Raw genomic sequence first — 55,304 nt, forward strand, 5'->3', positions numbered from 1 at the left:
GGTGGGGCTGGCGGGGGGAATAAACCTTTATCAATATGCGCCTAATCCATTAAGTTATATTGATCCGCTGGGTTTAAGTGGGGATAAGGTTAATGTATATAAAGATGCTCCTTATCATGGTGCAACTGATAATTCAGTAAAAAGCCGAGCACCAATAAATGGTCAGGCTGCATTAGATAATTCCATTCAAGTAAAACCAACATCACCAAGGCGCGTTGGTGTCGATATTTCCAACAATGAAATTGTTGTATTAGATAAAACTCGTTCTTTATCAGATCATGTAGATGAATATCATGGGCATGTACGTGATTGGGATGCCTTAGATAACAAGCAACAATCTGCTTTGATCAAGTCTGGTAAAACTACAAGAAAAGGAAAGGTTTGTGGTGGCTAAAGATAAGTTACATTTAGTGGAGTTGCTTAATTCTGGTGAACCAGAGAAAGTCGCAGATACACTGCTTTACATAGCTCATAATATAAATGATGTTGAATGGGCTGAAGAGCAGTTCATGAGAATGGCAAATAATCCTGATGAAGATATTAGCGGATTATCTTTAACTTGTTTAGGTCATATAGCAAGGATAAATGGACGGATAAATAAAGATGTGGTTATTCCATTTCTAAAAGAAAAAATGAAAGATTCAAGTGAGGTAATATCATCAAGAGCCGAGGATGCACTTGACGATATTAATATGTTTACTTAGTTTTATTAGCCGGGAAAGTATATATTTTCCCGGCTTTTTGCTATTTAACTCTCGTTCAGTACACTAAACACACCGTCTTTAATTCCCTTAACCACCTGTTTAGCCTGATAAAGCTGCTCGCGCAGCGCCTGCACCTCGTTACCGTCCGCCATCAGCACAATACACCCCTGCGAAATCTTCACGGTCACGCCGCGCCCGGTCTCAAATCCCGCTTCTGCCAGCCAGTCGCCCTTAAGGTGCAGGCTGGGACTACGCGAATATCCGGTAGGGACTTTGGTTTTACGGTTGGTGTGGGAAATACCAACATAGCCGACTTTAAGACGGCGCTGGGTTTTGGAAATGGTGACTTCTGGCGTAATATCGTGTTCAGCCATGATTAACTACCTCGAATAGCAGACGGAAGCGATCCACGCGGCGCAACGTTACGCGCAGACGCTGGAAGGGCTGCTTGCCAGTAATGAAAAGAGCTACATCACTCAGCTTCACCAGAATGCGCAGCGGCTGCTGCGTCCGCTGAACGTGGTGAACCCGTTCGCCAGTCAGTTAACGTTCATGTCGGACAAGACGCGCACCCGGCGCGACCATATGAAGTACCTGACGCTGATCCAGTCGATCGCGCTGTTGCACCAGTACCAGCGGGAGGTAAAGCGGGTTGAGCATCGCGGGCAGGTGGTGGAATACATCGAGGTGACGCGGGATGATATCGCACTGGCGAACCGTCTGGCGCATGAGATCCTGGGCCGCACGCTGGATGAGATGCCGCCGCAGACGCGCAAGCTGTTGCTGTTGATACAAACGATGGTGAACGAAACGGCGGCGGCGCATAACTGCAAACCCGGTGAGGTGCGCTTCACGCGGCGGGAGATCCGCGACTTTACCAACTGGAGCGACAGCCAGCTCAAGCTGCACTGCCAGCGGTTAAGCGAGATGGAATACCTGCTGATCCACGGCGGCAGTCGCGGCCACCTGTTGCAGTACGAACTGTTATGGGACGGCAGCGGCGACGGAGCGCACCTGTGCGGCCTGATCGAACCGGGCGAAAAGGTGATGTATGACTCACGCAAGTCTGGTTCAGCGGCGGGCAAGTCGGGGTTAAGTCTGCCCCATGTCGGGGCTAAGTCTGACCCGGAAAAACAGGCTGCAAGCTGCGCCGTTACTGGCGTTACCACCCCGCAAGTCGGGGTAGATGAAAAAGCACTGTTCCGGCAGAAAAAGAAAACGGTTCATCGTAGTCATAATGAGCGTCATGGCAACGCGATCCGGGACAGCCCGTAAAGCGGGTATGACTTACGCAAGTCTGGCCTGTAAAGGCGCAAGTCGGGGTTAAGTCTGCCCCATGTCGGGGCTAAGTCTGACCCGGAAAAACAGTCTGAAAGCCGCGCCATTACTGACCTTATCGCCCCGCAAGTCGGGGCGGCGCTAAAACCACTGTTCCACCGCTTTATCCTTTCTTCGTCGTACCGTACTGCAATCCCAATACTCAATCCCTGAACCTTAACAGGCCAATCATCATGACCAGACCCATACCACCGGGGCCGGAAGCCCTTTATCTTAGCCGCCAGAACGGGAACGCCACGCAGCGGCAGCATGTGATCGCGTGGCTGGAAAGCCTGTTATCCGCAGGCTACAGCGAACGCAGCATCGAAGGCTACCGCGAACGGGTACTGCCGTTCGTGACGTGGTGCGAGGAGCGCGGGCTGATGTACGCGCCGCAGGTGAGTCTGCCAGTGCTGGAAGGCTGGCAGCGCCACCTGCGCGTTTATCGCAAGGCTGACGGCAACACGCTGGCGGTGGGCGGCCAGCTAAACCGCCTGAGCGCGGTGCGCAACTTCTACCGCTGGCTGCTGAAACGCCACGTTATCCTGTACAACCCGGCAGAGCAGATCGAGCTGCCGAAGGAAGAAAAGCGGCTTCCGGCGTAGGTGTTCAGCGAGCAGGAAACCCGGACGGTGTTGCAGAGTCTGGACACGGAGAAACCGCTGGGTCTGCGCAACCGGGCGATACTGGAAATACTCTGGAGTACCGGGATCAGGCGTATGGAAGTGGCGAACCTGATGCTGGGTGACGTGGACTTCACGCGGGGCGTGGTGAACGTGCGGCAGGGCAAGGGGAAGAAAGATCGGGTGGTGCCGGTGGGTCATGTGGCGCTGGAATGGGTGATGCGCTACCTGCGCAACGTTCGGCCCCGGCTGGCGCAGCGGTTCGACAGCGGTCATCTGTTCATCACCTGGCACGGTAAGGGGCTGAATCGCGGGACGCTGACGCAGCTTGCCGGAGAAGCCATCCGGGATAAGGCGCGGATAGACAAGCCGGGCGCGTGCCACATCTTCCGGCACTCGATGGCAACGCAGATGCTGGACAACGGGGCGGACACGCGGCATATCCAGGCGATCTTAGGGCATGAAAAGCTGGAGACGACGCAGATCTACACGAAGGTGGCGATAGCGCCGTTGCAGCGGGTGCATGAGAAGACGCATCCGGCAGAGAAACGGCGGCGAAAGAGTGTTAAATAAACGTTAACAGCACCCATAACGACACCGGCAGGAACACGCCTTATCGGTAACCCGCAGTCAGATAACAGGAAATAGCCCGGATCCTGTAGGTCTGATAAGGCCTGCAAAATCCTCACGTACTACGTGAGCACCGGCGTTGCGGGAGAGTTAAGGAGGTTGAACGGAGGCCGGATCATTGCCGGACAGGCCGCAAAGTTAGCCGGCACTCTGCGAGGCCGCAGGGGACGGTGCAGGCAGACAGCCGCCGTCCATGACGGCTGCCTGCCCCCCACCACCGGCGTGCGCGGGGGTAAATGCCGTCCGGCCAGCGCGGGGCCGCCGCGCCCTCTGTGGGCCGGGTTGCTGGCCGGACGTCATTCAACATAACGCGGCATTACGCGAAACGGGCCTGAACGGCCCGCAACGCGTAACACGCATGATGTCGGCGCCGGGAGGCTCCGGTGCGCAGTTCCGGCCACGTTCGCGGGTGAAAGCCCGTTAAAAGAGGCTGTCGGCCTGCGGCCTCCGCTTAAAAGCGTTCATGCCCGCCCGGCTGCGTCTGGCTGCGGCGGCTCGCACTGCGTTGCTCGTTCTCGCCTCGCCAGCTTCCACCCCCCGCCCGGTCCGGCGTTGTCATTAAGAGCGGCGTCGTTCTGCGGCCACGGAGGGATGGCAGCGGTGTGGTCATGCAGGTGCATTGCCCTCTGCTGGCCACAGTGCCACAGCGACTAAAGGCGTCGGGCGCGGTGCCGTCTGTAATGGCGGTGGTTCCGGGCGGCGCGGGTGGAAGAGCGGCTAAGCAGGAAGGCGCGGTTGTCCCCGGAAGATCCGTCGCGCGCAGTGGGGCTCTCACTGTAAGAAGGTCGGCCTGCGCCTCCGGTCGTTATGCGGGGGCTACCCCCTCGCGCCCCTGTCAACCCGCGCCCGACCATGCAAACAAGTTGCATGGTCGTCACGGGTTAGCGTGCTCCATGGCTGAAGCACCGGCGTCGCCTGCGGGGATCTGGCGTGGTCAGCCGCTGCGCGTCTGCCCCCGCGACCGGTAATAAAACGCGTAATGCCAGAGGGTTGCGGTGCTGGTATGATGCGGGGCGGAGAAACGCAGGGAGTAAGGAAGATGTGTAATATAAACAGGTGGCTGGCCGTGCTGCTGATGCTCCTGACGCTGATCTGGTCGTCAGTGGCGGTAGCGTTCCCGGCAGAAAATGTGCTTCGGGGGTTCAATGTTGCGACATTGTTAAAAGTGGCAAATACTGAACTGGTGAAGGCAGATGTGGCGCGGGTTGCAGAGGCGCTAAAGTTACGACCGCCTCCGAATCGTTCCGATGACCCGGTGGGGCTGGCGGGGGGCATAAACCTCTACAGTTATGCGCCGAATCCGCTAAGCTGGATCGACCCACTTGGGTTATTTGGCTGTGGTCCAAAAGCGCAAAAGCATATTCTTCATGGTGATGGCCCCGGTAGTGGTGGTCATATGTGGCCAGGCCAGCCAGGTAAAACAACTTTCCCTCAGTCTTGGGATTCGAAAAAAATTATTTCTGAGATTGATGATATTGTAAATTCACCATCAACTAAGTGGTATGCCCAACAAGGAACGGGAGGTGCATTAACTAAATCAGGAAAAGCTGCTACTTGGGTGGCATGGGAAGTCAGAGATGGGGTGCAAATTAGGGTTGTTTATCAGCCAGCAAAAGGAAGGATAGTAACTGCATTCCCTAATAGTGGCCCTATTCCACGTTTACCAGGAGCAAAATGATGGCTACAGCTACTGGTATTAAGTTGAAAAAATTCGGTGAAGAATTTAACAATAGACTTTCCGAAGATGAATTGAATTATGCGTTGAGCTACATAGACTTTGGGGAAGAACCGTTGGCATTTGAAACGTTATGCGATTATATCTGTGAGGATGATATTGTCATAACGAAGAATGAATATGAACAAATTTGTATATTTAATTCATTATTTAATTACCCTTTGGAAAATAATATTTTTATTTATCTAAAGGGTTTAATTAAATAGTCATAAAGCCGGAAAAGAAATTAAATCTTCCCGGCTTTTTTATTGTTTAACTTTCGTTCAGTACACTAAACATTCCGTCTTTAATCCCCTTAACCACCTGTCTCGCCTGATAAAGCTGCTCGCGCAGTTCCTGCGCCTCGTTATTATCAGCGATAATGGTCAGGCACCCCTCCGTAATCCTCACCGTCACGCCGCGCCCGGTCTCAAATCCCGCTTCTTTAAGCCAGTCGCTCTTAAGGTGCAGGCTGGGGTCGCGTGAATATCCGGTGGGGACTTTGGTTTACGGTTTGTGTGGGAAATGCCGACATAGCCGCCTTTAAGACGGCACTGGGTTTTAAAAGGATGACTGAAACCGGATTGCTAAGGGAACAGGTACATATAACGATTTCATTTTCGCCTTTAACCCACACTCAAGATATAAATCGCTTGCAGGCAATAGCACATCTGAAATCGGGTACTCTCGAGGCGCCATCGTTGCTGGACGTAAGGTGATGTCATGGTAAAAAAAAGCCCATCGTGGGAGATGGGCAAAGACTACACACAGCAATTCGTTGTTTCACTCAGGGGATTTCCATGCTTATAAATCAATGTGTTGATCTATAACCGTGAGCTAATAGTAGGGCATGCGACGTTTTAGCGTCGATCAGATTCGTCTCAATAGTTTAAAAACTGTAAAGAATTTGCGACAGAAACCCGGAGAGTGGAAGCCGTAATAGGGGGGATGTGAAAAATTCAGCAGCCTATTAATAAGCAATGCTAAACATTCGGGCGACATCTGTCGCCCGAAAGAGAGTTACTTGTTGAGATCGTTGATCTCCGCCAGTTCTTCGAGGATTTCTTCTGGCTCATCCGTTGGCGGTGGCGCTTCATGTACCCACGCGGAGAACAGTCGCCAGGTAACCGCCAGCAGAACCGGGCCGATAAACAGGCCAATCATGCCGAAGGCGATCAGGCCGCCAATCACGCCAGAAAGGATCAGAATAAGCGGTAAATCCGCGCCCATACGAATCAGCACAGGGCGGATGACGTTATCAAGCGTACCTACCACGCAGCTCCATACCAACAATACGGTTCCCCAGGTGGTGTCGCCGCTCCAGTAAAGCCAGATAATGGCCGGAATCAATACCGGAAGCGGGCCAAGCTGGACGAGGCAGGAGAGGATCATCACCACCGTCAGCAACGTCGCATACGGTACGCCGGAAATCGCCAGGCCAATCCCGCCCAGCACCGCCTGAACCAGAGCGGTAACCACCACGCCCAGCGCCACCGCGCGGATCGCTTGTGCGGCGAGCAGCACGGCCGCGTCGCCGCGTTTGGCTGCCAGACGGCAGGCGAAATGACGAATACCCAACGCCACCTGTTCACCCCGCCAGTACAGCAGGGCGCTGAACAACAGCATCAGTCCGCAATGCATCATAAAACGGCCGATGTGCGCCGCTTGTCCGACAAACCAGGTGGTCGTTGCGCCAATATAAGGACGAACCTTCGCCATGATCGCCGCGCCGCCCATCTCCAGCAGGTTATGCCACCCGGCATACAGTTTTGCGCCAACCAGCGGAATGCTGTTCAACCAGGCAAGATCCGGCAACGTCATGTCGCCACCGGTTATGGCGTGGATCAGCGGGCCGCTACCGTCGACGATACTGTTCACCAGAAGTGCGACAGGAATGACGAATAACAACACCAGTAAAAGCGTCATGACCAGCACCGCCAGAGAACGGCGGCCCCAGAGTAATTTTTGCAAGCGTAGTAAAACCGGCCAGGTGGCGATAACAATCGTACCGGCCCAGGCAAAGCCCAGAATAAAAGGTTGAACAATCCAGAGACACGCCACAATCATGATGGCAAGGAACAGCACCGACAGCAGCACCTGCGCGATATCCCTGGGCTGACGAACATTGACCATAAACTCTTTTCACCTTTGTAGTGCGTCAGAACGTTGACGCGACGTGAACACGCGAAACGCATCACATAATCATGCGCAGTTTCAGCGCGTTTTAACAGGCGGATTCTGCCAGTATTTCTGTTGAGCGCATAAGAAAAAAATGTGATACAACAAATGAATCAACCAAGGCAAACGATAACCTCACAACACAGACCGCAGGAAAGGGTCAGAATAATGATTCCACAAATTTCTCAGGCACCTGGCGTCGTTCAACTGGTGCTCAATTTTTTGCAAGAGCTGGAGCAACAAGGGTTTACAGGCGATACGGCAACGAGCTACGCCGATCGTCTGACGATGTCGACAGATAACAGTATTTATCAACTTCTTCCCGATGCCGTCGTTTTCCCGCGTTCAACGGCGGATGTGGCACTGATAGCCCGAGTGGCCGCCGAACCGCGTTTCACCTCGCTGGTGTTTACCCCGCGCGGCGGCGGTACCGGAACCAACGGACAGGCGTTGAACCAGGGCATTATCGTGGACATGTCCCGCTACATGAGCCGGATCATTGAAATTAATCCGGAAGAAGGTTGGGTGCGGGTCGAAGCGGGGGTGATTAAAGACCAACTGAACCAGTACCTCAAGCCGTACGGCTATTTCTTTGCTCCGGAGCTTTCAACCAGCAACCGGGCCACCCTTGGCGGGATGATCAATACCGATGCCTCCGGACAAGGATCGCTGGTCTACGGAAAAACCTCCGATCACGTTCTGGGCGTACGCGCTGTGCTGCTGGGCGGCGATATTCTCGACACGCAGCCGCTGCCGGTAGCGCTGGCGGAAACGTTGGGGGAAAGTCATACCACCATTGGACGTATCTATCGCACGGTCCTTGAACGCTGCCGCGACAATCGCCAGCTTATCATGGATAACTTCCCCAAACTGAACCGCTTTCTTACCGGCTACGACTTACGGCATGTTTTTAACGACGACATGACCGAGTTCGATCTGACCCGAATTCTCACCGGTTCGGAAGGGACGCTGGCCTTTATTACCGAAGCCCGGTTGGACATTACGCCGTTGCCGAAGGTTCGTCGACTGGTGAACGTCAAATACGACTCTTTTGACTCCGCGCTGCGCAATGCGCCGTTTATGGTAGAGGCAAGAGCGCTTTCCGTCGAAACCGTCGACTCGAAAGTGCTGAACCTGGCACGAGAAGATATCGTCTGGCATTCGGTAAGCGAATTAATCACCGATGTGCCGGACAAAGAGATGCTTGGCCTGAACATCGTTGAATTCGCCGGTGACGACGAAGCGCTAATTGACGGCCAGGTGGCGGCACTGTGTGAGCGGCTGGACGGATTAATCGCCCATGGAGAAGCCGGGGTGATTGGCTGGCAGCTTTGCGCCGATCTGGCGGGCGTAGAGCGTATTTATGCGATGCGCAAAAAAGCGGTGGGTCTGCTGGGCAACGCGAAAGGGGCGGCGAAACCCATCCCATTTGCCGAAGATACCTGCGTACCGCCGGAGCATCTTGCCGATTACATTGCCGAGTTTCGCGCCTTGCTCGACGGTCACGGTCTGAGCTACGGCATGTTTGGCCACGTAGACGCGGGCGTTCTGCATGTGCGTCCGGCGCTGGACATGTGCGATCCGCAGCAGGAAGTGCTGATGAAGCAAATCTCCGATGAAGTGGTGGCGCTGACGGCGAAGTATGGCGGCCTGCTCTGGGGTGAGCACGGCAAAGGGTTTCGCGCCGAGTACAGCCCGGCGTTTTTTGGCGACGCGCTGTATGCGGAACTGCGTAAAGTGAAGGCGGTATTTGATCCGCAGAACCGCCTGAATCCGGGGAAAATCTGTCCGCCGGAAGGCGTGGACGCGCCGATGATGAAAGTGGACGCCGTCAAGCGCGGCACGTATGACCGACAGATCCCGCTGGCGGTGCGTCAAACCTGGCGCGGGGCGATGGAGTGCAACGGAAACGGACTGTGCTTTAACTTCGATGCGAAAAGCCCGATGTGTCCGTCGATGAAAATCAGTCTCAACCGTATCCATTCACCGAAAGGGCGAGCGACCCTGGTGCGTGAGTGGCTGCGTTTGCTGGCGGATCGCGGTGTTGATCCGGTGCGCCTCGAAACTGCGCTGGCGAATAAACGTCCCAGCTTACGCTCGCTGATCGCCCGGACCCGTAATACCTGGCACGCGGGTAAGGGTGAATATGATTTCTCGCATGAAGTCAAAGAGGCGATGTCCGGCTGCCTGGCCTGTAAAGCCTGTTCGACCCAGTGTCCGATCAAAATTGACGTACCGGAATTCCGTTCGCGTTTCCTGCAGCTTTACCATACGCGCTACTTACGTCCGCTGCGCGATCATCTGGTGGCGACAGTCGAAACCTATGCGCCGCTGATGGCGCGCGCGCCAAAGACCTTCAACTTCTTTATTAACCAGCCGCTGGTGCGCAAGCTGTCGGCAAAACACATCGGCATGGTGGATCTGCCGCTACTGTCGACGCCGTCGTTGCAGCAGCAAATGGTCGGACACCGTTCGGCCAACATGACGCTTGAGCAGCTTGAGGCGCTTAGCGATACGCAAAAAGCGAATACAGTGCTGGTGGTGCAGGATCCGTTCACCAGTTACTACGACGCTCGGGTTGTGGCGGATTTTGTACGCCTGATCGAAAAGTTAGGTTTCCAGCCGGTACTGCTGCCGTTTTCGCCAAACGGTAAGGCACAACATATTAAAGGCTTCCTGACCCGTTTTGCGAAAACGGCTAAAAAGACCTCTGAGTTTTTAAACCGTGTGGCGCAACTGGGGATGCCGATGGTGGGGGTCGATCCGGCGCTGGTGCTTTGCTACCGCGATGAATATAGGCTCGCGCTCGGCGAGCAGCGCGGTGATTTTCACGTACAGCTGGCCAACGAGTGGTTGGCGACAGCGCTGGCCCCGAAGTCTATGGGAGAAATCAGCGGCGAGCCGTGGTACTTCTTTGGCCACTGTACCGAGGTCACCGCGCTTCCCGGCGCGCCTGCGCAGTGGGCGTCAATTTTTGCTCGCTTTGGCGCGAAACTGGAAAATGTCAGCGTCGGCTGCTGCGGTATGGCCGGAACTTACGGGCATGAGGCAAAGAATCATGCCAGTTCCCTTGGGATTTATGAACTGTCCTGGCATCAGGCGATGGAGCGACTGCCCCGTAACCGCTGCCTGGCGACGGGGTATTCCTGCCGCAGCCAGGTGAAGCGGGTGGAAGGCACGGGCGTACGCCATCCTGTACAGGCACTACTGGAGATAATGGGATGATCTGGAAACGTGACGTCACACTCGACGCGCTCAACGCAATGGGCGAGGGCAACATGGTTGGGTTACTGGACATTCGCTTTGAAAAGATCGGCGCGGATACGCTTGAAGCCTCTATGCCTGTTGACGGCCGAACAAAGCAGCCGTTTGGTCTGCTGCACGGCGGCGCGTCTGTCGTGCTGGCCGAAAGCATTGGCTCCGTCGCCGGGTATCTCTGCACTGAGGGCGAACAAAAAGTGGTCGGACTGGAAATAAACGCCAACCATGTTCGTTCTGCCCGGGAAGGACGCGTGAAAGGGGTCTGTAGGGCGATACACACCGGTTCACGCCATCAGGTCTGGCAAATCGATATCTATGATGAGCAGCAGCGTTTATGCTGCTCATCACGCTTAACGACGGCTATTGTGTGACGTTGTCACCAAAAAAATGTGATCTATATTGCTTTTGGTCATTATTTGCGCAGCGGAAAGTGATACAATGTGCATGTTTTGACCATAAGCGAGGATGATATGACTAGCCAATTAGACCCGGCCCAACTGGCAATTGAATTTTTACGTCGTGATAAAACCGAGCTCTCACCAGCCCAATACCTTAAAAGACTGAAACAGCTTGAGCTGGAGTTTGCCGATTTACTGACGCTTTCTTCGACTGAACTGAAGGAAGAGATCTATTTTGCCTGGCGCCTTGGCGTTCATTGATTCAGCGATGTACCTCATAGCGAATGCCCCGGCCTCTGGTCGGGGTTATTTTTTGTCGGCGAATAAACGCCATTACCACGTCATTTCACCACTGTTCACCTTTGCGCTCAATGCCAGCGAGCTTTCATCTGCCAGTCCGGGCCACGCGGCCTTTACGGTTTTGATAACGTAAGCTGACCCTTTTTTCGCCTCCAGCGCGTGTTCAAACGTTTGCAGATAATTTTGGGTAAAGCGGATCGCCGTATCACCGGCGGGTCGTGCGCCGAGGTAATGACCCGGGATCACCTGAGTCGGCTGCAGGCTGCGCATTTCGCTCAGCACGTCGCGCCAGGCCGTACGTTGCTTTTCAGATTGAGTGTCAGCGGTCCAGACGTGGATCCCGGACGCGACGCCGGTACCGCCCAGAATCGCCCGATTTGCCGGGATCCAGACATAAGCCGCATAGTTGCCAGGATGGCGAAGTTCCAGTGTTTCTCCGTCAATGTGAAAACGCGTCGCGGTAGTGGCCTGCGGTACGGTGATGGTTTTCGGCACGCCGTCCTTCATCTGCGGTCCCCAGTATTGCAGCTTTGCGTCTTTCGTTTCCTGAATATGTTTGACCACTTCAGGCGTCGCCAGCACTTTTACCTGAGGATAGGCTTTCACAATCGGCTCAAGACCGAAGTAAAAGTCCGGATCGCCCGAGGTAATGACCACGGCTTTCAGCGACTTACCGCTGGCCTGAATCATCTTAAGCAATTTTTCGCCATCTTTAGTGCTGAACTGCGCATCAAACAAAATGGCTTCCGTTGGTCCGGATACCAGCGTGGAAGAGACCGGGAAAATGGCGTTCTCCTGAGGGTTATACACCTCAAGATGCAGTGGGGCGGCAAAGACCGGTGAAGCGAGCAGCGTCAGTGCCGTCAGGGTTTTTATTTTCATGACAGTAACCTTTTGCAGATGAAGTGTTGTCTTACGGCTACGCATTTTAAGCCAATCCCGATCTGTTAGAATTCCTTAAACAGGACATGCTGAGTTTCATAAAACGATCGGATGGAGGTAAAGTGGACAGAGTGATGGCGGCGACGGTATTTAATCACATCTGTGATTTAGGCAGTATGAGCGCCGCGGCGCGAGCGCTCGGACTTTCCAGACCGATGGTCAGCCGCTATCTTGAGGAAATGGAAAAATGGGCTGGCGCACGACTGATCCACCGTTCTTCACGCAGGCTCACCATCACGCCTGCTGGCGAAGAGGTCCTGCTAAAGACCCGCACGTTGGCGCAGCTTTCTCAGGGCATTGGCGCGGTTGCGGCGGGAGGTATGCCTTGCGGAACCTTGCGTGTCGCCTGTGCCCATTTTACGGCGATGCATATTCTTGCGCCGGTACTGCCAGCATTTTTAACCCGCTACCCGGATCTGCGGATTGAAGTCGAGATTAATAACCAGCCCGTGAGTCTGGTTGGGGAACGAATCGATCTTGCTATTCGTATTACCGACGCGCCGGAGCCGGGTACTATCGCTCGTCGTCTTGGCAGCTGTGAGTCAGTGCTTTGCGCATCGCCTGCTTATCTGAAACAGCATGGTACGCCACAAACACCGGACGACCTTACCCGTCATAACTGCCTTTATTACAGCGGGTTTGCCGGGAAATCCTGGCGCTTTCTTGATGCCTGCGGTGAGGCGGTTTCGGTCGCGATAAAAGGTAACCTCAGCGCCGGGATTTCCTCGCTTTTAGGCGAGGCGGCGTTGGCAGGAATGGGCGTGGCGTTGATACCGGAAAAAGAGGCGCGAGAAGGGTTAACAAGCGGTGCGCTGGTGCCTTTGCTGCCCGGGCATCAACCCCGGCCTTTGCCGGTGTACGGCTTGTATCTTTCCCGCGCGCACCAGTCGGCGGGGCTGCGACTGCTGCTGGACGCGGTGAAAGACATACTCTCAGTAAACTGAAGAAATTGATCCGCTATACAAAATGCGCGGATCGCAATTAGTGTTAAAACTGATCGCCGACGATATGAGAATATTCTTAAAGCCCCTTCAAGAGCTAAGCCATTGCGAGTGCCGGAGATAAGCGCCGGATGGGGCGGGAACCCTTAAGGCTGTGATGAACAGCCTTAAGGGTTTTTTTCTTTGCGACAATCACGCGCCACTGCCTATCCGTGAAATAGACATTTTCTATACATCTTTCCTTTTTTGACCACCCTGGTTGATGATTTTTACTGAACGCTTTATTTTTCAAAGAATTGCAGAAAACTCACTCTGACTTATATCCCGCGTAGCAAGGTCTATGCTTAATAAAAGCCGTTAAAAAGGGTGATTAAGGGGAATGCCCCTGCTGTTGAGGGGTTGAAGTGATAATCATTATCACTAACATGGTGTTATAGCCTGATGGCTCATTACGCGAGGTCATTCTATGGAATTGCATTCAGGAACATTTAACCCAGACGATTTTGCCTGGCGCGGATTAACGCTCACCCCTTCGGCGGCCGCGCATATTCGCGAACTGGTGGCCAAACAGCCGGGAATGCTGGGCGTGCGCCTGGGCGTTAAACAGACCGGCTGCGCTGGCTTTGGTTACGTGCTGGATACGGTCAGTGAGCCTGAAAAGGACGATCTGCTGTTCGAATACGAGGGCGCGAAGCTTTACGTCCCGCTTCAGGCGATGCCGTTTATCGACGGGACGGAAGTCGATTATGTCCGGGAAGGATTAAACCAGTTATTCAAATTTCATAACCCGAAAGCCCAGAACGAATGCGGCTGTGGCGAAAGCTTTGGGGTATAGGCGGTACTATGTCTCGTAATACTGAAGCAACTGACGATGTCAAAACCTGGACCGGCGGCCCGCTGAACTACAAAGAAGGTTTCTTTACCCAGTTACAAACTGATGAGCTGGCGAAAGGAATTAACGAAGACGTGGTGCGCGCGATTTCTGCAAAACGTAACGAACCAGAGTGGATGCTGGCCTTTCGCCTCAATGCCTACCGGGCATGGGTAGAAATGGCTGAACCGCACTGGCTGAAAGCCCACTACGATAAGCTGAATTATCAGGATTACAGCTATTACTCTGCGCCGTCATGCGGTCACTGCGACGACACCTGCGCATCACAGCCGGGAGCGGTTCAGCAAACGGGCGCCAACGCGTTCCTCAGTAAAGAGGTGGAGGCCGCGTTTGAGCAGCTTGGCGTGCCTGTGCGCGAAGGGCGGGAAGTGGCGGTCGACGCTATTTTTGACTCCGTTTCAGTCGCCACCACCTACCGGGAAAAGCTGGCGGAACAAGGCATTATTTTTTGTTCTTTCGGCGAGGCGATCCATGATCACCCGGAACTGGTGAAGAAATACCTTGGTACGGTAGTCCCCGCGAACGATAACTTTTTTGCCGCGCTAAACGCCGCCGTGGCGTCAGACGGTACCTTCATTTATGTGCCGAAGGGCGTACGTTGCCCCATGGAGCTTTCCACCTATTTTCGCATTAACGCGGAAAAAACCGGGCAATTTGAACGCACCATCCTTGTGGCGGATGAGGGCAGCTACGTCAGCTATATCGAGGGATGTTCAGCACCGGTGCGCGACAGCTATCAGCTGCACGCCGCAGTCGTGGAAGTGATCATCCATAAAGACGCCGAAGTGAAGTATTCCACGGTGCAGAACTGGTTCCCGGGTGATAACAACACCGGCGGGATCCTCAACTTCGTTACCAAACGCGCGTTGTGCGAAGGGGAAAACAGCAAAATGTCGTGGACCCAGTCGGAAACCGGCTCGGCGATCACCTGGAAATACCCGAGCTGTATTCTGCGTGGCGACAACTCGATTGGCGAGTTTTATTCCGTGGCGTTGACCAGCGGGCACCAGCAGGCCGATACCGGCACCAAAATGATCCATATCGGTAAAAATACCCGCTCGACCATCATTTCGAAAGGGATCTCCGCCGGACACAGCCAGAACAGCTATCGTGGACTGGTGAAAATCATGCCGACGGCGACCAATGCCCGCAACTTTACCCAGTGCGATTCAATGCTGATCGGCGCGGATTGCGGGGCGCATACTTTCCCGTACGTCGAATGCCGTAATAACAGCGCCCAGCTCGAACACGAAGCGACCACATCGCGTATCGGTGAAGATCAGCTGTTCTACTGCCTGCAGCGCGGTATCAGCGAAGAAGATGCGATCTCGATGATCGTCAACGGCTTCTGTAAAGACGTGTTCTCCGAATTGCCGCTGGAGTTTGCCGTCGAAGCACAAAAACTATTAGCTATTAGCCTTGAACACAGCGTCGGTTAAGGAAGTATCATGTTAAATATTAAAGAGTTACAGGTCAGTGTCGAAGATAAAGCGATCCTGCGTGGGCTGAACCTTGAGGTTCGTCCCGGCGAAGTGCACGCGATCATGGGACCGAACGGTTCCGGTAAAAGCACGCTTTCCGCGACGCTGGCAGGACGCGAAGATTATGAGGTAATCGGCGGTTCCGTCGCGTTTAAAGGTAAAGATCTGCTGGCGCTGGCGCCGGAAGAGAGAGCCGGTGAAGGCATTTTCATGGCCTTTCAGTACCCGGTGGAAATTCCCGGCGTCAGCAATCAGTTTTTCCTGCAAACGGCGCTAAACGCGGTGCGCAGCTATCGCGGCCAGGAGACGCTGGACCGTTTTGATTTTCAGGACCTGATGGAAGAGAAAATCGCGCTGCTGAAAATGCCGGAAGATCTGTTGACCCGCTCGGTCAACGTGGGTTTTTCCGGCGGCGAGAAAAAACGCAACGACATTCTGCAAATGGCGGTGCTGGAGCCGGAGCTGTGCATTCTGGATGAGTCGGATTCCGGGCTGGATATTGATGCCCTGAAAATCGTCGCCGATGGCGTGAATTCCCTGCGGGACGGCAAGCGCGCATTCATCATCGTTACGCACTATCAGCGCATCCTTGACTATATCAAACCTGATTTTGTCCACGTCCTGTATCAGGGGCGGATTGTGAAGTCTGGCGATTTCACTCTGGTCAAACAACTGGAGGAGCAGGGATATGGCTGGCTTACCGAACAGCAGTAATGCGTTGCAGCAGTGGCATCATCTGTTTGAAGCCGAGGGCGAGTCGCGTTCCACCCAGGCGCAACAGCACTTACAGCAATTACTGCGACTGGGCCTGCCGACGCGGAAACATGAAAACTGGAAATACACGCCGCTGGAAGGATTAATCAACAGCCAGTTCGTCAGCCGCTTCGCGGACATTGGGACGGCGCAGCGGGATGCGTTGGCGCTACAAATTGATGCGCTGCGTCTGGTTTTTGTTGATGGGAAATTCAGTCCGGCGCTGAGCGACAGCTGTGAAAATAGCGGCTTTGACGTTGCGATCAACGATGAGCGCCAGACGCTGCCTGACGCGGTGCAGCCGGAGGTGTTTCTGCATCTCACCGAAAGCCTGGCGCACAGCGTAACCCATATCCACGTTAAGCGTAATCAGCGTCCTGACAAGCCGCTGCTATTGATGCACATTACGCAGGGCGTGGGCGACGATGAGGTGAACACCGCTCATTATCGTCATCATCTGGAACTGGCGGAAGGGGCAGAAGCAACGGTCATTGAACATTACGTGAGCCTCAATGACGCGCGACACTTTACCGGCGCGCGTCTGACAATGAATGTGGCAGCCAACGCGCATCTGCATCACGTGAAGCTGGCGTTTGAAAATCCGTTAAGCCATCACTTCGCCCATAATGATATTTTAATGGCGGCGGACGCCTCGGCGCACAGCCACAGTTTTCTGCTGGGGGATGCGGTACTGCGTCATAACACCAGCACCCGGCTGAACGGTGAGAACACGACGCTACGAATCAACAGCCTCGCGATGCCGGTGAAAAATGAAGTCTGTGATACCCGCACCTGGCTTGAGCACAACAAAGGCTATTGCAACAGCCGTCAGCTGCATAAAACCATTGTCAGCGATAAAGGGCGCGCGGTCTTCAACGGTCTGATTAACGTTGCCCCGTACGCGATCAAAACCGACGGTCAGATGACCAACAATAATCTGCTGCTGGGTAAACTCGCCGAGGTGGATACCAAACCGCAGCTTGAGATTTACGCCGACGACGTGAAGTGTAGCCATGGCGCGACGGTGGGACGCATTGACGATGAACAGATGTTCTATCTGCGCTCGCGCGGGATCGGCCAGCAGGACGCCCAGCAGATGATTCTCTATGCCTTTGCCGCTGAACTGACGGAAGCCATCGGCGACGAGGCGCTGAAGCAACAGGTTCTGGCGCGAATCGGCCAGCGCCTGCCGGGAGGCAGAGCATGACATTTTCTATCGACAACGTGCGTGCGGATTTTCCCGTGCTTACGCGAGAAGTCAACGGTCTGCCGCTGGCGTACCTTGATAGCGCCGCCAGCGCGCAGAAGCCCAGTCAGGTTATCGACGCGGAGGCGGAATTCTACCGCCATGGCTATGCGGCGGTGCATCGCGGTATTCATACTCTGAGCGCCCAGGCGACGGAGCGAATGGAGAACGTTCGCAAACTGGCGTCGCTGTTTATTAACGCCCGCTCAGCGGAGGAACTGGTGTTCGTTCGCGGCACCACGGAAGGCATCAATCTGGTGGCCAACAGTTGGGGGCCGGAAAACGTTCACCGTGGCGATAACATCATTATCAGCGAAATGGAGCACCACGCTAATATTGTGCCCTGGCAGATGCTATGCGCGCGCGTGGGGGCTGAACTGCGGGTAATTCCGCTCAATACCGACGGAACGCTCCAGCTTGAAATTCTGCCATCGCTGCTGGACGAGAAAACCCGCCTGCTGGCCATTACCCATGTTTCGAACGTGTTAGGCACCGAGAACCCGATCGCTGAAATCACCGCGCTGGCCCATCAGTACGGGGCTAAAGTCCTGGTGGACGGCGCGCAGGCGGTCATGCACCACCCGGTCGATGTTCAGGCGCTGGACTGCGACTTCTACGTTTTTTCCGCGCATAAACTGTACGGCCCGACCGGTATCGGCGTGCTGTACGTAAAAGACGTCATCCTGCAGGCGATGCCGCCGTGGGAAGGGGGCGGCTCAATGATCGCTACGGTCAGCCTGACCCAGGGCACCACCTGGACGAAAGCGCCGTGGCGTTTTGAGGCGGGTACGCCGAATACTGGAGGAATTATCGGTCTGGGCGCCGCGCTGGAGTATGTCTCAGCGCTGGGGCTGGAAAATATCGGCGAGTACGAACAGAATTTGATGCATTACGCGCTGGCGCAACTGGCGGCGGTGCCTGACCTCACGCTGTACGGCCCGCTTAACCGGCTTGGCGTGATCGCGTTTAATCTCGGTCACCATCACGCCTATGATGTCGGTAGTTTCCTTGATAACTACGGTATTGCTGTCCGTACCGGACACCATTGCGCTATGCCGCTGATGGCGTTTTATCAGGTTCCGGCGATGTGTCGCGCGTCGCTGGCAATGTATAACACCCATGAAGAAGTGGATCGTCTGGTGACCGGGCTGCAGCGTATTCATCGCTTACTGGGATAACAGGGAGGCACTATGGCCGCGTTGCCGGATAAAGAGAAGCTATTACGTAATTTTCAACGTTGCGCGAACTGGGAAGAAAAGTACCTGTATATTATCGAGCTGGGTCAGCGACTGCCGATGCTGTCTGAAAACGATCGCGTTGCTGATAATAAAATTGAGGGCTGTCAGAGCCAGGTCTGGATTGTGATGCGCCAGAACGGGCAGGGAGTGATTGAGCTTGAGGGCGACAGCGATGCGGCCATCGTAAAGGGGCTGATTGCGGTGGTGTTTATTTTGTATCACCAGATGACGCCGCAGGATATTGTTAATTTTGATGTCCGCCCGTGGTTCGAAAAAATGGCGCTCACCCAACATCTCACCCCGTCCCGCTCCCAGGGGCTTGAAGCGATGATCCGCGCGATTCGCACGAAAGCTGCAACTCTTAGCTAAACTTAACAGACGCACGCTGTAAAATACCTGACAGGACGCAGGTGCGTCTTGTCAGGCTTGCAGGTTCGCGAGCCTCGTAGTCCGGATGCGGCATTCACTGCCGTCCGGCATCAACGCCAGGGGGGTGACATATGAAACGCGCGTCTTTATTAACACTTATGCTTATCGGCGCTTACAGTGCTTTACAGGCTGCCTGGGCGGTGGATTATCCACTGCCGCCGGCAGGAAGTCGTCTCATTGGTCAGAATCAAACGTATACGGTGCAGGCGGGGGATAAAAATCTCCAGGCCATCGCCCGTCGCTTTGATACCGCCGCGATGCTCATTCTGGAGGCTAACAATACCATCGCTCCGGTGCCGAAACCCGGTACGTTAATCACTATCCCGTCGCAAATGCTGCTGCCCGACGCGCCGCGTGAAGGGATCATCGTGAATCTCGCAGAGCTACGTCTGTACTATTACCCGCCGGGGGAAAATATCGTGCAGGTCTATCCTATCGGTATTGGTCTGGAGGGGCTGGAAACGCCGGTGATGGAAACGCGGGTAGGGCAGAAAATACCGAACCCGACATGGACGCCGACAGCGGGCATCCGCAAGCGCTCTCTTGAGCGGGGAATAACCCTGCCTGCGGTCGTCCCTGCCGGGCCGAATAACCCGCTTGGACGCTTTGCGCTGCGTCTGGCGCATGGAAACGGTGAATACCTTATCCATGGCACCAGCCAGCCGGACAGCGTCGGGCTGCGCGTCAGCTCCGGCTGTATTCGTATGAATGCGCCAGACATTAAAGCGCTGTTCGCTTCGGTACGAACCGGAACGCCGGTTAAGGTCATCAACGAGCCGGTGAAATACGCCGTTGAGCCGAACGGTATGCGGTATGTTGAAGTTCATCGACCGCTGTCGCCGGAAGAGGAACAGAATGTGCAGACCATGCCGTATGTTCTGCCTGCCGGTTTCACCCAGTTCAAAGCGATGAAAGAGGTCGACAACACGCTGGTGGACAAAGCATTGTACCGGCGCGCCGGGTATCCGGTAGCCGTTTCTTCCGGACAGACGCCAGCGGTGGCGGCAACCCCCGTGGTACAGTCAGCGCAGAATGGTGGGGTAACGCAAGAAACGCAAACGCAGTAGCAGGAAAGGCAAACGAAGGGCAAAAAAAATGGCGCACAATGTGCGCCATTTTTATTACGCAGGTACTATTACTTACGGTATTTAGTAGCCTGGTTGTCCAGACGCTGGTTAGCGCGAGCTGCGTCGTCTTTAGCAGCCTGAACGTCGGAACGCATTGCGTTCACGTCGTTGCTCAGCTGGTCAACTTTAGCGTTCAGAGTCTGAACGTCAGAAGACAGCTGATCGATTTTAGCGTTGCTGGAGCAACCAGCCAGCAGAGTAGAACCCAGGATTACCGCGCCCAGTACCAGTTTAGTACGATTCATTATTAATACCCTCTAGATTGAGTTAATCTCCATGTAGCGTTACAAGTATTACACAAAGTTTTTTAGGTTGAGAATATTTTTTTGATGAGAAGATGCTTATTTTTGATCGTTCGCTCAAAGAAGCATCGAAATGTCGGAATGTATCTAAAAAACTGAGGGAAAACAGGCTGCTTCCATCGGATTCGTCTTAGATAATCGGCAATTAGATAGTGAAATCCGATTTGCTTTTTTATTAATAGCGGCTATTGATGAAATAAAAAAAGCGCCGCGAGGGCGCTTTTTTAAACCAATTAATTCACTCAGGAATTATTACAGCACGTGAACAGAGGCGGTGTTAGTGGTGCCGCTCGGAACCAGCGCGCCAGAAACCATCACGACCACGTCGCCTTTCTGTGCCAGACCGCTCTGTTGGGCAACTTCTTTACCCAGGCGGTAGAAATCATCCGTAGAATTGATTTCTTTGACCAGCTGCGGCACAACGCCTTTACTGAGCACTAACTGACGTGCGGTCACTTCATTGGTGGTCAGCGCCAGGATGGTCGCATCCGGGAAGTACTTACGCACGGCGCGTGCAGATTTACCGCCCTGGGTCGCGACCACGATCAGCGGCGCTTCCAGTTTTTCAGCGGTTTCAACAGCACCACGGCACACGGCTTCAGTGATGCGCAGCTTACGGCTGTCGTTGTTGAAGTCCAGACGGCTGGTCATCACGCGGTCGGTACGCTCGCAGATGGTCGCCATGATAGAGACCGCTTCCAGCGGGTATTTGCCTTTCGCGGATTCGCCGGACAGCATGACGGCATCGGTTCCGTCGAGGATGGCGTTCGCCACGTCGCCAGCTTCTGCGCGGGTTGGGCGTGGGTTTTTGATCATGGAGTCGAGCATTTGCGTCGCGGTGATCACCACTTTACGCGCGCGGATACATTTTTCGATCATCATCTTCTGCGCAAAGATCACTTCTTCGACCGGGATTTCTACGCCAAGGTCGCCACGGGCAACCATGATGCCGTCGGACGCTTCGAGGATTTCGTCGAAGTTGTTCAGGCCTTCCTGGTTTTCAATTTTGGAGATGATCTGGATGTTTTCGCCGCCGTGCGCTTTCAGGTGCTCACGAATCTCAACCACGTCAGAGCGCTTACGGATAAAGGATGCGGCAACGAAGTCAACGCCTTGCTCGCAGCCGAAGATCAGATCCTGTTTATCTTTTTCCGCCAGGGCCGGCAGAGCGATAGAGACGCCCGGCAGGTTTACGCCTTTGTTCTCGCCCAGATCGCCGTTGTTCAGCACTTTACAAATCACTTTGTTGCCTTCGATGGCGGTCACTTCCATGCCGATCAGACCGTCGTCGACCAGTACGGTGTTGCCGACGGCGAGGTCAGCGGTGAAACCTTCGTAAGTTACAGCGACGATTTCGCTGTTACCCACAACGGATTTGTCAGTGGTAAAAGTGAAGGTCTGGCCTGCTTTCAGGGACACGTCGTTGCCGCCTTCCAGCTTGATGGTACGGATTTCCGGACCTTTGGTATCCAGCAAAATCGCGGCTTTCTTGCCGGTTTTACTCATGACGTTGCGCAGGTTCTGGATACGCTGACCGTGTTCTGCATAATCACCATGAGAGAAGTTCAGGCGCATGACGTTCATGCCCGCGTCCAGCATTTTGGTTAACATCTCTTCAGATTCGGTTTTCGGGCCGATGGTGCAAACAATTTTCGTCTTTTTCATGACAGTCTTAGTCTTTAAGTTGAGAAGGATATGGGAAGCTGGCTTCCGGCGCGCACCGCCAGGAAGCGAAACCGGTATTACGAAAGTGATGGTGCCTCGCTCTAAGGATAGGTGACATCGAAAAAGCGTGCAGAGGAATGTGTGCTTGTGTTTCAGCCCAACGGAAAGGGACGTTTTGTGTACGCTGAGTTTTACAGGCCAATGTGCTGAAACCATTCAAGAGACAGTTGGCGCGCATTATACGCTGTTTTTTTCCAAAAAGGAAAATGAAAACAGCGTTTCAAAATACATCTGGGCAGTTTCACAACAAACTGTATTTAAAGGAAACGTATTGCCCAAAATCATTCGCGCAATTTATGGTTCAGTTGCGCAACAATGAGATATTCCTCCTGGTTATAACCAAATTCTTTTTTATTCATTTCAATTTAAACCCGGACACCGCATCCATCAGCCCATCGTCGGTGTACAGACCCTGGCGGATGCCGGAATAGCGCTCCGGTTAGTTAATTGATTTTCTTTAGCTTTTTGTCTTCATTCGTCAGGTGTTATATGCTGTAAGCATGTAGCCTGCAACGGAGAGACAAAAATGGGAAACCTGACAAAAGATGATGAACTGTACCGGGAGATGTGCAGAGTCGTGGGAAAAGTGGTGCTGGAAATGCGCGATCTGGGTCAAGAACCGAAGCATATTGTCATCGCCGGTGTTTTACGTACCTCACTGGCTAATCAGCGTATTCAACGCTCTGAACTGGAAAAACGGGCTATGGAAACGGTGATCAACGCGCTGGCAGGATAATCCATATAATAAGGGATGGCGGCATCCCTTATCAAAATTACTGGAAATTTTAAGCAGCAATACTGTATCGAATGTCAAGAATATAATGCGTCAACGTTTAAACTGAGCATAACGCTATTTTTGGCTGTCAGAGTTAATATTGGGAACAGCTTCACAATTAATTTGAAAATAATGAAATGCCGCTTCATCTCATCTAAATGAGAATAAATATCACTTCTTTTTTATTATTTCTCTTCCCCAATTTAGTTGATAACGATCAAAGTTATACATACGGAATAAACCCATTATTTATTTCGCCTAACCCTAAAGGATTAGTAAGTTTGCATTAAATCATGTCATTTATTCGATTCGGTTATGGCAGGAACTTCAGCTGTGGGAGACAACGTCAGGGCGCTGTTTGACGTATGAGAAATTGGCCTGGTTACGGTTGTCAACACTGCGTTTACGAAGAGGATGCGAAATTAATGAACCAGGTTGATCGTCCAATATTAAATCCAGGTTTAACGCGGCTGGAATTCTTGCGTTTGACGGGAAAAGGTCTGGCGGGGCTAACCATTGCCCCAGCGCTGCTGTCGCTTTTTGGCTGTAAGCAGGAAGATGTGGACAGCGGCACCGTCGGGTTGATTAACACGCCGAAAGGAGTACTGGTGACGCAGCGTGCGCGTTGTACCGGCTGTCACCGTTGTGAAATTTCCTGCACCAATTATAACGATGGCGTGGTAGGGACCTTCTTTTCCCGCATCAAAATTCACCGGAATTATTTCTTCGGTGATGAGGGTGTCGGTTCCGGCGGCGGCCTGTATGGCGATCTGAACTATACACCGGATACCTGTCGCCAATGTAAAGATCCACAATGCATGAATGTTTGTCCTGTCGGGGCGATCACCTGGCAGCAGAAAGACGGCTGCATTGCTGTTGATCATCGACGTTGTATTGGCTGTAGCGCTTGCACCACCGCTTGTCCCTGGATGATGGCCACCGTCAATAGCGAAACGAAAAAATCGTCAAAATGCATTTTATGCGGTGAATGCGCCAATGCCTGCCCGACCGGGGCATTAAAAATTATTGAGTGGAAAGATATTACTGTTTGAGTCTTACAAAGGAAAACATTATGGCTAACGGTTGGACAGGTAATATTTTACGGGTCAATCTTACTACAGGCGATATTACCCTTGAAGATTCCAGTAAATTTAAAAAATTCATCGGCGGAATGGGCTTCGGCTATAAGATAATGTATGACGAAGTGCCTCCGGGTACGAAGCCTTTTGACGAAAGTAATAAACTGGTATTTGCGACGGGACCGTTAACCGGTTCCGGAGCGCCCTGTAGCTCTCGCGTGAATATCACATCGCTTTCCACATTCACTAAGGGAAATTTGGTTGTTGATGCCCATATGGGGGGCTTTTTTGCGGCGCAAATGAAATTTGCCGGTTATGACGCCATTATTATCGAGGGCAAGGCGGCGTCTCCTGTGTGGATTAATATCAAAGACGAAAAGGTGACGATCGAGAAAGCCGATTTTTTATGGGGGAAAGGCACTCGCGCGACCACCGAAGAAATTTGCCGCATGACCTCCGCGGAAACCTGCGTGGCGGCAATTGGTCAGGCAGGTGAAAACCTCGTTCCGCTCTCTTGCATGCTCAACAGCCGCAACCATAGCGGCGGCGCCGGAACCGGGGCGATCATGGGATCGAAGAACCTGAAAGCCATTGCGGTTGAGGGCACAAAAGGCGTAAATATCGCCGATCGCAAAGAGATGAAACGTCTGAACGATTATATGATGACGGAACTGATTGGCGCGAATAACAACCACGTTGTACCAAGCACTCCGCAAGCGTGGGCGGAATATTCTTCTCCAGCCTCGCGCTGGACGGCGAGAAAGGGGCTTTACTGGGGGGCCGCCGAAGGCGGGCCTATCGAGACAGGCGAAATTCCCCCGGGGAATCAAAATACCGTCGGTTTCCGTACCTACAAATCCGTCTTCGATCTGGGTCCGGCCGCAGAAAAATACACCGTCAAAATGAGCGGCTGTCACTCCTGTCCGATCCGCTGCATGACGCAGATGAATATTCCCCGGGTGAAAGATTTCGGCGTACCGAGCACCGGCGGCAACACCTGCGTGGCAAACTTTGTGCACACCACCATTTTTCCGAACGGGCCGAAGGATTTTGAGGACAAAGACGATGGGCGCGTCATCGGTAATCTTATTGGCCTGAACCTGTTCGATGATTACGGTATCTGGTGCAACTACGGCCAGTTGCACCGTGATTTTACCTACTGCTACAGCAAAGGGGTCTTTAAACGCGTATTACCCGCCGAAGAATATGCGTCAATTCCGTGGGATCAACTGGAGGCGGGCGATCCTCATTTCATCAAGGATTTTTATTATCGTCTGGCTCACCGTGTCGGCGAACTCAGTCATCTCGCGGATGGTTCATATGCCATCGCAGAGCGTTGGCAACTGGGCGAGGAATACTGGGGCTATGCGAAAAACAAACTGTGGTCCCCGTTTGGGTATCCGGTACATCACGCTAACGAAGCCTCCGCGCAGGTCGGAGCGATTACTAATTGCATGTTCAACCGCGACTGCATGACCCATACGCACATTAATTTTATTGGCTCCGGTTTGCCGTTGAAACTTCAGCGAGAGGTGGCGGCAGAGCTGTTCGGCTCTGAAGATGCTTACGACGAAACCAAAAATTATACGCCGATTAATCCGGCTAAAATCCGTTACGCCAAATGGACCCTGCTGAAGGTCTGTCTTCATAACGCTGTCACGCTCTGTAACTGGGTCTGGCCGATGACGGTATCGCCGCTGAAAAGCCGTAACTACCGGGGCGATCTGGATCTGGAAGCGAAATTCTTTCAGGCGGTAACCGGTGACGAAACCACCCAGGCAAGCCTCGATCTGGCCGCTGAACGTATCTTTACGTTGCATCGGGCATACACGGTGAAACTGATGCAGACCAAAGATATGCGCAACGAACACGATCTTATTTGTTCATGGGTATTCGACAAAGACCCGGCTATTCCGGTCTTTACTGAAGGCACCGATAAGATGGATCGAGACGATATGCGCGAGTCGCTAACCCTGTTTTATCAGGAAATGGGCTGGGATCCTGAGCTGGGTTGCCCAACGCGTGACACGTTGATTCGGCTTGGACTGGATGACGTGGCGGCTGACCTGGCCGCGCAGAATTTGCTGCCAGCGTAAGGAAAGCCTTATGAGCCATCTGGAGGAAGTCGGCGCGGAAGCGACGACGGACGTGGATCTCGAAAAACGGCAGTGGCTGCAGGCGCTACGTTTGCATGACGCGGATAGTGCGCCTGTTGAACCGGCAAGCCCCGCAGAGATAATGGCTGATTTTATTCGCCAGCATACGGCGGCAGGACAGCTTGTGGCGCGCGCACTGTTTCTACAGCCGCCGTATTCTATGGAAGAAGCCGAGCTTGCGCCATTATTGGCCGCTCTCGTTGAAGGGGTGGTGGGCGCGGATATCGCGTGTGTGCACGGCGCCCAGGAGGTTTATTTCTACTCAACGGGCAGCATGAGCGCCAACTATGCCGACATGTGTGTGCAGGTGCTGGAAAAGGATCTTTGTCGGGCAATCGCTCAGGCGGTGCGTTTTGAATGTCAGACGTATCCGCGCCCGTACAAGGTCGCTATGCTGGAACAGTCGCCTTACCACTTCGAGTCTGCGCAGATCGCCGCCGCGCTGGCGGCGATCGAAACACATCCCGACTATGCCGATATTCGCCCGGTGACGTCATCCAACGGCGTTCCGTATCTCTTTAGCGAGCGCTATATGCGTTATGGCAAAGCCTATGGGTTGTGCGAATGGCTGGAAGTTGAACGGTTTCAGAATCCCTGAATTCATGGATAGCGTGGCGAGGGCGACCACCGCATTAGAGGATAACAAGATGTCCTTCACTCGACGAAAATTTGTGCTTGGCATGGGGACGGTCATTTTTTTCAGCGGACCGGGCCAGTCGCTGCTGGCGAATACGACACAAGGCGGAACGGCGCGCTATGTCATGATCCACGACGAAACGCGCTGCAACGGTTGTAACATTTGCGCCCGCGCCTGTCGCAAAACCAATCATGTTCCTGCGCAGGGAAGCCGCTTATCGATCGCGCACATCCCTGTCACCGAGGATGAAAACGAAACCCTGTATCATTTTTTCCGCCAGTCTTGTCAGCACTGCGACGAGGCGCCGTGCATTGACGTCTGCCCAACCGGCGCGTCCTGGCGTGATGAGCAGGGGATTGTTCGCGTAAATGCGTCACGCTGTATTGGTTGCAGCTATTGTATTGGCGCCTGTCCGTACCAGGTGCGCTATCTGAATCCTCACACCAAGGTGGCGGATAAATGCGATTTTTGCGCAGAGTCGCGACTGGCGAAAGGGTTCCCGCCCATCTGTGTCTCGTCTTGTCCGGAACATGCACTGCTCTTTGGACGCGAAGATAGCCCTGAAATCCAGCGCTGGCTGCAGGACAATAAATATTATCAGTATCAGCTTCCTGGCGCAGGCGAGCCTCATCTTTATCGTCGGTTCGGTCAACATTTGATTAAGAAGGAAAATGTATGAACGCGTCGCAGAGTGCCGAACAATTTCACGCCCAACTGGCGAGCTACGTGCCGCTGTTTTCCCCGGAGTACTGGCCAGTCTGGCTGGTTATAGCGGGCGTGTTGCTGGTAGTGATGTGGCTGGTGCTGGGGCTGCACGCCTGGCTTCGTTTTCGCGCCGTTCGCAAGGTCGCGGCCGCGCATGGCGAGAAAGTTTATTTGTATTCAAAAGCGGTGCGCTTGTGGCACTGGTCTAACGCGTTATTGTTTATCCTTTTGCTTGCCAGTGGGCTCATTAACCACTTTTCGCTGGTCAGTCCGTTGGTGACTAAAAGTGTGTTGGCGGTACATGAAATCTGTGGATTTATGCTACTGGCATGCTGGGTGGGCTTTGTGTTGATTAACGCCCTGGGCGGCAATGGTCATCATTATCTCATTCAGCCGCATGGCTGGTTGGCGAGAGCGAAGAAACAAACCCGTTTTTATCTGTACGGTATTTTACAAGGAGATGCGCACCCGTTTCCGGCTACGCCACGGGCGAAGTTTAACCCGTTACAGCAGGCAGCTTATGTCGGGGTGATGTACGGCTTGCTGCCGCTGCTGTTATTGAGCGGTCTTCTTTCGCTGTATCCACAGGCCACAGGGGATGTCCTTCCCGGCGTACGCTATTGGCTGCTTCAGGCGCATTTCGCGCTGGCCATCGTCAGCCTGTTTTTTATCTTTGGACATCTGTATCTGTGCACCACGGGACGAACGCCCGGGGAGACATTCCGTTGCATGGTCGATGGCTATCACCGGCATTAACCGATGATTGTGACGCGAGAGGATTTACGCAACTGGCGGGTTGGAAAAGTGATGTACCGCTGGTTCCTGCGGCGTTTTCCGGAAGGCGGCAGTTATGCTGACGTACATCGTGCGTTAAGCCGTGACGGGTATATCGACTGGGCAAACAGCCTGGTGGAGTACGCCTGGTCACGCTGGATAGACGAAGAAAACTTTGTCCGGCAGGATATTTTCGCCATGTCCTCACCGATGCTGCCTGACGTCGTAACGAGTGGTCGGCAGATTGCCAACGCCGCGGATAACGCCCGTCTGGGATGCGCGGACGATAACATGAAAATCGCCAGTGTGGGTTACGCGGCGCAGATCGCCAGTGCGGGCGACTGTGTGCGGCTTGGCAGCATGGGCTATAACAGTCATATCAGCAGTTCGGGCGATCGCGCCAGAATCGCAGCCGCGGGAAACTCCACGCGAATTAGCAGCGCAGGTAACGGCACGCGTATCGCCAGTAGCGGGATGCGCGTTCGGGTCAGCGCGGTGGGAGAGAGAAGCCATATTGCCAGCAATGGCGATCTCACGCAGATCGTCAGCTTCGGCGCCAGCGCCAGAATTGCCAACAGCGGCGACAATGTACACATTATCTGCAACGGCGACAACGCCGTGATAGCCAGTACAGGCGTGGTCGACGCCATTGTGCTTGGGCCAGGCGGGTGTGCGGCGTTGGCTTATCATGACGGTGAGCGAATGCGTTTTGCGGTGGCCGTGGAAGGTGAAAAAGGAATTCGGGCAGGGGTGAAATACCGTCTCGACGATACGCATCAGTTTGTCGAGTGCTGAGTCACTCCTGACAGATATGCTGATGCAGCAGGATGTTGGTCGGATAGCACGTTACGCTGCTATCCGACGCAACCGTGTTACTATCGGGCGTTTTCCGACCCTGATATTACGTCGCTTTTTATGTCAGATTTTGCACGCATCGCCGCAGTCATCATCGGCGATCACCGATTCTGCTTTTTTGTCCGCATCTTCCAGACGTTCCGCGTTGCGCGTTTGTGCTTCATCCAGTCCGTCAAACACCAGATTGTCGAGATCAATTTCCATTACTCACCTGCATGATTTCATTTTTGAGATGCGACCAGTATAGGACAAGAATGCCGGGGGTTGCATGTGCAAAATCTGCGATGTTATCGATCGAAGAAATAGAGACGGCGGCGAACGCGGCCTGCCGGGGACGAGACGGTTTTCGCCATCGCCGCACCGATTTCCGCGTATGCGGTAATGCCGCCACGGTGTAAAGTGCGGACGTAACGATACCGGACGATTGCTATTCCTTCGCGCATCCTCTGCCATACTTACTTTTGTTCAAACCGGAACGGGAGTGAAGATGATTATACTGTGTAAAGCCTGCGGCACATCATATGACGACAGCCAGCGTAACGTAGCGCGCTGTCCTGTTTGTGATGATGAACGGCAATATGTGCCGGTATCAGGGCAGGAGTGGACGGATTTTGACGCGCTGGTGTCCAGCCACGCCAACAAATGGCGTCAGGTCACACCGTCGCTTTTTACCCTCAAAACGGTTCCCTCATTTGCGATAAACCAGCGGGCGTTTCTGCTCAGAACGCCCGCGGGGAATATCCTTTGGGATTGTATCGCCAATCTCGATCCGGCGACCCGGACGTTGATTGCCGCCCTGGGCGGTCTGCGCGCCATCGCCATTTCGCATCCGCACTACTACACCACCATGCAGGACTGGGCGGCAGAGTTTAACGCCCCGGTTTATCTTCATGCCGACGATCGGCGCTGGATCATGCGCGACAGCCCGTTTATACAGCGATGGGAAGGCGACACTCTCGACGTGCTGCCGTCCGTGACGCTGCTGCGGCTCGGCGGCCATTTTGCAGGCGGCACCGTCCTGCACTGGCGAGAGGGCGCCGGAACGATCCTTGCAGGCGATATTCTTCAGGTCACACCCGGCGCGAACGCCGTCTCCTTTATGTGGAGCTACCCCAACATGCTGCCGCTGTCCGCAGCTTGTGTCGCGGCGATTGCCCGGCGACTGCAAGACGTTTCATTTGAACAGCTGTACGGCGCGTTTGAAGGTCAGGACATTACGGCTCATGCGCATGAGATTGTGCTGCGCTCGGCAGAGAAATATCTCTCCTGTCTGCAATAACACCAGACGTTTTTGCAACATTGCCAGCACGCGTTGGGAGCGAGCTTATGAAGAAAAAACAGAAGTGGTACAGCCAGGCGGTGATCTATCAAGTCGATACTTCACTCTTTTATGATGCGAATGGCGATGGCTTCGGCGATATTGCCGGGATCGCTGAAAAGCTGCATTACATCCGCAGTCTTGGCGCGACAGCCATCTGGATCACGCCGTTTTACCTTACGCCGTTTCGCGATGAAGGCTACGATATCGCAGACCATCTGCAACCGGATCCTCGTTTTGGGGTGATTGCTGATGTGATTGAGTTTATCGAACAGGCCCGGGCGCTGGGCCTGCATGTGATCATCGAACTGGTGATTCAGCATACCTCTTCTGAACACATGTGGTTTCAGGAGGCCAGACGCAGTCCCGATTCGTTCTATCGGGACTTTTATTTGTGGGCCGATACCCCCCCGGAAAAAGACGATCCGCCCATGTTTCCAGGGGTGGAGGAATCCGTCTGGCGCTGGGATGAACAGGCTCAACAATTCTACCGGCATATGTTCTATCGTCATGAGCCCGATCTCAATCTCACCTCAAAGGCGGTTATCCACGAAATCGAAAATATCGTGCGCTTCTGGCTGAAGATTGGCGTGTCTGGTTTTCGCCTCGACGCGGCCTCTCACTTAACCAAACAGGCCGGAGGCGGTAACGACAAAAAGGGGTACTGGATCCTTGAGCAGTTGCGCGGGCTGATAGAAAGCGTGAATCCGGAAGCGATCCTGCTGGGCGAAGTTGATGTTGCCCCGCAAGCGTATCGCAACTACTTCGGCAAAAACGATCGGCTGCATATTGCGCTGAACTTTTGGGTGAATAAATATTTTTATGTCAGCCTGGCGGAGAAAAAAGCACTGCCGCTTGCCGGGGCGCTCAGTAAGATGATTGTGCCGCCGGATGGCTGCTGCTTTGCCAACTGGCTGCGAAATCACGATGAGCTGGATCTCGAGGGGATCGGCGAGGTAAATAAGCAAAAGGTGCTGGACGCGTTTGCCCCTGACGAGGATATGTATGTTTACCAGCGAGGGTTACGCAGACGGCTGGCGCCGATGCTGTCAGGGAATATCGAACGGCTGGCGTTTTGTCACGCGGTGCTGTTGTCGCTGCCTGGTGTACCGGTGATCCGCTACGGTGATGAAATTGGAATGGGTGACGATCTTAGCCTGAAAGAGCGCTATTCGGTCAGAACGCCGATGCAGTGGTCGGCAGATAAAAATGGCGGATTTTCCACTGCGGATACGTCGCGCTTATTCAGACAACCGATCGCGTCCGGCCCGTGGCGCTATAAAAAAGTCAACGTAGAGCGGTCGCAGCTAAGCCGCCATTCTTTGTTGCACCGGGTGCGTCATATGGTGAATATTCGGGCGGAACTGCATGAAATTTGTCAGGCGCCGTGGAAGATTATTCCGCTCAAACAGGAGGCCGTGTTCGCCATTCTTTACCATGGCGAGCAGCGTGATGTTCTGGCGCTGGCCAATTTCAGCGAAAAGCCGGTTAAGGCAGCGCTAAAAAACATTGCGGACGGCTACTGGGAAGCCTGCCTGGCAGACAAGGGGTATGACGATACGCTTCGGGGCGGGAAGGCCGTGCCGCTCCTCCTGAACGGCTACGGCTACCGCTGGTTTTCCCGTCGGCGCGATTAGCGTTTTTTACGCCGCGCTATCAGCCCGATCACCAGCGCAAGGGTGGTCAGCGCGGCGCCTGCGGCGAGCTTACCGGGGAAGTCAGATGACAGGGTGAACGCGCGTGTTTTTGCGCCTTCGCTGAATTCACCGTGAGTGGGATGATTGCCCCGTCGGGGCGTGTAGAGAATGTCCGCACTGTCATGGGGACTGGGATCATCGGTAAGCTGGCCTTCCCAGGCTTTCTTTACCATCAGCCGGTCGAGCCAGCGGGGAAAGAAAAACTGGCCGACGATTGACTGTACGGTGCTTTTCCCAACCCACAGTTCGCGAACCGGACGTTTCACCACGCTAAATACCGCTTCTGCGGCGACTTCGGGCTGGTACACCGGTGGCACGGGCTGCATCGCCGCGTCCATTTTGTTGCGCGACCAGCCAAACTGCGGGGTATTCATTCCCGGCATTTGTACCATCGTGATATGCACCTTGCTGTGCTCATGCATCAGTTCGGTGCGTACGGCGTCAGTAAAGCCGCGGATGGCCGCTTTGGCGCCACAGTAAGCAGACTGAAGGGGAATCGAGCGGTAGGCTAACGCGGAACCGACCTGGATGATAATGCCTCTGTCTCGCGGCGCCATCATCGCCAGCGCCGCGCGGGTACCATTAACGAAGCCCAGATAGGTCACTTCGGTGACGCGCTGAAACTCTGCGGGGGTGATTTCCCGAAACGGTGACAGTACCGTTGTCATGGCGCTGTTAACCCACACATCAATGGCGCCCAGCCGACTTTCAATCATTTCCGCTGCGTCGTGAGTGGCATTGGCTTTGGAGACATCGACGCTAATACCCAGCGTTTTCACGCCATATTTTTCGCACTCCTCACAGGTTTCCTGAAGACCTTCGTCATCTCTGGCTATCACCGCAACGTCATATCCAGCCTGTGCGAAACGCACAGAGATTGCTTTTCCTGCTCCGGCGCTACCTCCGGTAATAACCACAACAGACATACACACCTCTCATCCGCAAAACGCGCCAGTGGCGACAGACATGACTTAACATGTAGTGCCTGGTTGGCTGTCTGTCTATCTGATGCGAGGTTTAAAGGACGGAAAGGAAAATGCACAGGAAAGAGAAGAAAGGGGGCATAGCCCCCTCTGGATGCGTCATTTACGCCACGTGGCTGTGGTTTAACTGGCTTAGCGGCACGTTAACATCAAAGACTTTGGCGATGACTTCATTGACACCAAGATTCTTTAAACGCGCGCTATGCTTTTCCAGATACGCGAGGGCGGTCTCTTCGCTTTCAAAAAGGTAGATGCCGCCAGCCTCTTTATTTTGTTCACTTTCAGTCCATACTTTCCAGATAAAGCCGGGTTCCTGGTTAATGGATTCGGCCAGTCCGCGCAGTTGTTCCGTCATTTCCTGCCCGAACGGGCCGTTAAACGCAAAGTGAAGCTGTAATAATTTGGCCATCGTACTCTCCTTTTGAAAAGACCATCATAACGCTATTTCTCAGCCTGCAAATGCTCAACGTGAAGAGGATTGTCCGAGCCTGCGACCTGTACCGGCGATCGTACCACCAGACTTGGCAACGCCAGCTCCACCTCTAGCTCATTCAGCGCTTCAATGATACGAATATTAATCTCCTGCTGTATATCCATATATTTGTTGTAGTCGGCTGTGTTCACAATATGCACGACTTCAAAGGTCAGGCGATCCTGATTAAAGGCGAGAAAATGCGCGCGGTCGAATTTCGTTTCGCCGACATCCTCAATGATTTTTTTTACCGTATCGCCAATCAGGCGCAGCTTTTCAGGCGGCGTGGAGGTGGCGACGCCAAAGGTAAAAACAATGCGGCGCGTTTGCATGCGCTTGTAGTTGTGAATGGTTTGCTGCAGCAGTTGCGCGTTGGCGCAAACAATCTGCTCGCCGCTGAGGCTGCGGATACGCGTTGTTTTCAGACCAATATGCTCAATTGTCCCTGCGACGTCATTGAACACCACGAAGTCGCCAATCTCGAAAGGCTTATCAAAACCAATCGATAGCGAGGCGAAGACGTCGCTGAGAACGGTCTGCACCGCCAGCGCGATGGCGATACCGCCAACCCCGAGACTTGCTACCAGCGCGGTAATATCCACCCCAGCGTTTGCCAGAATCGACAGCAGCATCATGGACCAGACAACCACGCGCAGAATCATCCCAAGAATAACCAGGGTGACCGGATTTTTATGCGTACCGGGCGCGTGTAGCAGATGGCGCATCCACGACTGTACCCCCTGATCCAGCCAGATGGCGATTTGAATGGCGATCACGAGAAACCATGCGTGGCTCAGGCTTGCAAACAGCCGATCGGGGAGGGCGACGAAGCGCAAACTGAACAGGAATGCGGCAAAGAAAATCAGCAATTTGCTGGTTCGCTTTAACATGTCAAACACGATCACCCGTAACCCCGGATGCTTAATCTCCTTGTGATCGCGACGCTCAATGGTTCTGTAAATGAAATTCAGCAGCCAGTTGATGAGCCAGTAGGTGATTAAGGTGACAACGAAAACGATGCCAAGATTGATCCAGAATGTCGCTGACATTAGTACAGTAACGACGTTAAGCCGTGCCAGATACTCCATCTTACCTCCCATAACAAAACGTTAACGGTAAAGTATAGACAGCATAGACCGGGTGGCACGGATCCCCGGGCAATTCGCCTGTTAACAGAATTTACTGAAAGACGGTAAGCCTGCTGAACATCGCCCGCGGGGGAAGCAGGACGCGGCGGCTGTTATGAAACAGCCGTTAGGGCTGTCTCAGACAGTCGAATAAGGATCGTATGGCGGGGCTAAAGGCGACGTCGTTTCGGTAGCACAGGCACAGCCTGCGCAACGCCCAGCCATCACGTAGCGCAACGATCGCAAAAGGATAGCGGCTCTGATAACGCGCGGCGATGACGGCGGGAAGAATCGCCACGCCGGTGCCGTGCGCCACCATCTCGCATAATCCCTCATAGTGATTCAACCGAATGCGGATATTAAGCGCCAGGCCAGCATGTGCTGCGTTTTGTTCAATATGGCGTTGCAGGGCACGAGTGGAATAAAGCGCCACCATTGGCGCCGCAATAATATCCACGAAAAAAAGCGCCTCCTTATCCGCAAGCGGATGCGTTAGCGGGACGATCAGCACGAGCGGATCCTCCGCGACGGGCTCCCGTTTGAGCATGCCGGCGGCCACGGCGTCTGAAACAATGCCGACATCTGCCTCACCTGACAGTAAGCTGCTGACAATATCGGTGCTGGTTCGTTCTTCGGTTTCGATATGTATCCCCGGATGGGAGGCCAGCCAGGCGGCGAGTTTACCCGGCAGAAATGTGGTCAGCGCTGAGCTGTTAGCATAAAGGCGAAGCGTCTCCTGATGACCCGCGGCAAGGGCGACCATTTCCTCGCGCAACCGCCGATGTTGCTCAAGGATGATGCGGGCATGGCGTTCCACTGCCTCTCCTGCTGTCGTTAATGAGATCCCGCGCGGATGACGCAGCAACAAGGGCATTCCAGAATTTCCTTCCATTTTTCGGAGTCGTTCGCTGGCGGACGCCAGTGCCAGGTTGGCTGCAGAGGCCCCGCCGGTGATGCTGCCGGCATCCACGATACAGATAAACAATTGCAGGTCGGCCAGATCAAAACGCATTTATTTCCGCCTTCGGTTTTTCCGTAGTTGCCGAGGAAAATACCGCATTGTGGCGGCTCCGGCCAGATGTTCCAATGCCGCTCTGTTCAACAATGTGGGCCAGCAAGATGAATGAACCCCTTTATTTGTATTGTTTCCTGATATTTATTGCCGCAGGCTGGGTTAAAGGTGTGACTGGCATGGGGTTGCCGACGGTGGCGATGGGGCTGCTTGGTACGGTTATGCCGCTGGCTGAAGCGGCGGCGCTTCTGGTTATCCCTTCGCTGGTGACGAATCTCTGGCAATTGTTTTCGGGGCCTATCTTACAAGAGGTATTGCGGCGTCTCTGGCTGATGATGATGTTTATCGTCATCGGCACGGTTGTGGGGTCGTTTCTGCTGGTAAGTATTCCGCCGCAGTGGGCAGGCGTTGGCCTGGGCGTCGCGCTTATCATTTACGCCAGCTATGCGCTATGCCGTCCTGCAATGCACGTCTCAGCGCGGTTAGAACGTCGGTTGTCGCCTGTCATGGGAATGGTCACTGGCTTTGTCACCGGCGCCACCGGTGTCTTTGTCATGCCCGCCGTGCCATGGCTTCAGTCGCTGCGTTTCGGGCGTGATGAGTTGGTTCAGGCGTTGGGCCTCTCGTTTACCGTCTCGACGATTGCGCTAGCTGCAGGACTGTATCTGCATGATGCTTTTCATGTCAGGCAACTGTCCCAGTCGGGGATGGCGATTATCCCCGCTCTCCTTGGGATGTGGCTGGGACAAAAAATTCGGGCACGGATCGGCCTGCGGCTGTTCAGGCTATGTTTCTTGCTGTTTCTGACAGTGCTGGGGCTGGAGATGATCTCACGTCCGCTACTTGCGTGATCCGCCAAAACGGATATTCCAGTAAACCTGACGGTTTTTTCGACGGAGAGTCTGCTTTTCAGCGAAGTGGCGAGTAAGAAACCGGTAGCGTGATGGAGATCGCAAAATTCCGCTTTGACGTATTGAAAATCAACGCTACGGACATATATGAAAAACGGGTGAGGGTAAACAACACCTGCCCGTAAGACATGAACTTTTTGAATATTTTCTTTACTGTTCAGGAGGTACATGATGACGCTCAGAACGTTTCCCGTATTACACGATCTCTCCGACTCTCTGTTTGCGGACCGCTTTAACCGCATCGATCGCCTTTTCAGCCAACTAACCGGCAGCACGCCGTTGCCCTCCACGCCTTCGTACAATATCCGGCGGCTGGAGGATAACCGCTATGAGCTCACCCTCAGCGTGCCGGGTTGGAAAGAGAGCGAGCTGGAAATTGAAACCGTCGGCGGTCAGCTAAATATCAGCGGTAAACGTGAAGAGGAGAAAACAGAACACGGCGAAGAGGGATGGATCCACCGGGGGATCAGCCGCAGCGACTTCCGCGCCAGCTACAGCCTGCCGGAGCATGTCAACGTCACCGGCGCGTCGCTGGAAAACGGTTTGCTGACAATCGCGTTGCTACAGGATATACCGGAAGAGGAGAAACCTCAGCGTATCGCCATAAACGCGAACCCGGTGCTTGAACATAAGCCGTAATCGTTAACTGACGTTGTTTTACGCCCGGCGCATGTCGGGCGTTTTTCATCAATGCGGTCTGATGCTAACGCGACACGGAAGCGTGAGGAGAAAAACAGAGTGAGCGTAAAGAAAGAAAAAGAGAGAAAGTAACGGGAATAACAGAGAGATAGCTGAATGGTGCGTCCGAGTGGACTCGAACCACCGACCCCCACCATGTCAAGGTGGTGCTCTAACCAACTGAGCTACGGACGCACTGTACAGAAAGATGGTGCGTTCAATTGGACTCGAACCAACGACCCCCACCATGTCAAGGTGGTGCTCTAACCAACTGAGCTATGAACGCAACGTTGTAGGTGACAACGGGGACGAATATTAGCGGCAGAGATGGAATGAGGCAAGAGGGAAAGGGTTATTTTCTTTCGGTTTTCGCTCGATTGCGGAGGAAGTGCGCAAAGTGACGAGAGAATAGCCGCCAGAAGGCGGCTATTGCAGATTTAACGCGCAGCGCGCTGAAGAATAACCGTCGAGGGCTGACGCTGCAGGAAGCGCATACGCAACATCATCATAATGGCGGCTGACGTCAGACCAATAATAAAGCCCATCCAGAATCCCGCAGGACCCATACGGTCCACCACCAGATCGGTCAGCGCAAGGATGTAACCGCTGGGTAGACCCAGGACCCAGTAAGCGACAAACGTGATATAGAAAATCGAACGCGTGTCTTTGTAACCACGCAGGATGCCGCTGCCGATCACCTGAATAGAGTCAGAAATCTGGTAGATTGCCGCCAGCAGCATCAGTTGGGCAGCCAGTGTCACCACCTCAGGATTATCGTTATACAGCAGGGCGATCTGCTCACGCAGCGATACGGTGAAAATGGCGGTGATGCAGGCCATGCAAACGCCCACACCGATCCCGGTACGCGCCGCGGTTTGCGCATCCAGTGTCGAACCTTGCCCCAGACGATAGCCCACACGAATGGTAACCGCTGCCGCAAGCGACATCGGTAGCACGAACATCAGCGAACTGAAGTTGAGCGCAATCTGATGGCCTGCCACGTCGACAATGCCCAGGGGGGACACCAGCAGCGCCACGACCGCAAACAACGTCACTTCGAAAAATAAGGCCAACGCGATGGGCAACCCCAGTTGTACCAGGCGTTTCATCACTACGCCATCGGGCTTACTGAAGCGTTCGGCGTTCCGAATGTCACGCATGGAGCGAGCGTGTTTTACCCACGAAATCATGGCTACAAACATCACCCAGTAAACGGCCGCTGTCGCCACGCCACAACCGACGCCGCCCAGTTCGGGCATCCCGAAATGGCCATAAATAAACACATAGTTCACCGGAATGTTGACCAGCAGGCCGATAAAACCCATCACCATCCCCGGTTTGGTTTTTGCCAGACCTTCGCACTGGTTACGCGCCACCTGAAAGAACAGATACCCCGGTGCGCCCCACAGCAGCGCGCGGAGATAGCCGACGGCTTTATCCGCCAGCGCAGGATCGATGTTATGCATGGCGCGGATAATGTATCCGGCGTTCCACAGCACAATCATAATGGCAACCGAGACAAAGCCTGCCAGCCAGAAACCCTGACGGACCTGATGGGCGATGCGCTCGCGTCGGCCTGAGCCGTTAAGCTGCGCGATAACCGGCGTTAGCGCCAGCAGCAGTCCATGGCCAAATAAAATGGCCGGCAACCAGATGGAGGTACCAATCGCCACTGCCGCCATGTCGGTAGCGCTGTAGCCTCCCGCCATGACGGTATCCACAAAACCCATTGCGGTTTGGGCGATTTGCGCAAGAATCACCGGTATTGCCAGAGCCAATAACTGACGCGCTTCGCTAATATACTTCTGCACGTGAACACCTATATTTTGTTGTTATAAGAGAGACTAAAAAAGCCGCCAGCAAGGGCAGCAAGAAGAAGATGCGGGGAAATTTCAGTCTATTGTAGCGAGGAATGGATATTTCTCCAGTGAAAAAACAGGCGCGGGGGGCGCTTCGCTGGCAACCTGATTTTCCAACTGCTATTGTGGCAGGCAGAAATGGTTGAACTGAATTTGGGAGTTGCAGTTATGTTTACGGGTATTGTGCAGGGCACCGCCAGAGTGGTGTCTGTTGATGAAAAACCAAACTTTCGCACCCATGTCGTGGAATTACCTGAATACATGCTGGACGGGCTGGAGACGGGCGCGTCGGTCGCGCATAACGGCTGTTGTCTGACCGTGACCGACATTAACGGCAGCCACATCAGTTTTGATCTGATGAAAGAGACGTTGCGTATTACCAATCTTGGCGAGCTGAAAGCGGGGGATCGGGTAAACGTTGAACGTGCGGCGAAATTCAGCGATGAAATTGGCGGTCATTTGATGTCGGGTCATATCATGACCACGGCAGAGGTTTCTAAGATTTTGACCTCAGAAAATAATCGCCAGATTTGGTTTAAAGTTCAGGATCCGACCTTAATGAAATATATCCTCTACAAAGGATTTATTGGCATTGACGGGATCAGTCTGACGGTAGGCGAAGTGACCGCGACGCGCTTTTGCGTTCACCTGATTCCGGAAACGATTGAGCGCACAACGCTTGGCAAGAAAAAGCTGGGCGCGCGGGTGAATATCGAAATTGACCCGCAAACCCAGGCGGTGGTTGATACGGTAGAACGGGTACTGGCGGCGCGGGAAGCGGCGACAGTCCGGTCGACAAGCGAAGCGTAACCCGTAAAGCCCCTGTAGCAGAACAGGGGCTTGGTACTTAACGGGCCACCCGCAAACCGTTTTCTACGCCGCGTGAGAACACGACCTGCCACAGCTGAATATCCCGCGCGCGGAACGCGCCCGCACAGGCATTCAGATAATAGCTGAACATCCGTTTGAAGCGCTCGCTGTAGTTATCGGCAATATCAGGCCATGCCGCGAGGAATCGCTCATACCATGCCATGAGGGTTGTGTCATAGTCCGCGCCAAAGTTATGCCAGTCTTCCATCACAAAGTGCGATTCACTGGCATTCGCGATCTGGCGAACCGAAGGCAAACAACCGTTCGGGAAAATATACTTATTGATCCACGGGTCGACGTTATTGTCGGTTTTTTTCGAACCGATGGTATGCAGCAGAAAAATGCCGTCCGGTTTTAAATTCCGATCCACCACCTCGAAATAGGTGTTGTAATTTTTCGGGCCGACGTGTTCAAACATCCCGACCGAGACAATGCGGTCAAACTGATCGCGTAAATCACGATAGTCCTCAAGCAGGATGGTGACATCGAGTCCGGTACAGCGCGCCTGCGCCATTTTTTGCTGCTCAGCGGAAATCGTCACGCCGACCACGCTGACGCCGAAGTGGGTCGCCATATATTGCGCCAGACCGCCCCAACCGCAGCCGATATCCAGCACGCGCATGCCGGGACGTAATTGCAGCTTTTCACAAATCAGTTGGAGTTTGGCTTGTTGTGCCGCCTCAAGCGTTCCGGCCTCTTTCCAGTATCCGCAGGAATATTGCATATACGGATCGAGCATTCGACTAAACAGATCATTACCCAGATCGTAGTGTTCTTTGCCGACAATCCAGGCGCGTTTTTTGCTTTGTAAATTAAACAGGCGAGCGCCAGCGATGCGGAGAGTATCTTTGAAATGATGGGGGAGTTGATTTTCCAGTCCGGCGCGAAGGACTTTGCTAAAAAACATGTCCAGGCGATCGCATTCCCACCAGCCATCCATATAGCTTTCGCCCAAACCGAGCGAGCCCTGCTGTAATACGCGTTTAAAAAAACGGGGGTTATTGACGCGGATATCAGCGGGGGCTGGACCGTTGATGGCTATGCCTGCGCGGCTTAATAATTCGTTGGTGATACGGTACCAGTCGTCATCCGGTACGTTAACTTCTTCTATACACGATGAACTCATAGCTTCTCCATCACTGGTCGGTGATCAGAACCTTAAAACAGCGTAGACGCTTTTTGGCTTTGTGAGAAATCTCACGGAAATATTCCGCGAGTCTATAATCCGACGTAGAACAGAGGAAGGGAGAAACCCTTGCCGAAAAGGCCATCCATGGTGAAGCGGGAACGCTCCGGTTCCCGTTAACACATAATTATTATCGTATTTTTAACAACCGAAATTTAGTATAGGCCTCAAAAACCGATGATACAACCAAAAATTGTTAGCTTCCTAACGAATAAAATATATTAGCGTTATCAATGGGTCTCGCCGTGGGCCATCTCCGTATTGTCCTGCTGACGTTCCACAATACCCGCCTGCGCCTGCATTTTGTAACCCAATGCCGCCAGCACCACGGTGGCAAGCATAACGCTGGTGGTGGTGAGAAGTGGGGTGCTGATTAACCACGAAACCACCAGACTTGCCAGGAAGCATAATCCCAACTGAAGCGTATTCTGCAATGCCGCAGCGCGCCCCGTCGCCTGGGGAAACGGACGTAACGCCTGGGCCACGACTATCGGGTAGATCGCGCCGTTCGCAATCGCCATGACGCAGAAGGGGATCAGCACTTCCGTCAGCGAGACGTGATTCAGAAAACCCACGCCCCAGGTGGCGACAACGCTTAGCGCGTAGAGGACCAGCAGCCAGGGAAGAAGCTGCTGCCCCTGCCATTTTTGCAGCGCTGCGCGACACCCATAACCGCCAACCAGAAAGGCGATGGTCTGCGGCACATAGCTCAGGCCAATGACCGCCGGACTATAGCCCATTTCGCTCAGGATAAACGGCGAACCGGTGAGCCAGGCAAAGAAGCTGGCAGAGCAGGCCGCGTAGATCAGCACATTGCCACGATAAGCCCGGGTACGCAGCAGCGTCGCGAACGTCAGCTTATCCTGGCCATCCTTACGGGCGTTTTGAGTCGGTTTCAGACGCAGAGCGGGTAGCATCAACACCAGGGTAATCGCGAACAGGGTGGCGAAAATCGCCTGCCAGGAAAAATGGGTCAGGATCCAACTACCTAGCAAGGGCGCCAGCGCAGGGGAAAGGCCCACTAACGGCATTATGGTCGCAAAAATGCGGTTAATCTTCTGCGAAGGATAATAGTCCGTTACCAGCGCCTGCCAGATCACGGTTGCGGCGCAGACGCCTACCGCCTGCACAAAGCGTAAAACCAGCAGTGCGGCGGCGCTTTCTACCCACAGCATCCCCAGGCTGCCGAGGGCAAAAATGGCTAAACCTGACAGCAGGATCGGTTTGCGTCCATAGCGGTCTGAAAGCGGTCCCCACAGCAGTTGCGCGACGGCAAAACCTGCTAAAAACAGGCTGAGGCTGGCGCTGACCGCCGACGCGGGCGTTTGCAGGTCGGATTGAATGGCGGCGAAAGCGGGGAGATACATGTCGGTGGCCAGAAAGCCCAGTACGCTCAGTCCCGCCAGCCAGACTAAAAACCCTTTTCCAGGTTGCATCGCTGCTTGCATAGTTGTTCTCTTATTTTAATGAATTATCTTCGCGCAGAGTGTAGGGAGTGTCTTTCTCCTTGTGAAACGGTAATATTTGGTTATTGCATTCAAAAATTTTGCAGGCAGATTATGTGGTCAGAATATGCGCTGGAAGTCGTCGACGCCGTTGCGCGTAACGGCAGCTTCAGTTCAGCGGCTCAGGAATTGCACCGGGTGCCTTCTGCGGTCAGCTACACGGTACGGCAACTGGAAGAGTGGTTGGCGGTCCCACTGTTTGAACGCCGCCACCGTGACGTGGTGCTGACGCCCGCCGGGGCCTGGTTTTTAAAAGAAGGGCGTTCTGTTATCAAAAAAATGCAGGACACCCGGCAACAGTGTCAGCAAATCGCCAATGGCTGGCGCGGGCAGTTGCCTGTTGCGGTGGATAATATCGTGCGTCCGGAACGGACCCGCCAGATGGTCGTCGACTTTTACCGTCATTTTGATGATGTAGAGCTGCTGGTTTTTCAGGAAGTTTTCAACGGCGTCTGGGACGCGTTGTCCGATGGTCGGGTGGAGTTGGCCATTGGCGCGACGCGCGCTATTCCGGTGGGCGGTCGCTATGCCTTTCGCGATATGGGAATGTTGAGCTGGAGTTGCGTGGTGGCGCGTTCCCATCCGCTGGCGAGCATAATGGGGCCGTTGAGCGACGACACGTTGCGAAACTGGCCGTCGCTGGTGCTGGAGGATACCTCCCGAAACCTGCCCAAACGCGTCACATGGTTACTGGATAATCAACGCCGTATGGTCGTGCCGGACTGGGACTCTTCCGCAACCTGTATCAGTGCTGGATTGTGTATTGGCATGGTGCCGACGCATTTTGCCAAACCTCGTCTTAACACGGGGCAGTGGGTTGCGCTGGAGCTGGAAAATCCTTTCCCGGATGCCGCCTGCTGTCTTACCTGGCAACAAAACGATACCTCGCCGGCGCTGGCGTGGCTGCTGGAGTATCTGGGAGACAGTGAAACACTGAACAGAGAGTGGCTGCGGGAGCCTGATGAGACTCCCGCAGGCGCGACTTAACGGCGGTAGTCGCGGAACGGGCCGTCCGCAACAGAGCGACGTTCAATCAGTCGCGGGTGGACTTCGATCGACTGGGATTCCTCGCGCTTATTGACGATACGGTCTAACAGCATATTAAACGCCGTTTCACCCAGAGAATCCTTCGGCTGATGAATAGTGGTTAACGCTGGCGTAAAGAAGCGCGCGTTTCGCACGTTGTCATAGCCGATCAGCGAGACATCCTGCGGGACGCGCAGACCCATTTCATCGGCAGCACAGAGCGCGCCCATCGCCATGATGTCGCCGCCGCAGAATACCGCTGTCGGACGGTGTGACTGCGACAGGATTTGCTGCATTGCGCGGTAGCCGGACTCCGGCTCAAAATCGCCCTGCACAATCCAGTTTTCCGGCACGTTGATCAGCGCTTCTTCCATCGCTTTCATAAAGCCAGCCAGACGGCCTGCGCCGGTGTTCCGCTCCAACGGACCGGGAATCACGCCGATTTCACGATGTCCGCGCTCTACCAGGTATCGGCCTGCCATATAGCCGCCTTCAAAGGCGTTATCGATCACCGTGTCCGTGAAATCGGCTTTGGCTTCGCCCCAGTCCATCACTACCATGGGAATGTGACGGTATTCTTCGAGCATAGAAAGCAGAGGTTCCGGATATTCTGAACACATGACCAACAGGCCATCCACGCGTTTTTGCGCCATCATCGACAGATAGGCGCGCTGTTTTTCCAGGTTATTCCACGCGTTGCCGAGGATGAGGGTATAACCCTTCTGGAAACAGTTTTTTTCAACGGCTTCTATAATTTCGGCAAAGTACGCGGCTTCGCTGCTGGTCGCCAACAGGCCGATGGACTTGGTATGGTTGACCTTCAGGCTTCGGGCGACGGCGCTGGGGGAATAGTGCAATTCTTTGATTGCCGCCCACACCGCGTTACGCGTTTCTTCTGCAACAAAACGCGTTTTGTTAATAACGTGTGATACGGTTGTAGTGGAAACGTTTGCTCGTTTCGCTACATCTTTAATTGTTGCCATTACATCTCACTCCAGACCCAACCTGAACAGTAAAATACGCTAAGTAAACGTTTGCCTTTACACACCCTGATCGCAACATCAGGGTTGCGGCACGCCGGGAAAACGACACGGAACGTCAGGAAGGGGTCAATGGCCGGTACGCTAAACAAGTAAGCGTCGAATTTTGGCTGATCTTAACGAAAAGGGGAAGTGTTAAAAACAGATATCACCCTAAATCGTGGGAGATTTTTGCTTTCAAGTGTGTAAAAATGCGCTATATCACTTTTTGTGTGGGAATAAAAAGGAGAAAAGTTGATGAGCACCGATCTGAAATTTTCATTAGTGACCACGTTTATTGTTCTGGCTCTGATCGTGGCAGGTGGTTTAACCGCAGCACTGCACTGATTTACCGCTGAGGGAGTGTCGCTCCCTCACATTCCCTTCGCCAATTGTTATCAAAAATGCAAAAGTCTTTTGTAAATTTGTTAACTTCTCTTTTTTTGTGATTGATGTCATGCTTTTGGCTTTTCTTGTCCACTGCGTTTAAGCGCGAACAGGCGGAGTCATTACCGTATGAAAATAAATTACCCTTTACTGGCGTTGGCCATAGGCGCGTTCGGGATCGGCACCACTGAATTTTCTCCCATGGGATTATTGCCGGTCATCGCTCGCGGCGTTGATGTGACGATTCCCGCCGCAGGAATGCTGATCAGCGCTTATGCCATTGGGGTGATGGTCGGCGCGCCGTTAATGACGCTGCTGCTTTCACATCGTGGACGTCGCAATGCGCTGATCTTTCTGATGGCCATTTTCACCGTGGGCAATGTGCTTTCCGCTATCTCTCCTGATTACACCACCCTGATGCTCTCTCGCGTTCTGACCAGTCTGAACCACGGCGCCTTTTTTGGGCTGGGCTCCGTCGTGGCGGCAAGCGTGGTGCCAAAGCATAAGCAGGCCAGCGCGGTGGCAACAATGTTTATGGGACTGACCATCGCCAACATCGGCGGTGTTCCGGCTGCCACCTGGCTCGGTGAAACTATCGGCTGGCGAATGTCGTTTATGGCGACCGCCGGGCTGGGCGTTATCGCGATGGCGAGCCTGTTCTTCTCCTTGCCGAAGGGCAGCGCTGGAACGCGTCCGGAGGTAAAAAAGGAGCTGGCGGTGCTGATGCGTCCGCAGGTGTTGACGGCGTTATTAACCACTGTTCTGGGGGCTGGGGCGATGTTTACGCTGTATACCTACATCGCGCCCGTATTGCACAGCATTACGCATGCCTCGCCAGCGTTTGTCACCGGTATGCTGGTGCTGATTGGCGTTGGGTTTTCCATCGGTAATTATTTTGGCGGAAAACTGGCTGACCGTTCGGTGAATGGCACCCTGAAAGGTTTTCTGTTGCTTCTGATGGTGATTATGCTGGCGATCCCCTTTCTGGCGCAAAATGCGCTGGGGGCAGCGATCGCTATGGTGGTCTGGGGAGCGGCGACCTTCGCGGTGGTGCCTCCACTGCAAATGCGGGTGATGCGTGTGGCGCACGAGGCGCCGGGCCTTTCTTCGTCAGTGAATATTGGCGCTTTCAACCTGGGTAATGCGCTGGGCGCTGCCGCGGGCGGGGCGGTCATTTCCGGCGGTCTGGGCTACGCTTTTGTTCCGGTTATGGGGGCGATCGTGGCGGGGCTGGCGCTACTGCTGGTGTTTATTTCCGCCAGAAAACAGCCGCAGACAGAGTGCGTCGCCAGCTAAAACGGCAAACTCTTTAATGCCCAACGCACGAATGTGCTGTCGGGCATTTTTCAGTTATGCGGCAAAGTTTTTCGCCACAAACGCCCAGTTAACCAGCGCCCAGAAGTTTTCCAGATAACCCGGACGCGCGTTACGATAGTCAATGTAATAGGCGTGTTCCCATACGTCGACGGTCATTAACGGCGTGGCGTCTGTGGTGAGCGGCGTCCCCGCGTTAGACGTGGACACGATAGCCAGCTTGCCGTCTTTGTCTTTAACCAGCCAGGTCCAGCCGGAGCCGAAGTTCTTGATCGCGGCATCGGTAAACTGGGCCTTGAAGTCGGCGAAGCTGCCAAACGCGGCGGCGATAGCGTCAGCCAGTTCACCCGTGGGTTCCCCACCGGCATTCGGCGCCAGGCAATTCCAGTAGAAGGTGTGGTTCCAGACCTGAGCGGCGTTGTTAAACACGCCCCCCTCAGAGCTCCGCACAATCTCTTCCAGCGATTTGCCTTCTAATGAGGTGCCTTTGATCAGGTTATTCAGGTTTGTCACATAGGTCTGATGGTGTTTGCCATAGTGGTATTCCAGCGTTTCAGCGGAAATATGCGGCGCAAGCGCATCTTTGGCATACGGTAATGCAGGTAATTCGAACGACATTGCTTCTCTCCTTATTATTAATATTGATTCGCACAATAACCTTATTGTACGTAAGGATAGGGTAGCAAATTGAAAGGTGTGGCAAAAGAAGAACTTACCCTGTTGTGTAACAACAGGGTAAAGTTTTAGCGAATGGTTTTCGGCGTCATCACCCTGCGGGCGCCGACATAATGGCGCTGCCAGTAGTCTTCGCTAAGAGAGGTGATTTGGATTTCCTGACCGCTGCGTGGCGACTGAATAAATTTGCCGTTACCGACGTAGACTCCAACATGATCGGCTGTGCCGCGACCCTGGGTACGGAAGAACACCAGATCGCCATTTTTCAGCTCACCCCGTTCGATCGGCGCCGCATCACGCAGGTGATACATCTCGTTTGCCGTGCGGGGTATGCGGAATTTAACCAAATCCTTATAGGCGTAATAGACCAGACCGCTACAGTCGAAGCCAGTACGCGGCGATGTACCGCCCCAGCGGTAGGGTTTACCAATCTGGCTCATCAGTTTATTCATTGCTGTACTGGTGGCTTTTTGGACTTTTAACTTATGCGCGTCCGCAAGGGTGCTGGCCGCTGCGCTTTTCACCTTCACGCAGTGTGGCTTGCGGCCTTTGCGTGGCGTGCATTTTTCCGTCCAGCTCACGACGGCTGTCTTCGGAACGCCAGATTTTGTGCGGCGACTGGTTGTTCGGGAGATTTTGCTGGAGGGGGTTACACGTTTTTTGCTGGCCGATGCCGTTTTCACTGCGTTTTTAGCGGTTGTTTTTTTTGCGGTGCGTTGGGAATTTTTCGTGGTCTTTTTCGCTGTTGCGGTGTTTTTTTTCTTGTCTGCGGTTTTCTTGCTGTGAGAAATATCAGACGTTGTCCTGGCCTGCCGGGAAGCCTGGGCCACGGACATAAAGGAAATCGTTGTAAACAGTAAAGCACAGAGCGTGATGGAGAGTCGGTTAATCCGCGCCACTGAGCATTCCTCGGTTAAGGCAGGCGCAATCATGCCTGCATGTGATTTACAAAACCTGATGATTCTAATCTATAGCATTGAAGAAAGTTAATAGCTTTTATTGTTAAAAAAAGTGTTCCGCGCATAAGTGCTAAAAAAAGCAGCAACCAAAGGTAAATTTGCTTATTCAATAGACAATTGGCTGAAAAGGGCGGCCTGAACAGTGATTTGCAATGCAACTTAAGGCTTCAGACGATAAAATAGTAAAGCGTAATGAAAATGTTATTTTCCGATGTCGGCCTGAGCCGCTACAATGTCAGACGACTGCCGTAAAAGAAGTTAAGGAAGCAAGACAATGAGCACCACTATCGAAAAAATTCAGCGCCAGATCGCTGAAAACCCAATCCTGCTGTATATGAAAGGTTCGCCAAAACTGCCAAGCTGCGGGTTCTCTGCCCAGGCTGTGCAGGCGCTTTCTGCCTGTGGTGAGCGTTTTGCTTATGTCGATATTTTGCAGAACCCGGATATCCGCGCCGAACTGCCGAAGTATGCTAACTGGCCAACCTTCCCGCAGTTGTGGGTTGATGGCGAACTGGTTGGCGGCTGCGACATCCTGATCGAAATGTATCAGCGTGGCGAATTGCAGCAACTGATCAAAGAGACCGCGGCGAAGTACAAGTCTGAAGAATCAGATACCGAGTAAGGTGACGCCTGCGGGATTGAGGTGACAGGCTGGAGAAGTCGCCAACGCGCGGCCATCCGGCACTCACTAAAAAAGCGACCGAAAGGTCGCTTTTTTACGTACGGCGTTAAGCCTCGGGCATGGCCAGCGGCCAGCCGCCCAGTCGTTTCCAGCGGTTGACGATTTCACAAAACAGCACTGCCGTACGTTCCGTGTCGTAAAGCGCCGAATGAGCCTGCGTGCCGTCAAACTCCATACCTGCCGCCAGACAGGCTTTCGACAGAACCGTTTGGCCTAGCGCCAGTCCGCTGAGGGCGGCAGTGTCGAAAGTGACAAACGGATGAAAAGGGTTGCGCTTTAGCGAGGCGCGCTCGGCCGCCGCCATCATAAAGCTGTGATCGAACGTAGCGTTATGCGCCACCATGATCGCGCGGTTACAGCCGCTGTCTTTAATTCCTTTCCGCACCATTTTAAAAATGGCGTGCAGGGCGTCATATTCACTCACCGCGCCACGCAGCGGGTTGCTGGGGTCGATGCCGTTAAACGCCAGCGCTTCGGGCTGCAAATTCGCGCCTTCGAACGGTTCGACATGGAAATGCAGCGTAGTGTCCGGCATCAGCCAGCCCTGTTCATCCATTTTCAACGTGATGGCGGCAATTTCAAGCAGCGCATCGGTTCTGGCATTAAACCCGGCCGTTTCAACATCAATGACGACAGGGTAAAAACCGCGAAAACGGTCGCACAGACCGGTAAGTTGAGCGTTATCGGACATCGGGGTCTCTTAAATACAGAAAAAATGCAGCGCGTAGTATGCCAAAAAAAGGCGCTCATTGCAGTAAAACTGCGGGCGCAGAGAAGCCGCGCCCGGAAGGGATTAATTACCCAGACCGCGACCGGCGTCTTTTTCTTCGATCAATTCGATTTTGTAACCGTCCGGATCTTCAACAAACGCAATCACGGTGGTGCCGCCTTTTACCGGACCCGCTTCACGCGTGACATTACCGCCGTTCTGGCGAATCCGCTCGCAGGCTTCCGCTGCGTTATCAACGCTCAGCGCAATGTGACCATAAGCGGTCCCCAGTTCATAGCGATCGACACCCCAGTTATACGTCAGTTCGATCACCGCTTCGTCACTCTCTTCACCGTAGCCGACAAATGCCAGAGAATATTTGTACTCCGGATTTTCGCTGGTACGCAGCAGTTTCATGCCTAAAACGTTAGTGTAAAAGTCGATAGAACGCTGCAAATCGCCGACGCGCAGCATGGTATGAAGTAAACGCATTGTTTATCCCCTTAAAAATGGTCAATACATTCAAAATGTTGTTTTAGTATAGCGGCGTTTTCGCGCCGCTATCAATGGAGGAATGCCGCAGGCGGGATCACAGCGTCGGGTAATCGGTATAACCTTCCGCGCCGCCACCGTAGAAACTCTCGCTGCGCTGCGGGTTCAGCTCGGCTTTACGTTGCAGTCGGGTGACCAGATCCGGGTTGGCAATGTAATCGCGACCGAACGCAACCGCGTCGATCAGGCCTTTTTCAATGAGGGTTTCCGCTTTTTCACGGGTGTATGCGCCAGCGCCAACGATGGGACCCTGGAAACGCGCGCGTACTTTTTCGCGGAAGGCTTCAGTATAAGACGCGCCGCCTGCCCAGTCCGGCTCGGACATATGCAGATAAGCGATGCCACGTTTACCCAGTTCTTCGATCAGATACAGCGCATCTGCTTCTTCGTTGGGGCCATTGTCCACGTTCTGGAAAGTACCGATAGGGGAGATGCGAATACCAATACGGTCAGCGCCCCATTCCTGAATCCCCGCATCCACAACCTCAAGAACCAGACGCGCGCGATTTTCAACGCTGCCGCCGTACTGGTCGGTACGGTGGTTAGACGAAGGTGAAAGGAACTGATGCAGCAGATATCCGTGGGCGGAGTGCAACTCAACGAGATCGAAACCGGCTTCGCGGGCATTGGCGATGGCCTGGCGGAAATCATTCACAATACCCGGGATTTCATGGGTTTCCAGCGCGCGCGGCATGGAGGTGTCAACGCGGATCGCATTGCCGTTTTCGTCACGTAGAGAGGTGCGCGTCCCGGCGCTCAGCGCGGAAGCGGAAACCGGCGGCTGCCCTCCAGGTTGCAGGCTGGCATGAGAAATGCGCCCGGTGTGCCACAGCTGTACGGCAATATGCCCGTTTTCTGCATGAACGCCGGCAGTTATTTTTTTCCACGCGGCAATCTGCTCGTCGCTGTGCAGACCCGGCGCGCCCGCATAGCCTTTCGCCTGGGCGGAAATTTGCGTCGCTTCGCTGATGATGAGACCGGCGCTGGCGCGCTGACGGTAATATTCTGCCATTAACGGAGTCGGGATGTCGCCAGGCTCAATGCTGCGCAGACGCGTCAGCGGGGCCATGAATACACGGTTAGCTGCGGTGATCGCACCCACCTTCAGTGGGGTAAACAGTTTTTCAGAGGACATAATGGCTCCAGTGATGAATAGACCGGTCGTCTAGTGATTGAGTAAATAAAAACGCCTGTTAACCCTCAGGCGTTGTGATGATACGTCGCACATGCGCCAGCGCGTTTTCGAGCGGCATGGCGCTGCGCGAAATCTTGGCCTGTAAATTCGCGCCCAACCAGAGCGCGTAAAGGATTTGCGCCTGTTGTAACGGCTCGCCGGGAAATGTCAGACAATGGCTTTCGCGACCCTTTTCCAGCGCATGGGCAAGAATGGCGATAATATTACTCGCGCCTTTGTCCATCGCGGAACGCATGTCTTCAGACAGATCGCACACCTCAGCGGACAGTTTTACCGTCAGACAACCACTGATGGTCCCCTGCTGACGAAACTGGTTCAGCGTTTCCTGATAGTAAGCCAGAATGCGGTCACGGTAATTTCCGGCGCCCGTAGTAAAGTGCTCCGTCAATCGCTGATGATAAGCGGCAAAATGGCGCTCCAGCATCGCGACGCCAAAAGCTTCCTTGGAGCGAAAATAGTGGTAAAACGAGCCCTTTGGCACTTCGGCGGTCTTCAACAGTTCGCTAAGGCCCATCCCGGTAAATCCGCGCTGCATGCACAGATGCTCGCCGGTGGCCAGTAAGTGTTCGCGGGTATCGCATTCAGTATGCTTGTTCATAGGGCAAAGTGTAATAGACCAGTCGGTCTAATGCAAGCCGGGTTGCCAGATAGCAGGTTTCCGTCTTCAATAGTGTGTACAGGCGAAAGATGAGGAGGGGATGTGGCAGAGCAGTTAGAATTTTTTCCCGTCCAGAGTCCGTGTCGCGGCATCTGTCAGTCCGACGAGAGGGGATTTTGTCGCGGCTGTTTTCGCAGCCGTGACGAACGCTTCAACTGGCAGAAAATGAGTGACGCCCAGAAGCAGGACGTGCTGAGGCTGTGCCGCCAGCGCCTGCTGCGTAAATTGCGCGCAAACAAACCCGCAGAGCCTGAAGAACCGCAACAGCCTTCACTCTTTTAACCGACGAATTGTATATACTCGGAACACTTTATTTCACGAGGAAGCAGTTATGGTTCAGCGTACGACAATTGCGCCGCAAGGCCCGACCTTTTCCCGCTTTGTGATGGGCTACTGGCGACTGATGGACTGGAACATGTCCCCCCAGGAGCGAGTAAGCTTTATCGAGCAGCACCTGGAACTGGGTATCACCACCGTCGACCACGCGGATATTTATGGCGGCTACCAGTGCGAGGCGGCCTTTGGTGACGCGCTGAAGCTGGCGCCGCATCTGCGCGAGCAAATGGAGATTGTCACAAAATGCGGTATCGCCACCACCGCGCGAGCAGAAAACGCCCTCGGCCACTACATCACCGATCGTGACCATATCGTGAAGAGTGCCGAGCAGTCGCTGGTCAATCTGGCCACCGATCGTCTGGATCTGCTGCTGATTCATCGTCCCGATCCGCTGATGGACGCCGACGAGGTGGCAGAAGCCTTCCAGCATCTGCACCAGAGCGGAAAAGTACGTCACTTTGGCGTGTCAAACTTTACTCCCGCGCAGTTTACGCTGCTGCAGTCCCGTTTACCGTTCACGCTGGCAACGAATCAGGTGGAGATTTCTCCGGTGCATCAGCCGCTGCTGCTGGATGGCACGCTCGATCAACTTCAGCAACTGCGTATTCGTCCGATGGCATGGTCGTGCCTCGGCGGCGGTCGTTTATTTAACGACGATGCGTTTCAGCCGCTACATAATGAGCTGGCGGTAGTGGCGGAGGAGCTAAACGCAGAGACGATTGAGCAGGTCGTGTACGCCTGGGTGCTTCGTTTGCCATCGCAGCCGCTGCCAATTATCGGTTCCGGCAAAATTGAGCGCGTCAGGGCCGCCGTGGGATCGGCGTCGCTGAACATGAGCCGTCAGCAATGGTTCCGTATTCGTAAAGCCGCGCTCGGGTATGACGTGCCGTAATCGCTAAATATTGGATTTTCCGTCCAAAATTGCGTCTCTGGTTTACACTTAAGCCAAATGCACACAAAACGGAGGTCCTATGAAACGATTAAGTCTGGCCGTGTTAACCCTGTTAGCGTGTACCGGGGCGCAGGCCGCCAGTGAGAAAGTGGAAATGAATCTGGTCACCGCACAAGGCATTGGGCAATCCATCGGTGAGGTGACCATTAATGAAACCGATAAAGGGCTGGAGTTTACGCCGGATCTGAAAGCGTTGCCGCCGGGCGAGCATGGTTTTCACATTCACGCGAATGGCAGTTGCGAACCGGCGATGAAAGACGGTAAAGCATCTGCCGCAGAAGCCGCGGGCGGGCACTTCGACCCCCACCAAACCGGCAAGCACGCCGGGCCAGACGGTGAAGGGCATTTAGGCGACTTGCCCGTGCTGGTGGTCAACAACGAAGGGAAAGCCGTTATTCCTGTGACCGCATCACGCCTGAAATCCCTTGATGAAATCAAAGATAAGGCGCTGATGATCCACGTTGGCGGCGATAATATGTCCGATCAGCCAAAACCGTTGGGCGGCGGCGGGGCACGGTTTGCCTGTGGTGTCATCAAATAATCAGGTTGTCAGCGTTCCTTCTGGCGGCGCCTGCTCGAGTTGTGACAGCGAGCAGTGTAGCCGCCAGAGAAGAGCGGCCAGTTCCTGCGCGGCAGGCTGCGGGTGACGCGAAAGCGTTTCGCAGATGCGCAGCAGTTCCGCCAGGGACGCCGCCAGCGGCCGCTGTTGTACGCCGCGCTCGCTCATCACGTCACGCAACAAAGCGATACAGATATCTCTCACCCGCGACAGCGGATCGGAGCGCGATTCCCAGGCGCGCAGCTGCCAGACAACGTGTGAACAGTTCAGTAACACCACTCCCCATCGCAGAAGCCAGCGCCTCGCCAGCGCGTCCTGGCTGTTGCTTAACTGGCTGATGTGGTGATAAGTCAGCGACTCAAACTCATGTTCGCTGAGCGAGGGACGACGGCTTAACTGATCGACAAAATCGCGACGCAGCGCGCGGATATGCCGCCGGCTTTTACGCGCATCAGAACCGGGACGCAGAATGGCGAATGCCAGCCATGACAGGGCGACGCCAACAATTTTGGCCGTATTATCGTTAAGGAAATCGGCAAAGTCATAAACGGGCGGGTTCGTCACCGCGATAAATGAGCCCATAAATACAATCAATTGTCCCCACAGGCCCGCCAGCTTTGGCATTTGCAGTTTGAACAGTTGCATGGTGACGAGTAACGGAAACAGGAACAGCAAAAATTGCCAGAGATCGCTGATCTGAACCATCAAACCAAACTTCACCACAAAGCTGAACAACGACAGTAACACCAGCGTACGCATCAGTAGCGACAGCGATTTAAACGGTGTCGCCACTACCGAATAGAGCACACAACTGATGGCGGCCAGCGTGAGCGCCCCCGAGCCCGATTCCCACTGCGCGCCGATACTCCACGCGCCGATAGCCATTAGCGTAGCGAAGGTGCGCAGGCCGCTCCAGATAGCCTCCGCGCTGTCAGTATGGCGCGCAAGGGCTGGGACCCGCGGGATGCGGATGTGCGCCTGTAGCGTGTCTGTTTCCAGAAGCCGTAGCTGGCGGCTGCTTTGCAGATAAAGACGGCAAAAGTAGCGCAACCGCTGCCAGAAGGCGACGTGACGAAAATCTGATCTATCTGGCGGTGCAAGCGGGGCAAGGATCCTGGCGACGGTATAGCTGTCAGTTTGCGGTCGGGCCAGGGCGAGCAGTAGCGCCTCAATAATCTCCCGGCTATTGGCGGGCGGATTGGGCCAGTTCAGCAACATTCTTCGCAGGCTGGAGATGACGCTGGTGAGACGCAGTTGCTGGTGCAGCAGGGCATTAAGCAGCGCGTTCTGTCGACGAAAGCGGTAATGGCTCCAGAACGCCTGGATACGCAATAAGTTCATCGTCAGTATTTGCCCGATCACCCCTTCGTGAGCGGCGCGAATGGCATCGGTTGTGTCCGGTTGCCACAGCAAACTCGCATGTTCCAGCAGGCGCGCATGCATCTTCTTCAGCGCCGTCAACAGGGCGGTGCCGTCTGAGG

At 54.1% G+C, this 55,304-nt stretch carries 54 protein-coding genes, 2 tRNA genes, 1 other RNA gene and 6 pseudogenes (1 of these 63 running past the window's edge); 37 read left to right on the plus strand and 26 right to left on the minus strand.

Features of this window, described 5'->3' with window-relative positions; all coding sequences use genetic code 11:
- Positions 1 to 394 (plus strand): annotated as a pseudogene (locus tag CSE01S_RS23225) (hypothetical protein); the annotation flags it as partial.
- Positions 387 to 704 carry a hypothetical protein gene (locus tag CSE01S_RS00005; RefSeq protein ID WP_233422683.1) on the plus strand — a complete coding sequence of 106 codons (318 nt, stop codon included), beginning with the start codon at positions 387 to 389 and terminating at the stop codon, positions 702 to 704. The pseudogene CSE01S_RS23225 and the gene CSE01S_RS00005, both read left to right, overlap by 8 nt.
- A 44-nt stretch (positions 705 to 748) precedes the next feature.
- Here CSE01S_RS00005 and CSE01S_RS00010 read toward each other — a convergent pair whose 3' ends face one another.
- Entirely contained in the window at positions 749 to 1,078 is a 330-nt protein-coding gene (locus CSE01S_RS00010; RefSeq protein WP_042282696.1) for a SymE family type I addiction module toxin, read from the minus strand.
- A gap of 19 nt (positions 1,079 to 1,097) precedes the next feature.
- Here CSE01S_RS00010 and CSE01S_RS00015 point away from each other — a divergent pair.
- The 4 genes and pseudogenes from CSE01S_RS00015 to CSE01S_RS00030 form a co-directional block, all read left to right on the plus strand.
- Positions 1,098 to 1,979, plus strand: a pseudogene (locus CSE01S_RS00015) (DNA primase); the annotation flags it as partial.
- Positions 1,980 to 2,215: 236 nt separating this feature from the next.
- A pseudogene (xerC, locus tag CSE01S_RS00020) lies at positions 2,216 to 3,217 on the plus strand (site-specific tyrosine recombinase XerC).
- Between the two features lie 1,300 nt (positions 3,218 to 4,517).
- Positions 4,518 to 4,952, plus strand: a pseudogene (locus CSE01S_RS23455) (EndoU domain-containing protein); the annotation flags it as partial.
- Positions 4,949 to 5,215: a MafI family immunity protein gene (locus tag CSE01S_RS00030; RefSeq protein WP_052406265.1), complete on the plus strand. Its 267-nt coding sequence runs from the start codon at positions 4,949 to 4,951 to the stop codon at positions 5,213 to 5,215. The pseudogene CSE01S_RS23455 and the gene CSE01S_RS00030, both read left to right, overlap by 4 nt.
- Before the next feature lie 46 nt (positions 5,216 to 5,261).
- On the opposite strand, the pseudogene CSE01S_RS00035 reads toward CSE01S_RS00030, so the two are convergent.
- The 3 genes and pseudogenes from CSE01S_RS00035 to ydiK all read right to left on the minus strand — a co-directional run bounded on the left by CSE01S_RS00035 (position 5,262) and on the right by ydiK (position 7,121).
- A pseudogene (locus CSE01S_RS00035) lies at positions 5,262 to 5,515 on the minus strand (SymE family type I addiction module toxin).
- A 199-nt stretch (positions 5,516 to 5,714) separates the two neighbouring features.
- An RNA gene (gene rprA / locus CSE01S_RS21985) (antisense sRNA RprA) lies at positions 5,715 to 5,822 on the minus strand.
- Between the two features lie 186 nt (positions 5,823 to 6,008).
- The gene (gene ydiK, locus CSE01S_RS00040; protein WP_042282704.1) at positions 6,009 to 7,121 is read right to left on the minus strand and encodes an AI-2E family transporter YdiK; all 1,113 of its coding nucleotides are present in this window, start codon (positions 7,119 to 7,121) and stop codon (positions 6,009 to 6,011) included.
- Positions 7,122 to 7,334: 213 nt separating this feature from the next.
- Here ydiK and ydiJ point away from each other — a divergent pair, with 213 nt between their 5' ends.
- From ydiJ to CSE01S_RS00055, 3 genes are all read left to right on the plus strand, one after another.
- Positions 7,335 to 10,391 (plus strand): D-2-hydroxyglutarate dehydrogenase YdiJ, encoded by a 3,057-nt coding sequence (gene ydiJ, locus CSE01S_RS00045; RefSeq protein WP_042282706.1) that lies wholly within the window; start codon positions 7,335 to 7,337, stop codon positions 10,389 to 10,391.
- Positions 10,388 to 10,798 carry a 1,4-dihydroxy-2-naphthoyl-CoA hydrolase gene (gene menI / locus CSE01S_RS00050; RefSeq protein ID WP_042282708.1) on the plus strand — a complete coding sequence of 137 codons (411 nt, stop codon included), beginning with the start codon at positions 10,388 to 10,390 and terminating at the stop codon, positions 10,796 to 10,798. The genes ydiJ and menI overlap by 4 nt, the downstream gene beginning before the upstream one ends.
- Positions 10,799 to 10,897: 99 nt before the next feature.
- Positions 10,898 to 11,086, plus strand: coding sequence for a YdiH family protein (locus CSE01S_RS00055; RefSeq protein WP_042282711.1), 189 nt, complete (start codon positions 10,898 to 10,900; stop codon positions 11,084 to 11,086).
- A 72-nt stretch (positions 11,087 to 11,158) separates the two neighbouring features.
- On the opposite strand, the gene CSE01S_RS00060 is transcribed toward CSE01S_RS00055, so the two are convergent.
- Positions 11,159 to 12,007 carry a Vmh family MBL fold metallo-hydrolase gene (locus CSE01S_RS00060; RefSeq protein ID WP_042282713.1) on the minus strand — a complete coding sequence of 283 codons (849 nt, stop codon included), beginning with the start codon at positions 12,005 to 12,007 and terminating at the stop codon, positions 11,159 to 11,161.
- Positions 12,008 to 12,129: 122 nt separating this feature from the next.
- Here CSE01S_RS00060 and CSE01S_RS00065 point away from each other — a divergent pair, with 122 nt between their 5' ends.
- The 8 genes from CSE01S_RS00065 (at position 12,130) to ldtE (ending at position 20,114) form a co-directional block, all read left to right on the plus strand.
- Positions 12,130 to 13,011 (plus strand): LysR family transcriptional regulator, encoded by an 882-nt coding sequence (locus tag CSE01S_RS00065; protein WP_042282715.1) that lies wholly within the window; start codon positions 12,130 to 12,132, stop codon positions 13,009 to 13,011.
- A 463-nt stretch (positions 13,012 to 13,474) separates the two neighbouring features.
- Entirely contained in the window at positions 13,475 to 13,843 is a 369-nt protein-coding gene (sufA, locus tag CSE01S_RS00070) for a Fe-S cluster assembly scaffold SufA (RefSeq protein WP_042282717.1), read from the plus strand.
- Between the two features lie 8 nt (positions 13,844 to 13,851).
- Entirely contained in the window at positions 13,852 to 15,339 is a 1,488-nt protein-coding gene (sufB, locus tag CSE01S_RS00075) for a Fe-S cluster assembly protein SufB (protein WP_042282719.1), read from the plus strand.
- Positions 15,340 to 15,348: 9 nt separating this feature from the next.
- Positions 15,349 to 16,095: a Fe-S cluster assembly ATPase SufC gene (gene sufC / locus CSE01S_RS00080; RefSeq protein ID WP_042282721.1), complete on the plus strand. Its 747-nt coding sequence runs from the start codon at positions 15,349 to 15,351 to the stop codon at positions 16,093 to 16,095.
- On the plus strand, positions 16,070 to 17,341 hold the full coding sequence (gene sufD / locus CSE01S_RS00085) for a Fe-S cluster assembly protein SufD (RefSeq protein WP_042282723.1): 1,272 nt from the start codon (positions 16,070 to 16,072) through the stop codon (positions 17,339 to 17,341). Before sufC ends, sufD begins: the two co-directional genes overlap by 26 nt.
- Positions 17,338 to 18,558, plus strand: a complete 1,221-nt coding sequence (sufS, locus tag CSE01S_RS00090; RefSeq protein ID WP_042282724.1) for a cysteine desulfurase SufS — start codon at positions 17,338 to 17,340, stop codon at positions 18,556 to 18,558. Before sufD ends, sufS begins: the two co-directional genes overlap by 4 nt.
- Before the next feature lie 12 nt (positions 18,559 to 18,570).
- Positions 18,571 to 18,987 carry a cysteine desulfuration protein SufE gene (gene sufE, locus CSE01S_RS00095; protein WP_042282726.1) on the plus strand — a complete coding sequence of 139 codons (417 nt, stop codon included), beginning with the start codon at positions 18,571 to 18,573 and terminating at the stop codon, positions 18,985 to 18,987.
- Positions 18,988 to 19,118: 131 nt separating this feature from the next.
- Positions 19,119 to 20,114: a L,D-transpeptidase LdtE gene (gene ldtE, locus CSE01S_RS00100; protein WP_042282727.1), complete on the plus strand. Its 996-nt coding sequence runs from the start codon at positions 19,119 to 19,121 to the stop codon at positions 20,112 to 20,114.
- A gap of 68 nt (positions 20,115 to 20,182) precedes the next feature.
- Here ldtE and lpp read toward each other — a convergent pair whose 3' ends face one another.
- From lpp to ynhH, 3 genes are all read right to left on the minus strand, one after another.
- On the minus strand, positions 20,183 to 20,419 hold the full coding sequence (gene lpp, locus CSE01S_RS00105; RefSeq protein ID WP_001082307.1) for a murein lipoprotein Lpp: 237 nt from the start codon (positions 20,417 to 20,419) through the stop codon (positions 20,183 to 20,185).
- A 309-nt stretch (positions 20,420 to 20,728) separates the two neighbouring features.
- Positions 20,729 to 22,141: a pyruvate kinase PykF gene (gene pykF / locus CSE01S_RS00110; RefSeq protein ID WP_042282731.1), complete on the minus strand. Its 1,413-nt coding sequence runs from the start codon at positions 22,139 to 22,141 to the stop codon at positions 20,729 to 20,731.
- A gap of 7 nt (positions 22,142 to 22,148) precedes the next feature.
- A complete protein-coding gene (gene ynhH, locus CSE01S_RS23445) occupies positions 22,149 to 22,343 on the minus strand; it encodes a protein YnhH (RefSeq protein WP_248316086.1) in 195 nt (64 codons plus the stop codon).
- On the opposite strand from ynhH, the gene CSE01S_RS00115 reads away from it, so the two are divergent.
- The 8 genes from CSE01S_RS00115 (at position 22,317) to ydhT (ending at position 29,122) form a co-directional block, all read left to right on the plus strand.
- Positions 22,317 to 22,520, plus strand: a complete 204-nt coding sequence (locus CSE01S_RS00115) for a hypothetical protein (protein ID WP_131729035.1) — start codon at positions 22,317 to 22,319, stop codon at positions 22,518 to 22,520. The genes ynhH and CSE01S_RS00115 overlap by 27 nt on opposite strands.
- A gap of 207 nt (positions 22,521 to 22,727) precedes the next feature.
- Positions 22,728 to 22,937 carry a fumarate hydratase FumD gene (gene fumD / locus CSE01S_RS00120; protein WP_042282732.1) on the plus strand — a complete coding sequence of 70 codons (210 nt, stop codon included), beginning with the start codon at positions 22,728 to 22,730 and terminating at the stop codon, positions 22,935 to 22,937.
- A 464-nt stretch (positions 22,938 to 23,401) separates the two neighbouring features.
- Entirely contained in the window at positions 23,402 to 24,028 is a 627-nt protein-coding gene (locus tag CSE01S_RS00125; RefSeq protein ID WP_042282734.1) for a ferredoxin-like protein, read from the plus strand.
- A 20-nt stretch (positions 24,029 to 24,048) separates the two neighbouring features.
- Positions 24,049 to 26,151, plus strand: a complete 2,103-nt coding sequence (locus CSE01S_RS00130; protein ID WP_042282735.1) for an aldehyde ferredoxin oxidoreductase — start codon at positions 24,049 to 24,051, stop codon at positions 26,149 to 26,151.
- A 10-nt stretch (positions 26,152 to 26,161) separates the two neighbouring features.
- A complete protein-coding gene (locus CSE01S_RS00135) occupies positions 26,162 to 26,809 on the plus strand; it encodes a YdhW family putative oxidoreductase system protein (protein WP_042282737.1) in 648 nt (215 codons plus the stop codon).
- Between the two features lie 49 nt (positions 26,810 to 26,858).
- The gene (locus CSE01S_RS00140; RefSeq protein WP_072014927.1) at positions 26,859 to 27,527 is read left to right on the plus strand and encodes a 4Fe-4S dicluster domain-containing protein; all 669 of its coding nucleotides are present in this window, start codon (positions 26,859 to 26,861) and stop codon (positions 27,525 to 27,527) included.
- Positions 27,524 to 28,309, plus strand: coding sequence for a thiosulfate reductase cytochrome B subunit (gene phsC, locus CSE01S_RS00145; RefSeq protein WP_042282738.1), 786 nt, complete (start codon positions 27,524 to 27,526; stop codon positions 28,307 to 28,309). The genes CSE01S_RS00140 and phsC overlap by 4 nt, the downstream gene beginning before the upstream one ends.
- Positions 28,310 to 28,312: 3 nt before the next feature.
- Positions 28,313 to 29,122, plus strand: a complete 810-nt coding sequence (gene ydhT, locus CSE01S_RS00150) for a protein YdhT (protein ID WP_042282740.1) — start codon at positions 28,313 to 28,315, stop codon at positions 29,120 to 29,122.
- Positions 29,123 to 29,245: 123 nt separating this feature from the next.
- Here ydhT and CSE01S_RS22970 read toward each other — a convergent pair whose 3' ends face one another.
- Positions 29,246 to 29,386 carry a hypothetical protein gene (locus tag CSE01S_RS22970; RefSeq protein ID WP_120714875.1) on the minus strand — a complete coding sequence of 47 codons (141 nt, stop codon included), beginning with the start codon at positions 29,384 to 29,386 and terminating at the stop codon, positions 29,246 to 29,248.
- A 283-nt stretch (positions 29,387 to 29,669) separates the two neighbouring features.
- On the opposite strand from CSE01S_RS22970, the gene CSE01S_RS00155 reads away from it, so the two are divergent.
- Both CSE01S_RS00155 and CSE01S_RS00160 read left to right on the plus strand, forming a co-directional pair.
- Entirely contained in the window at positions 29,670 to 30,461 is a 792-nt protein-coding gene (locus CSE01S_RS00155) for an MBL fold metallo-hydrolase (protein ID WP_042282742.1), read from the plus strand.
- Between the two features lie 47 nt (positions 30,462 to 30,508).
- A complete protein-coding gene (locus CSE01S_RS00160) occupies positions 30,509 to 32,137 on the plus strand; it encodes an alpha-amylase family protein (protein ID WP_042282745.1) in 1,629 nt (542 codons plus the stop codon).
- Here CSE01S_RS00160 and CSE01S_RS00165 read toward each other — a convergent pair.
- The 4 genes from CSE01S_RS00165 to CSE01S_RS00180 form a co-directional block, all read right to left on the minus strand.
- On the minus strand, positions 32,134 to 33,123 hold the full coding sequence (locus CSE01S_RS00165) for an SDR family oxidoreductase (RefSeq protein WP_042282747.1): 990 nt from the start codon (positions 33,121 to 33,123) through the stop codon (positions 32,134 to 32,136). The two genes, CSE01S_RS00160 and CSE01S_RS00165, sit on opposite strands and share 4 nt — an antisense overlap.
- Positions 33,124 to 33,283: 160 nt before the next feature.
- Positions 33,284 to 33,589: a monooxygenase gene (locus CSE01S_RS00170; RefSeq protein ID WP_042282748.1), complete on the minus strand. Its 306-nt coding sequence runs from the start codon at positions 33,587 to 33,589 to the stop codon at positions 33,284 to 33,286.
- A gap of 32 nt (positions 33,590 to 33,621) precedes the next feature.
- The gene (locus CSE01S_RS00175) at positions 33,622 to 34,740 is read right to left on the minus strand and encodes a mechanosensitive ion channel family protein (RefSeq protein WP_042282750.1); all 1,119 of its coding nucleotides are present in this window, start codon (positions 34,738 to 34,740) and stop codon (positions 33,622 to 33,624) included.
- A 166-nt stretch (positions 34,741 to 34,906) separates the two neighbouring features.
- Positions 34,907 to 35,791: a LysR substrate-binding domain-containing protein gene (locus CSE01S_RS00180; RefSeq protein ID WP_042282752.1), complete on the minus strand. Its 885-nt coding sequence runs from the start codon at positions 35,789 to 35,791 to the stop codon at positions 34,907 to 34,909.
- A 107-nt stretch (positions 35,792 to 35,898) separates the two neighbouring features.
- Between CSE01S_RS00180 and CSE01S_RS00185 the strand changes: the two genes are divergently transcribed.
- Both CSE01S_RS00185 and CSE01S_RS00190 read left to right on the plus strand, forming a co-directional pair.
- Positions 35,899 to 36,642: a sulfite exporter TauE/SafE family protein gene (locus CSE01S_RS00185; protein ID WP_042284675.1), complete on the plus strand. Its 744-nt coding sequence runs from the start codon at positions 35,899 to 35,901 to the stop codon at positions 36,640 to 36,642.
- Positions 36,643 to 36,870: 228 nt separating this feature from the next.
- Positions 36,871 to 37,341 (plus strand): Hsp20 family protein, encoded by a 471-nt coding sequence (locus CSE01S_RS00190; protein WP_084588962.1) that lies wholly within the window; start codon positions 36,871 to 36,873, stop codon positions 37,339 to 37,341.
- Positions 37,342 to 37,498: 157 nt separating this feature from the next.
- On the opposite strand, the gene CSE01S_RS00195 is transcribed toward CSE01S_RS00190, so the two are convergent.
- From CSE01S_RS00195 to mdtK, 3 genes are all read right to left on the minus strand, one after another.
- Positions 37,499 to 37,575, minus strand: a tRNA-Val gene (locus tag CSE01S_RS00195).
- A gap of 14 nt (positions 37,576 to 37,589) precedes the next feature.
- Positions 37,590 to 37,666: transfer RNA gene (locus tag CSE01S_RS00200), tRNA-Val, on the minus strand.
- 151 nt (positions 37,667 to 37,817) lie between these two features.
- A complete protein-coding gene (mdtK, locus tag CSE01S_RS00205) occupies positions 37,818 to 39,191 on the minus strand; it encodes an MdtK family multidrug efflux MATE transporter (protein ID WP_042282755.1) in 1,374 nt (457 codons plus the stop codon).
- A gap of 216 nt (positions 39,192 to 39,407) precedes the next feature.
- On the opposite strand from mdtK, the gene CSE01S_RS00210 reads away from it, so the two are divergent.
- Positions 39,408 to 40,049, plus strand: a complete 642-nt coding sequence (locus CSE01S_RS00210; RefSeq protein WP_042284678.1) for a riboflavin synthase — start codon at positions 39,408 to 39,410, stop codon at positions 40,047 to 40,049.
- A gap of 37 nt (positions 40,050 to 40,086) precedes the next feature.
- On the opposite strand, the gene cfa is transcribed toward CSE01S_RS00210, so the two are convergent.
- Positions 40,087 to 41,235, minus strand: coding sequence for a cyclopropane fatty acyl phospholipid synthase (cfa, locus tag CSE01S_RS00215; RefSeq protein WP_042282757.1), 1,149 nt, complete (start codon positions 41,233 to 41,235; stop codon positions 40,087 to 40,089).
- Positions 41,236 to 41,525: 290 nt separating this feature from the next.
- Entirely contained in the window at positions 41,526 to 42,731 is a 1,206-nt protein-coding gene (gene punC, locus CSE01S_RS00220) for a purine nucleoside transporter PunC (protein ID WP_042284680.1), read from the minus strand.
- A gap of 123 nt (positions 42,732 to 42,854) precedes the next feature.
- Between punC and punR the strand changes: the two genes are divergently transcribed.
- Entirely contained in the window at positions 42,855 to 43,787 is a 933-nt protein-coding gene (punR, locus tag CSE01S_RS00225; RefSeq protein ID WP_042282759.1) for a DNA-binding transcriptional activator PunR, read from the plus strand.
- Here the strand turns inward: punR and purR are convergent.
- Positions 43,784 to 44,809, minus strand: a complete 1,026-nt coding sequence (gene purR / locus CSE01S_RS00230; protein ID WP_042282761.1) for an HTH-type transcriptional repressor PurR — start codon at positions 44,807 to 44,809, stop codon at positions 43,784 to 43,786. The genes punR and purR overlap by 4 nt on opposite strands.
- Before the next feature lie 294 nt (positions 44,810 to 45,103).
- Here purR and cydH point away from each other — a divergent pair, with 294 nt between their 5' ends.
- Positions 45,104 to 45,193: a cytochrome bd-I oxidase subunit CydH gene (gene cydH, locus CSE01S_RS22975; RefSeq protein ID WP_086512609.1), complete on the plus strand. Its 90-nt coding sequence runs from the start codon at positions 45,104 to 45,106 to the stop codon at positions 45,191 to 45,193.
- Positions 45,194 to 45,361: 168 nt separating this feature from the next.
- Positions 45,362 to 46,528: an MFS transporter gene (locus CSE01S_RS00235; RefSeq protein WP_042282763.1), complete on the plus strand. Its 1,167-nt coding sequence runs from the start codon at positions 45,362 to 45,364 to the stop codon at positions 46,526 to 46,528.
- A gap of 54 nt (positions 46,529 to 46,582) precedes the next feature.
- On the opposite strand, the gene sodB is transcribed toward CSE01S_RS00235, so the two are convergent.
- Together sodB and CSE01S_RS00245 are read right to left on the minus strand one after the other, a co-directional pair.
- Positions 46,583 to 47,164, minus strand: a complete 582-nt coding sequence (sodB, locus tag CSE01S_RS00240) for a superoxide dismutase [Fe] (RefSeq protein ID WP_042282765.1) — start codon at positions 47,162 to 47,164, stop codon at positions 46,583 to 46,585.
- A gap of 125 nt (positions 47,165 to 47,289) precedes the next feature.
- A complete protein-coding gene (locus tag CSE01S_RS00245; protein WP_042282766.1) occupies positions 47,290 to 48,120 on the minus strand; it encodes a C40 family peptidase in 831 nt (276 codons plus the stop codon).
- A gap of 334 nt (positions 48,121 to 48,454) precedes the next feature.
- Here CSE01S_RS00245 and grxD point away from each other — a divergent pair, with 334 nt between their 5' ends.
- Entirely contained in the window at positions 48,455 to 48,802 is a 348-nt protein-coding gene (grxD, locus tag CSE01S_RS00250; protein WP_042282768.1) for a monothiol glutaredoxin 4, read from the plus strand.
- 106 nt (positions 48,803 to 48,908) lie between these two features.
- On the opposite strand, the gene rnt is transcribed toward grxD, so the two are convergent.
- The 4 genes from rnt to CSE01S_RS00270 form a co-directional block, all read right to left on the minus strand.
- Complete coding sequence (gene rnt, locus CSE01S_RS00255; RefSeq protein WP_042282769.1) at positions 48,909 to 49,553, minus strand: ribonuclease T; 645 nt, start codon at positions 49,551 to 49,553, stop codon at positions 48,909 to 48,911.
- A 102-nt stretch (positions 49,554 to 49,655) separates the two neighbouring features.
- Positions 49,656 to 50,063 (minus strand): lactoylglutathione lyase, encoded by a 408-nt coding sequence (gloA, locus tag CSE01S_RS00260; RefSeq protein ID WP_042282771.1) that lies wholly within the window; start codon positions 50,061 to 50,063, stop codon positions 49,656 to 49,658.
- A 97-nt stretch (positions 50,064 to 50,160) separates the two neighbouring features.
- Positions 50,161 to 51,258, minus strand: coding sequence for an alkene reductase (locus CSE01S_RS00265; protein WP_042282773.1), 1,098 nt, complete (start codon positions 51,256 to 51,258; stop codon positions 50,161 to 50,163).
- A gap of 58 nt (positions 51,259 to 51,316) precedes the next feature.
- Positions 51,317 to 51,916 (minus strand): TetR/AcrR family transcriptional regulator, encoded by a 600-nt coding sequence (locus tag CSE01S_RS00270; RefSeq protein ID WP_042282775.1) that lies wholly within the window; start codon positions 51,914 to 51,916, stop codon positions 51,317 to 51,319.
- 102 nt (positions 51,917 to 52,018) lie between these two features.
- Here CSE01S_RS00270 and CSE01S_RS00275 point away from each other — a divergent pair, with 102 nt between their 5' ends.
- The 3 genes from CSE01S_RS00275 to sodC all read left to right on the plus strand — a co-directional run bounded on the left by CSE01S_RS00275 (position 52,019) and on the right by sodC (position 53,805).
- Entirely contained in the window at positions 52,019 to 52,258 is a 240-nt protein-coding gene (locus CSE01S_RS00275) for a DUF1289 domain-containing protein (RefSeq protein WP_042282778.1), read from the plus strand.
- Between the two features lie 49 nt (positions 52,259 to 52,307).
- Positions 52,308 to 53,204, plus strand: a complete 897-nt coding sequence (locus CSE01S_RS00280) for an aldo/keto reductase (RefSeq protein ID WP_042282780.1) — start codon at positions 52,308 to 52,310, stop codon at positions 53,202 to 53,204.
- Positions 53,205 to 53,283: 79 nt separating this feature from the next.
- A complete protein-coding gene (gene sodC / locus CSE01S_RS00285; protein ID WP_042282781.1) occupies positions 53,284 to 53,805 on the plus strand; it encodes a superoxide dismutase [Cu-Zn] SodC in 522 nt (173 codons plus the stop codon).
- On the opposite strand, the pseudogene CSE01S_RS00290 reads toward sodC, so the two are convergent.
- Positions 53,748 to 55,304 (minus strand): annotated as a pseudogene (locus CSE01S_RS00290) (FUSC family protein); it runs 517 nt beyond the window's last position. The gene sodC and the pseudogene CSE01S_RS00290 sit on opposite strands and share 58 nt — an antisense overlap.

Source organism: Citrobacter sedlakii NBRC 105722 (genome assembly GCF_000759835.1).
GTDB classification, from domain to species: domain Bacteria; phylum Pseudomonadota; class Gammaproteobacteria; order Enterobacterales; family Enterobacteriaceae; genus Citrobacter_A; species Citrobacter_A sedlakii.

Excerpts from the sequence above, each read along its gene's own strand:
- CSE01S_RS00010 (WP_042282696.1), bottom strand. The coding sequence starts at position 1,078 with ATGGCTGAACACGATATTACGCCAGAAGTCACCATTTCCAAAACCCAG.
- CSE01S_RS00030 (WP_052406265.1), top strand. The coding sequence starts at position 4,949 with ATGATGGCTACAGCTACTGGTATTAAGTTGAAAAAATTCGGTGAAGAA.
- ydiK (WP_042282704.1), bottom strand. The coding sequence starts at position 7,121 with ATGGTCAATGTTCGTCAGCCCAGGGATATCGCGCAGGTGCTGCTGTCG.
- ydiJ (WP_042282706.1), top strand. The coding sequence starts at position 7,335 with ATGATTCCACAAATTTCTCAGGCACCTGGCGTCGTTCAACTGGTGCTC.
- menI (WP_042282708.1), top strand. The coding sequence starts at position 10,388 with ATGATCTGGAAACGTGACGTCACACTCGACGCGCTCAACGCAATGGGC.
- CSE01S_RS00055 (WP_042282711.1), top strand. The coding sequence starts at position 10,898 with ATGACTAGCCAATTAGACCCGGCCCAACTGGCAATTGAATTTTTACGT.
- CSE01S_RS00060 (WP_042282713.1), bottom strand. The coding sequence starts at position 12,007 with ATGAAAATAAAAACCCTGACGGCACTGACGCTGCTCGCTTCACCGGTC.
- sufA (WP_042282717.1), top strand. The coding sequence starts at position 13,475 with ATGGAATTGCATTCAGGAACATTTAACCCAGACGATTTTGCCTGGCGC.
- sufB (WP_042282719.1), top strand. The coding sequence starts at position 13,852 with ATGTCTCGTAATACTGAAGCAACTGACGATGTCAAAACCTGGACCGGC.
- sufC (WP_042282721.1), top strand. The coding sequence starts at position 15,349 with ATGTTAAATATTAAAGAGTTACAGGTCAGTGTCGAAGATAAAGCGATC.
- sufD (WP_042282723.1), top strand. The coding sequence starts at position 16,070 with ATGGCTGGCTTACCGAACAGCAGTAATGCGTTGCAGCAGTGGCATCAT.
- sufS (WP_042282724.1), top strand. The coding sequence starts at position 17,338 with ATGACATTTTCTATCGACAACGTGCGTGCGGATTTTCCCGTGCTTACG.
- sufE (WP_042282726.1), top strand. The coding sequence starts at position 18,571 with ATGGCCGCGTTGCCGGATAAAGAGAAGCTATTACGTAATTTTCAACGT.
- ldtE (WP_042282727.1), top strand. The coding sequence starts at position 19,119 with ATGAAACGCGCGTCTTTATTAACACTTATGCTTATCGGCGCTTACAGT.
- lpp (WP_001082307.1), bottom strand. The coding sequence starts at position 20,419 with ATGAATCGTACTAAACTGGTACTGGGCGCGGTAATCCTGGGTTCTACT.
- pykF (WP_042282731.1), bottom strand. The coding sequence starts at position 22,141 with ATGAAAAAGACGAAAATTGTTTGCACCATCGGCCCGAAAACCGAATCT.
- fumD (WP_042282732.1), top strand. The coding sequence starts at position 22,728 with ATGGGAAACCTGACAAAAGATGATGAACTGTACCGGGAGATGTGCAGA.
- CSE01S_RS00125 (WP_042282734.1), top strand. The coding sequence starts at position 23,402 with ATGAACCAGGTTGATCGTCCAATATTAAATCCAGGTTTAACGCGGCTG.
- CSE01S_RS00130 (WP_042282735.1), top strand. The coding sequence starts at position 24,049 with ATGGCTAACGGTTGGACAGGTAATATTTTACGGGTCAATCTTACTACA.
- CSE01S_RS00135 (WP_042282737.1), top strand. The coding sequence starts at position 26,162 with ATGAGCCATCTGGAGGAAGTCGGCGCGGAAGCGACGACGGACGTGGAT.
- CSE01S_RS00140 (WP_072014927.1), top strand. The coding sequence starts at position 26,859 with ATGTCCTTCACTCGACGAAAATTTGTGCTTGGCATGGGGACGGTCATT.
- phsC (WP_042282738.1), top strand. The coding sequence starts at position 27,524 with ATGAACGCGTCGCAGAGTGCCGAACAATTTCACGCCCAACTGGCGAGC.
- ydhT (WP_042282740.1), top strand. The coding sequence starts at position 28,313 with ATGATTGTGACGCGAGAGGATTTACGCAACTGGCGGGTTGGAAAAGTG.
- CSE01S_RS22970 (WP_120714875.1), bottom strand. The coding sequence starts at position 29,386 with ATGGAAATTGATCTCGACAATCTGGTGTTTGACGGACTGGATGAAGCA.
- CSE01S_RS00155 (WP_042282742.1), top strand. The coding sequence starts at position 29,670 with ATGATTATACTGTGTAAAGCCTGCGGCACATCATATGACGACAGCCAG.
- CSE01S_RS00160 (WP_042282745.1), top strand. The coding sequence starts at position 30,509 with ATGAAGAAAAAACAGAAGTGGTACAGCCAGGCGGTGATCTATCAAGTC.
- CSE01S_RS00165 (WP_042282747.1), bottom strand. The coding sequence starts at position 33,123 with ATGTCTGTTGTGGTTATTACCGGAGGTAGCGCCGGAGCAGGAAAAGCA.
- CSE01S_RS00170 (WP_042282748.1), bottom strand. The coding sequence starts at position 33,589 with ATGGCCAAATTATTACAGCTTCACTTTGCGTTTAACGGCCCGTTCGGG.
- CSE01S_RS00175 (WP_042282750.1), bottom strand. The coding sequence starts at position 34,740 with ATGGAGTATCTGGCACGGCTTAACGTCGTTACTGTACTAATGTCAGCG.
- CSE01S_RS00180 (WP_042282752.1), bottom strand. The coding sequence starts at position 35,791 with ATGCGTTTTGATCTGGCCGACCTGCAATTGTTTATCTGTATCGTGGAT.
- CSE01S_RS00185 (WP_042284675.1), top strand. The coding sequence starts at position 35,899 with ATGAATGAACCCCTTTATTTGTATTGTTTCCTGATATTTATTGCCGCA.
- CSE01S_RS00190 (WP_084588962.1), top strand. The coding sequence starts at position 36,871 with ATGATGACGCTCAGAACGTTTCCCGTATTACACGATCTCTCCGACTCT.
- CSE01S_RS00210 (WP_042284678.1), top strand. The coding sequence starts at position 39,408 with ATGTTTACGGGTATTGTGCAGGGCACCGCCAGAGTGGTGTCTGTTGAT.
- cfa (WP_042282757.1), bottom strand. The coding sequence starts at position 41,235 with ATGAGTTCATCGTGTATAGAAGAAGTTAACGTACCGGATGACGACTGG.
- punC (WP_042284680.1), bottom strand. The coding sequence starts at position 42,731 with ATGCAACCTGGAAAAGGGTTTTTAGTCTGGCTGGCGGGACTGAGCGTA.
- punR (WP_042282759.1), top strand. The coding sequence starts at position 42,855 with ATGTGGTCAGAATATGCGCTGGAAGTCGTCGACGCCGTTGCGCGTAAC.
- purR (WP_042282761.1), bottom strand. The coding sequence starts at position 44,809 with ATGGCAACAATTAAAGATGTAGCGAAACGAGCAAACGTTTCCACTACA.
- cydH (WP_086512609.1), top strand. The coding sequence starts at position 45,104 with ATGAGCACCGATCTGAAATTTTCATTAGTGACCACGTTTATTGTTCTG.
- CSE01S_RS00235 (WP_042282763.1), top strand. The coding sequence starts at position 45,362 with ATGAAAATAAATTACCCTTTACTGGCGTTGGCCATAGGCGCGTTCGGG.
- sodB (WP_042282765.1), bottom strand. The coding sequence starts at position 47,164 with ATGTCGTTCGAATTACCTGCATTACCGTATGCCAAAGATGCGCTTGCG.
- grxD (WP_042282768.1), top strand. The coding sequence starts at position 48,455 with ATGAGCACCACTATCGAAAAAATTCAGCGCCAGATCGCTGAAAACCCA.
- rnt (WP_042282769.1), bottom strand. The coding sequence starts at position 49,553 with ATGTCCGATAACGCTCAACTTACCGGTCTGTGCGACCGTTTTCGCGGT.
- gloA (WP_042282771.1), bottom strand. The coding sequence starts at position 50,063 with ATGCGTTTACTTCATACCATGCTGCGCGTCGGCGATTTGCAGCGTTCT.
- CSE01S_RS00265 (WP_042282773.1), bottom strand. The coding sequence starts at position 51,258 with ATGTCCTCTGAAAAACTGTTTACCCCACTGAAGGTGGGTGCGATCACC.
- CSE01S_RS00270 (WP_042282775.1), bottom strand. The coding sequence starts at position 51,916 with ATGAACAAGCATACTGAATGCGATACCCGCGAACACTTACTGGCCACC.
- CSE01S_RS00280 (WP_042282780.1), top strand. The coding sequence starts at position 52,308 with ATGGTTCAGCGTACGACAATTGCGCCGCAAGGCCCGACCTTTTCCCGC.
- sodC (WP_042282781.1), top strand. The coding sequence starts at position 53,284 with ATGAAACGATTAAGTCTGGCCGTGTTAACCCTGTTAGCGTGTACCGGG.